Annotated in this window: 60 protein-coding genes and 1 pseudogene (1 of these 61 only partly in view); 46 read left to right on the forward strand and 15 right to left on the reverse strand. The window is 45.1% G+C overall.

What is annotated here, in order from left to right; all coding sequences use genetic code 11:
• Nucleotides 1-137 precede the first annotated feature (137 nt).
• The 22 genes from WBS51_RS06380 (at nt 138) to WBS51_RS06485 (ending at nt 24,341) form a co-directional block, all read left to right on the forward strand.
• Nucleotides 138-530 carry a JAB domain-containing protein gene (locus tag WBS51_RS06380; protein ID WP_294460563.1) on the forward strand — a complete coding sequence of 131 codons (393 nt, stop codon included), beginning with the start codon at nt 138-140 and terminating at the stop codon, nt 528-530.
• Nucleotides 531-723: 193 nt separating this feature from the next.
• Nucleotides 724-1,242 (forward strand): signal peptidase I, encoded by a 519-nt coding sequence (gene lepB / locus WBS51_RS06385; protein WP_294460403.1) that lies wholly within the window; start codon nt 724-726, stop codon nt 1,240-1,242.
• Nucleotides 1,243-1,306: 64 nt separating this feature from the next.
• Nucleotides 1,307-1,525 carry a hypothetical protein gene (locus WBS51_RS06390; protein ID WP_294460406.1) on the forward strand — a complete coding sequence of 73 codons (219 nt, stop codon included), beginning with the start codon at nt 1,307-1,309 and terminating at the stop codon, nt 1,523-1,525.
• Between the two features lie 101 nt (nt 1,526-1,626).
• Nucleotides 1,627-2,520, forward strand: a complete 894-nt coding sequence (locus tag WBS51_RS06395; RefSeq protein ID WP_294460409.1) for a ribonuclease H family protein — start codon at nt 1,627-1,629, stop codon at nt 2,518-2,520.
• 408 nt (nt 2,521-2,928) lie between these two features.
• Nucleotides 2,929-4,176 (forward strand): tyrosine-type recombinase/integrase, encoded by a 1,248-nt coding sequence (locus WBS51_RS06400; RefSeq protein WP_294460412.1) that lies wholly within the window; start codon nt 2,929-2,931, stop codon nt 4,174-4,176.
• A 141-nt stretch (nt 4,177-4,317) separates the two neighbouring features.
• Nucleotides 4,318-6,975: a DNA mismatch repair protein MutS gene (gene mutS / locus WBS51_RS06405; protein WP_294460415.1), complete on the forward strand. Its 2,658-nt coding sequence runs from the start codon at nt 4,318-4,320 to the stop codon at nt 6,973-6,975.
• Nucleotides 6,976-6,981: 6 nt separating this feature from the next.
• A complete protein-coding gene (gene mutL, locus WBS51_RS06410; protein ID WP_173750167.1) occupies nt 6,982-8,937 on the forward strand; it encodes a DNA mismatch repair endonuclease MutL in 1,956 nt (651 codons plus the stop codon).
• Between the two features lie 9 nt (nt 8,938-8,946).
• Nucleotides 8,947-9,903 carry a tRNA (adenosine(37)-N6)-dimethylallyltransferase MiaA gene (miaA, locus tag WBS51_RS06415; protein ID WP_173750168.1) on the forward strand — a complete coding sequence of 319 codons (957 nt, stop codon included), beginning with the start codon at nt 8,947-8,949 and terminating at the stop codon, nt 9,901-9,903.
• A complete protein-coding gene (locus tag WBS51_RS06420) occupies nt 9,891-11,183 on the forward strand; it encodes a methionine gamma-lyase family protein (protein ID WP_173750169.1) in 1,293 nt (430 codons plus the stop codon). Before miaA ends, WBS51_RS06420 begins: the two co-directional genes overlap by 13 nt.
• Nucleotides 11,184-11,190: 7 nt before the next feature.
• On the forward strand, nt 11,191-12,393 hold the full coding sequence (locus WBS51_RS06425; protein WP_173750170.1) for an aminoacetone oxidase family FAD-binding enzyme: 1,203 nt from the start codon (nt 11,191-11,193) through the stop codon (nt 12,391-12,393).
• Nucleotides 12,387-13,976: an NAD(P)/FAD-dependent oxidoreductase gene (locus WBS51_RS06430; protein ID WP_294460426.1), complete on the forward strand. Its 1,590-nt coding sequence runs from the start codon at nt 12,387-12,389 to the stop codon at nt 13,974-13,976. Before WBS51_RS06425 ends, WBS51_RS06430 begins: the two co-directional genes overlap by 7 nt.
• 88 nt (nt 13,977-14,064) lie before the next feature.
• Complete coding sequence (radC, locus tag WBS51_RS06435) at nt 14,065-14,760, forward strand: RadC family protein (protein WP_173750172.1); 696 nt, start codon at nt 14,065-14,067, stop codon at nt 14,758-14,760.
• 30 nt (nt 14,761-14,790) lie between these two features.
• The gene (locus WBS51_RS06440) at nt 14,791-15,780 is read left to right on the forward strand and encodes a rod shape-determining protein (RefSeq protein WP_173750173.1); all 990 of its coding nucleotides are present in this window, start codon (nt 14,791-14,793) and stop codon (nt 15,778-15,780) included.
• A 27-nt stretch (nt 15,781-15,807) separates the two neighbouring features.
• On the forward strand, nt 15,808-16,665 hold the full coding sequence (gene mreC, locus WBS51_RS06445) for a rod shape-determining protein MreC (RefSeq protein ID WP_173750174.1): 858 nt from the start codon (nt 15,808-15,810) through the stop codon (nt 16,663-16,665).
• Nucleotides 16,665-17,198: a rod shape-determining protein MreD gene (gene mreD, locus WBS51_RS06450; RefSeq protein WP_173750175.1), complete on the forward strand. Its 534-nt coding sequence runs from the start codon at nt 16,665-16,667 to the stop codon at nt 17,196-17,198. The genes mreC and mreD overlap by 1 nt, the downstream gene beginning before the upstream one ends.
• Nucleotides 17,183-20,077: a penicillin-binding transpeptidase domain-containing protein gene (locus WBS51_RS06455; protein ID WP_173750176.1), complete on the forward strand. Its 2,895-nt coding sequence runs from the start codon at nt 17,183-17,185 to the stop codon at nt 20,075-20,077. The genes mreD and WBS51_RS06455 overlap by 16 nt, the downstream gene beginning before the upstream one ends.
• Before the next feature lie 59 nt (nt 20,078-20,136).
• A complete protein-coding gene (gene minD, locus WBS51_RS06460; protein ID WP_173750177.1) occupies nt 20,137-20,925 on the forward strand; it encodes a septum site-determining protein MinD in 789 nt (262 codons plus the stop codon).
• A gap of 11 nt (nt 20,926-20,936) precedes the next feature.
• Complete coding sequence (gene minE / locus WBS51_RS06465) at nt 20,937-21,206, forward strand: cell division topological specificity factor MinE (protein ID WP_226853736.1); 270 nt, start codon at nt 20,937-20,939, stop codon at nt 21,204-21,206.
• A 29-nt stretch (nt 21,207-21,235) separates the two neighbouring features.
• On the forward strand, nt 21,236-22,366 hold the full coding sequence (locus WBS51_RS06470; protein ID WP_173750179.1) for an FtsW/RodA/SpoVE family cell cycle protein: 1,131 nt from the start codon (nt 21,236-21,238) through the stop codon (nt 22,364-22,366).
• Nucleotides 22,363-22,758 carry a methylglyoxal synthase gene (locus tag WBS51_RS06475; protein WP_294460440.1) on the forward strand — a complete coding sequence of 132 codons (396 nt, stop codon included), beginning with the start codon at nt 22,363-22,365 and terminating at the stop codon, nt 22,756-22,758. Before WBS51_RS06470 ends, WBS51_RS06475 begins: the two co-directional genes overlap by 4 nt.
• Before the next feature lie 100 nt (nt 22,759-22,858).
• Nucleotides 22,859-23,800 (forward strand): D-alanyl-D-alanine carboxypeptidase family protein, encoded by a 942-nt coding sequence (locus tag WBS51_RS06480; protein WP_244092068.1) that lies wholly within the window; start codon nt 22,859-22,861, stop codon nt 23,798-23,800.
• 121 nt (nt 23,801-23,921) lie between these two features.
• Nucleotides 23,922-24,341 carry a twitching motility protein PilT gene (locus WBS51_RS06485; protein WP_173750180.1) on the forward strand — a complete coding sequence of 140 codons (420 nt, stop codon included), beginning with the start codon at nt 23,922-23,924 and terminating at the stop codon, nt 24,339-24,341.
• Between the two features lie 112 nt (nt 24,342-24,453).
• Here the strand turns inward: WBS51_RS06485 and WBS51_RS06490 are convergent, their stop codons facing one another.
• Nucleotides 24,454-24,678: a DUF378 domain-containing protein gene (locus WBS51_RS06490; protein WP_173749683.1), complete on the reverse strand. Its 225-nt coding sequence runs from the start codon at nt 24,676-24,678 to the stop codon at nt 24,454-24,456.
• A gap of 141 nt (nt 24,679-24,819) precedes the next feature.
• Here WBS51_RS06490 and WBS51_RS06495 point away from each other — a divergent pair, with 141 nt between their 5' ends.
• From WBS51_RS06495 to WBS51_RS06530, 8 genes are all read left to right on the forward strand, one after another.
• A complete protein-coding gene (locus WBS51_RS06495; protein ID WP_294460448.1) occupies nt 24,820-26,307 on the forward strand; it encodes an HlyD family efflux transporter periplasmic adaptor subunit in 1,488 nt (495 codons plus the stop codon).
• 36 nt (nt 26,308-26,343) lie between these two features.
• Nucleotides 26,344-27,039, forward strand: coding sequence for a YggS family pyridoxal phosphate-dependent enzyme (locus WBS51_RS06500; RefSeq protein ID WP_294460452.1), 696 nt, complete (start codon nt 26,344-26,346; stop codon nt 27,037-27,039).
• A 20-nt stretch (nt 27,040-27,059) separates the two neighbouring features.
• Nucleotides 27,060-27,638: a cell division protein SepF gene (locus WBS51_RS06505; protein ID WP_173749685.1), complete on the forward strand. Its 579-nt coding sequence runs from the start codon at nt 27,060-27,062 to the stop codon at nt 27,636-27,638.
• A gap of 9 nt (nt 27,639-27,647) precedes the next feature.
• Nucleotides 27,648-28,400, forward strand: a complete 753-nt coding sequence (locus WBS51_RS06510) for a YlmH family RNA-binding protein (protein WP_173749686.1) — start codon at nt 27,648-27,650, stop codon at nt 28,398-28,400.
• A 20-nt stretch (nt 28,401-28,420) separates the two neighbouring features.
• Nucleotides 28,421-29,518: a 3-dehydroquinate synthase gene (gene aroB / locus WBS51_RS06515; RefSeq protein WP_294460456.1), complete on the forward strand. Its 1,098-nt coding sequence runs from the start codon at nt 28,421-28,423 to the stop codon at nt 29,516-29,518.
• Nucleotides 29,519-29,530: 12 nt separating this feature from the next.
• Entirely contained in the window at nt 29,531-30,064 is a 534-nt protein-coding gene (gene lspA / locus WBS51_RS06520) for a signal peptidase II (RefSeq protein WP_294460458.1), read from the forward strand.
• Nucleotides 30,061-30,975, forward strand: a complete 915-nt coding sequence (locus WBS51_RS06525; protein WP_173749689.1) for an RluA family pseudouridine synthase — start codon at nt 30,061-30,063, stop codon at nt 30,973-30,975. Before lspA ends, WBS51_RS06525 begins: the two co-directional genes overlap by 4 nt.
• A 111-nt stretch (nt 30,976-31,086) precedes the next feature.
• On the forward strand, nt 31,087-31,716 hold the full coding sequence (locus tag WBS51_RS06530) for a cytidylate kinase-like family protein (protein ID WP_173749690.1): 630 nt from the start codon (nt 31,087-31,089) through the stop codon (nt 31,714-31,716).
• A gap of 85 nt (nt 31,717-31,801) precedes the next feature.
• Here the strand turns inward: WBS51_RS06530 and WBS51_RS06535 are convergent, their stop codons facing one another.
• Complete coding sequence (locus WBS51_RS06535) at nt 31,802-32,533, reverse strand: tRNA lysidine(34) synthetase (protein WP_173749691.1); 732 nt, start codon at nt 32,531-32,533, stop codon at nt 31,802-31,804.
• A 154-nt stretch (nt 32,534-32,687) separates the two neighbouring features.
• On the opposite strand from WBS51_RS06535, the gene WBS51_RS06540 reads away from it, so the two are divergent.
• From WBS51_RS06540 to WBS51_RS06550, 3 genes are all read left to right on the forward strand, one after another.
• On the forward strand, nt 32,688-33,992 hold the full coding sequence (locus WBS51_RS06540) for an AI-2E family transporter (protein WP_173749692.1): 1,305 nt from the start codon (nt 32,688-32,690) through the stop codon (nt 33,990-33,992).
• Entirely contained in the window at nt 33,989-34,441 is a 453-nt protein-coding gene (dtd, locus tag WBS51_RS06545) for a D-aminoacyl-tRNA deacylase (RefSeq protein ID WP_173749693.1), read from the forward strand. Before WBS51_RS06540 ends, dtd begins: the two co-directional genes overlap by 4 nt.
• Nucleotides 34,442-34,667: 226 nt before the next feature.
• Nucleotides 34,668-35,732 carry a tyrosine-type recombinase/integrase gene (locus WBS51_RS06550; RefSeq protein ID WP_291683589.1) on the forward strand — a complete coding sequence of 355 codons (1,065 nt, stop codon included), beginning with the start codon at nt 34,668-34,670 and terminating at the stop codon, nt 35,730-35,732.
• On the opposite strand, the gene WBS51_RS06555 is transcribed toward WBS51_RS06550, so the two are convergent.
• The 3 genes from WBS51_RS06555 to WBS51_RS06565 form a co-directional block, all read right to left on the reverse strand.
• Nucleotides 35,729-36,688 (reverse strand): FAD-dependent oxidoreductase, encoded by a 960-nt coding sequence (locus tag WBS51_RS06555; protein ID WP_342694054.1) that lies wholly within the window; start codon nt 36,686-36,688, stop codon nt 35,729-35,731. The genes WBS51_RS06550 and WBS51_RS06555 overlap by 4 nt on opposite strands.
• Complete coding sequence (locus WBS51_RS06560) at nt 36,676-37,158, reverse strand: NAD(P)/FAD-dependent oxidoreductase (protein WP_342694055.1); 483 nt, start codon at nt 37,156-37,158, stop codon at nt 36,676-36,678. The genes WBS51_RS06555 and WBS51_RS06560 overlap by 13 nt, the downstream gene beginning before the upstream one ends.
• Before the next feature lie 170 nt (nt 37,159-37,328).
• Nucleotides 37,329-37,808, reverse strand: a complete 480-nt coding sequence (locus WBS51_RS06565) for an OB-fold nucleic acid binding domain-containing protein (protein WP_173749696.1) — start codon at nt 37,806-37,808, stop codon at nt 37,329-37,331.
• 115 nt (nt 37,809-37,923) lie between these two features.
• Here WBS51_RS06565 and rbr point away from each other — a divergent pair, with 115 nt between their 5' ends.
• The 13 genes from rbr to WBS51_RS06630 all read left to right on the forward strand — a co-directional run bounded on the left by rbr (nt 37,924) and on the right by WBS51_RS06630 (nt 46,973).
• Complete coding sequence (gene rbr / locus WBS51_RS06570; protein WP_173749697.1) at nt 37,924-38,526, forward strand: rubrerythrin; 603 nt, start codon at nt 37,924-37,926, stop codon at nt 38,524-38,526.
• 100 nt (nt 38,527-38,626) lie between these two features.
• On the forward strand, nt 38,627-38,800 hold the full coding sequence (locus WBS51_RS06575) for an RNA polymerase sigma factor (RefSeq protein WP_330489601.1): 174 nt from the start codon (nt 38,627-38,629) through the stop codon (nt 38,798-38,800).
• Nucleotides 38,801-38,809: 9 nt separating this feature from the next.
• Entirely contained in the window at nt 38,810-39,088 is a 279-nt protein-coding gene (locus WBS51_RS06580; RefSeq protein WP_330489602.1) for an RNA polymerase sigma factor, read from the forward strand.
• Nucleotides 39,085-39,795: a hypothetical protein gene (locus WBS51_RS06585; RefSeq protein ID WP_173749699.1), complete on the forward strand. Its 711-nt coding sequence runs from the start codon at nt 39,085-39,087 to the stop codon at nt 39,793-39,795. Before WBS51_RS06580 ends, WBS51_RS06585 begins: the two co-directional genes overlap by 4 nt.
• A complete protein-coding gene (locus tag WBS51_RS06590; RefSeq protein ID WP_291683586.1) occupies nt 39,771-40,643 on the forward strand; it encodes an ABC transporter ATP-binding protein in 873 nt (290 codons plus the stop codon). Before WBS51_RS06585 ends, WBS51_RS06590 begins: the two co-directional genes overlap by 25 nt.
• Nucleotides 40,640-41,863, forward strand: coding sequence for an ABC-2 family transporter permease (locus tag WBS51_RS06595; protein WP_291683585.1), 1,224 nt, complete (start codon nt 40,640-40,642; stop codon nt 41,861-41,863). The genes WBS51_RS06590 and WBS51_RS06595 overlap by 4 nt, the downstream gene beginning before the upstream one ends.
• A gap of 108 nt (nt 41,864-41,971) precedes the next feature.
• Nucleotides 41,972-42,397 (forward strand): response regulator transcription factor, encoded by a 426-nt coding sequence (locus WBS51_RS06600; RefSeq protein ID WP_291683584.1) that lies wholly within the window; start codon nt 41,972-41,974, stop codon nt 42,395-42,397.
• Nucleotides 42,312-42,623 (forward strand): winged helix-turn-helix domain-containing protein, encoded by a 312-nt coding sequence (locus tag WBS51_RS06605; RefSeq protein WP_308781677.1) that lies wholly within the window; start codon nt 42,312-42,314, stop codon nt 42,621-42,623. The genes WBS51_RS06600 and WBS51_RS06605 overlap by 86 nt, the downstream gene beginning before the upstream one ends.
• Nucleotides 42,624-42,693: 70 nt before the next feature.
• Nucleotides 42,694-43,632: an ATP-binding cassette domain-containing protein gene (locus WBS51_RS06610; protein ID WP_302229499.1), complete on the forward strand. Its 939-nt coding sequence runs from the start codon at nt 42,694-42,696 to the stop codon at nt 43,630-43,632.
• The gene (locus tag WBS51_RS06615) at nt 43,625-44,449 is read left to right on the forward strand and encodes an ABC transporter permease (RefSeq protein WP_294460481.1); all 825 of its coding nucleotides are present in this window, start codon (nt 43,625-43,627) and stop codon (nt 44,447-44,449) included. The genes WBS51_RS06610 and WBS51_RS06615 overlap by 8 nt, the downstream gene beginning before the upstream one ends.
• Before the next feature lie 36 nt (nt 44,450-44,485).
• Nucleotides 44,486-45,379 (forward strand): sensor histidine kinase, encoded by an 894-nt coding sequence (locus tag WBS51_RS06620; RefSeq protein WP_173749703.1) that lies wholly within the window; start codon nt 44,486-44,488, stop codon nt 45,377-45,379.
• Between the two features lie 51 nt (nt 45,380-45,430).
• Nucleotides 45,431-45,940 carry a nitroreductase family protein gene (locus WBS51_RS06625; protein WP_173749704.1) on the forward strand — a complete coding sequence of 170 codons (510 nt, stop codon included), beginning with the start codon at nt 45,431-45,433 and terminating at the stop codon, nt 45,938-45,940.
• Nucleotides 45,941-45,953: 13 nt separating this feature from the next.
• Nucleotides 45,954-46,973, forward strand: coding sequence for an XdhC family protein (locus WBS51_RS06630; protein ID WP_173749705.1), 1,020 nt, complete (start codon nt 45,954-45,956; stop codon nt 46,971-46,973).
• Between the two features lie 56 nt (nt 46,974-47,029).
• On the opposite strand, the gene WBS51_RS06635 is transcribed toward WBS51_RS06630, so the two are convergent.
• The 10 genes and pseudogenes from WBS51_RS06635 to folP form a co-directional block, all read right to left on the reverse strand.
• Complete coding sequence (locus tag WBS51_RS06635; RefSeq protein WP_173749706.1) at nt 47,030-48,178, reverse strand: M20 metallopeptidase family protein; 1,149 nt, start codon at nt 48,176-48,178, stop codon at nt 47,030-47,032.
• A gap of 12 nt (nt 48,179-48,190) precedes the next feature.
• Nucleotides 48,191-48,847: an endonuclease III domain-containing protein gene (locus tag WBS51_RS06640; RefSeq protein ID WP_173749707.1), complete on the reverse strand. Its 657-nt coding sequence runs from the start codon at nt 48,845-48,847 to the stop codon at nt 48,191-48,193.
• 38 nt (nt 48,848-48,885) lie between these two features.
• A complete protein-coding gene (locus WBS51_RS06645; RefSeq protein WP_294460489.1) occupies nt 48,886-50,472 on the reverse strand; it encodes a DEAD/DEAH box helicase in 1,587 nt (528 codons plus the stop codon).
• Nucleotides 50,473-50,609: 137 nt separating this feature from the next.
• Complete coding sequence (larC, locus tag WBS51_RS06650) at nt 50,610-51,428, reverse strand: nickel pincer cofactor biosynthesis protein LarC (RefSeq protein ID WP_173749709.1); 819 nt, start codon at nt 51,426-51,428, stop codon at nt 50,610-50,612.
• Nucleotides 51,425-52,186, reverse strand: a complete 762-nt coding sequence (gene larB / locus WBS51_RS06655) for a nickel pincer cofactor biosynthesis protein LarB (RefSeq protein ID WP_173749710.1) — start codon at nt 52,184-52,186, stop codon at nt 51,425-51,427. The genes larC and larB overlap by 4 nt, the downstream gene beginning before the upstream one ends.
• Before the next feature lie 170 nt (nt 52,187-52,356).
• Nucleotides 52,357-53,271, reverse strand: coding sequence for a D-alanyl-D-alanine carboxypeptidase family protein (locus tag WBS51_RS06660; protein ID WP_342694056.1), 915 nt, complete (start codon nt 53,269-53,271; stop codon nt 52,357-52,359).
• A gap of 145 nt (nt 53,272-53,416) precedes the next feature.
• Nucleotides 53,417-54,574 carry a sensor histidine kinase gene (locus WBS51_RS06665; RefSeq protein WP_173749712.1) on the reverse strand — a complete coding sequence of 386 codons (1,158 nt, stop codon included), beginning with the start codon at nt 54,572-54,574 and terminating at the stop codon, nt 53,417-53,419.
• A pseudogene (vanR, locus tag WBS51_RS06670) lies at nt 54,564-55,263 on the reverse strand (VanR-ABDEGLN family response regulator transcription factor). The gene WBS51_RS06665 and the pseudogene vanR overlap by 11 nt, the downstream one beginning before the upstream one ends.
• 2 nt (nt 55,264-55,265) lie before the next feature.
• Nucleotides 55,266-56,102, reverse strand: coding sequence for a 2-amino-4-hydroxy-6-hydroxymethyldihydropteridine diphosphokinase (gene folK, locus WBS51_RS06675; protein ID WP_173749713.1), 837 nt, complete (start codon nt 56,100-56,102; stop codon nt 55,266-55,268).
• Between the two features lie 3 nt (nt 56,103-56,105).
• Nucleotides 56,106-56,589: the 3' portion of a dihydropteroate synthase gene (gene folP / locus WBS51_RS06680; protein ID WP_294460564.1), read on the reverse strand. Its footprint extends 329 nt past the window's final position; the window shows 484 of its 813 coding nt (coding positions 330-813); the start codon falls outside the window, past its right edge; it ends in the stop codon at nt 56,106-56,108.

Below are 56,589 nucleotides of genomic sequence, written 5' to 3' on the forward strand. Positions count from 1 at the left end.
TTGAGTTTGGCTTGCGACACCATTCTCAATATAACATAGGAGGTTTTTTATTGAAATCCTCACCGTTTCCACTTACACTATTCGCCCCAGCATAGCTGGGGGATTAGACTTTTCATTTAGTAGAATGCGCAGAGCATATCTGTAATGAATGTTTAGATTTTCCACAGAAATGTTTCGACTTTATCAATCAGGCATTTGACGCCAGCCACTTATCTGAGGAACACTTTTATGTCATTGCAACGGATATGAAATCAAACCCCATAGCGGTATTTGATGTAGCACATGGTTCCGTGGACGGTACCTACATACAGCCAAGGGAAATTCTCATCCGCCTGCTGCTCTGTGGCGCATCTGCTGCGATTTTAGTACACAATCATCCATCCGGCTGCCCTATTCCAAGTGAAGATGATCTGACTACTACTGCAAGATTAAAAGAGTCCTTCCAGCTAATCGGCCTAAAGCTTTTAGACCATATTGTAGTCGGAAGAGAAGATTTCTATTCCTTCCGCCAGCAGGGAATCCTTATGTAGTTGGCATAAATACACATTAATGCAGTAGTGGTAGAAGCAAGAATCCCTTTGCTTTAGCTATGGGAGTGTCAATATTTTAAATGCTATTAAAAGTCGAACGAACTTTCGCAACCGGTTACGTTTGTTCTTAAAAGAAAAGAGAGGTCTCTTGGGTATCTCTTTTCTTTGTAATCGTATAATAAAGGAGTAATTTATGCAGTATTTAAAACAAAATAGAAACTTTCTTTTAAAAACAGCTGGACTTATAGGACTATTCCTGTTTTGCCTATTTTTGCGTATGCAGATTTTTATCCTGGCGTATGTTCCATCTGAAAGCATGGTTCCAACCTTGCAGAAAGGAGACTTTCTCTTTGCAACAAAATATGATAAAGCAGATCTTGAACGGTATGATGTGGTGTTATTTGATTTTCCGGATAATGAACGTTTGTGTTTTGTAAAACGTATCATCGGACTGCCAGGAGATACGATAGAGATAAAAAATGGAAAAGTTTATGCAAACGGAACCTTATGCTGTGACGATTTTACAGCGGAACTATCCTGCGATGATGGAATATACCAGGTGCCGAAAGGATGCTATTTCATGATGGGAGATAACCGGAATCATTCCCATGACAGCCGGTTTTGGAAACATCCATTTGTAAAACAGAGCCAGATACGTGGAAAAGTAAAATACGTTCTCTTCCCATTTTCAAATACCAGAGCGATATCATAAAAGAAAAGAGATATTTCTCCCATATTATGGTTAACAATTATTACGACTAAGGGAGGAATTAATAATGGCAAAAATTTTAAATGATAGCAGATTAACTGTGAATGAAGCTGCGTTACTCTATTGTATTCTTGGCTCTCCAGACCCAAAGGATAAGAAAAAAAGGATTTATCCTACTATTAAAGAATCCATTAATTATATGATTGGCGGATACACTGCTGATTCAGAAGAAAAACGATTGGAGACTATAGCATCCGTGACATCGGAACAAATGACTTTATTCTAAAAATTTGCCGAAAAGAGATACCTTTATGGTGTCTCTTTTTCTTGCCCCAAAATCAGAATTTTTTTCTTTTTTACTATGATTTAAAAAAAGGAGGTCTATCGATGGCGAGAAAATTTAAAAAAATGACGAGAGTAAAAGTTAAAAAAACGGCTGCTACTTATGATTACACGCTTTACACGGATGGAGGATGTATCTTTAACCCGGGCGGGCCCGGTGGCTGCGCTGCCGTCTTGTTGGATAAAACAAAGAATGTTCGAGAATTTTACCAAGGTTATCAGGCTACCACAAACAATCGCATGGAAATCATGGCTGTCATCCTGGGACTGAAATGGGTTCCAATAGGCAGCAGTGTTCTGATTTACTCAGATTCCCAATATGTGGTCAATACCATGAATGGTAAATTCTCGAAAAAGAAAAATTATGATTTGTGGAAAAAACTGGAAGAAGATTCCAAAGATAAAAACCTGGATGTCCGATGGGTTAGAGGGCATAATGGTAATCATTACAACGAACGGTGCGACCAGCTTTGCAGTATCGCGATGCAAGGTTTAAAACTTTCAAAAGATACCGGCTACCAGGATAAAACAACCAGTAGAAAAACTGGCGCAATGGGTGTTGTTTTTACACTTCCAAAAGAATATAAAGACGAAGAAATGGTTCCTCTTTCCCCTAAAGAGTATTGTGAAATTTATCATGTAAACATGGAGTGTGGCAAAGCATTGGCAGCTTTTTGTCAGAAACCTAATCACACATTTGAGGATTATCTGAATCTAAAGACCGGAGGCCTGGATGCGTATTCCCGAATATCGAAAGATTCTATTTTAAACCAAACAGAACTAAGTCCAGAAGCATTAAATACAATTAAACAGGTACTCCCAACTATGCATGGACAAATGTGCTGCCTGCGTTGGTATATGCGTGGATTGCCACTTGCTGATTGTATTCGAAAGGCATTAGTAAATCAAGAAGTACAAGAAAATAAGAAGAAAAAGTAGCTTTTTTCAAAAAGCTTTTTAACAAAAATATGTTCAATACATTTTTTCTCCCATATTGCATAGGAAGACAAATAAATAAAGAAAGAGGATGATAACTATACTAAAAGAACTGCGAGAAGAAAGGCTTCTGCTCACTCTAGACGAAGTCAGTAAACTACTTCATATCTCTTATGGAAAAGCCAGAGAATTCACATTCGAACAGAATATGCAAGTCCATATTGGGAGAAGAACACTGGTGCATAGAAAGAAATTAGAACAATGGGTCGATAATCAAGTCAAATAAGAAAGGATACAGATATACTCGGTTTTATCTTGAATAATATCCACAAATTTGATAAGATTATAATCGAATATGATAAGTATCCTTATTTCTTGAAGAAACACGCACGGAAATAAGGAGGCTATAATATGGGAAAAAATTTAAAAGGAAAAAGCATAGGGCGTGGCATCTGTCAGCGCAAGGACGGCATTTATCAAGCAAAAATCTATATGAAAGGGAGTCCAAAGCCTACCTATCTTTATGATTCCAATTTGAATAATCTGAGAATAAAAAAGAGACATTTGGAATTCATCAAGAATCAGAACCTTTCCTCAAAGCATGCTCTTATGATACTTGACGACTGGTTTGAACATTGGATGGAAACAGTTTGTTCTGTAAAGCTAAAGAACACGACAATCCGAAATTATTATGACAATTACAACAGGGTCAAAGGAAATCTCGGACATATAAAACTGATTAATCTCAACCAGATTAGTATCCAGAGTGCAGTCAATGAGCTGTCTGAAAGCTATAAGAGAACCACCGTAAAAAGCACTTTAAACGTACTTAACGCCTGCTTGGAATATGCAACAAACAATCTCGTAATCGCACATAATCCGTGCAAGGGTGTGATTTTGGGTGAACGTTTGAAAGATTTTATTCCAAAGGAAAAGAAAGAAGATTTGAAGTATATCAATAAAGAGCGCTTAGATTTGTTCTTTGATGTTGCAAAGAATTCTCGTTCATCAGCATATTTTTATATTCTGTTGCACACGGGACTCCGTGTTGGAGAACTGTGTGCCTTACAGTGGAAAGACGTTGACTTTGCAAAACGAGAACTTCATATCTACAAGACTATCAATCGAACGGAGTGTTACTTTGACGAATACGGAAAAAAGCTGGAGAAACCCATCTCAAGTATTCAGATTACTACGCCAAAAAGAGAAGCGAGCAATCGAATCGTTCCTATGACCGAAGGTGTTGTGAATGCGTTCCAGACCATAAAGAAATATCAAAAGCAGGACAAAAAAGAAAACAAAAATTGGGGAACATCTAATGGGTTCCTAAAAAAATACCCCGATTTAGTTATGACGACTAAAGAAGGGAACTGTTTTTTACCAAATTACGTCGAAAAAGAATGCAAACGGTTGGTGAGCATTCTAAACAAAAAGCAGCAGCAAATAGCAGAAAGCGAAGGCCGGCCATACACACTGATTAAGATTCATCCGCATATGTTCCGCCATACCTTCGTTACTAACTGTTATCAGCAAAAACTGGATTCCAGAATCCTGCTTGATATTGTCGGGCATCGAAACTTGAAAATGACAGCTCTCTATACCCACCCAGAAAAAGAATTCATGCACAGTGAGTTCGAAAAATACAAAAGTGTGATTTAAAGAATACCGTATAATTATTCAAGAGAAATGCATATTATTCATGCATGAAAATGCCAGTATTTCCGCTGATATGAAAAAGGGTGTAAAAAGGGTGTAGTAAACAAATCGAAACGTCCAGAAATGCTTTAAATAAAGGGAAAAATGAAGATTACTAATACATTATCACCGATGATGCAGCATTATGTAAAGACAAAAGAAGAGTACAGCGACTGTATTTTATTTTACCGTTTAGGTGATTTTTATGAAATGTTCTTTGAGGACGCACAGACAGTTTCAAAGGAACTGGAGCTGACTTTAACAGGAAAAGACTGTGGTATGGCAGAAAGGGCGCCCATGTGCGGTGTCCCTTTTCACGCCGCAGAGGTTTACATCAACCGTCTGATTAGCAAGGGGTACAAAGTGGCTGTCTGCGAACAGGTAGAAGACCCCAAACAGGCCAAAGGTATTGTAAAAAGAGAAGTTATCCGCGTAGTGACACCGGGAACTACCTTAAACACCCAGGCGCTGGACGAAACAAAGAACAATTATATTATGTCTGTGGTATATCTTTCCAACCGCTTTGGCATTGCCATTGCTGATGTTACCACAGGCGATTTTATGGTGACGGAAGTGGAAAATATCCGCAAGCTGCTGGACGAAATCTACAAATTTTCTCCTGCTGAACTTTTATGCAACGAGGCATTCTGCATGTGCGGCGCCGATATGGACGAACTGAGAAACCGTCTGCACATTTCCGTATCCACACTGGAAAACTGGTATTTTGATGACGAGCTGTGCGCCCGCACTTTAAAGGAGCATTTTCATGTGGGAACTCTGGAAGGGCTGGGTCTGAAGGATTATGCCTGCGCCGTGATTGCGGCAGGGGCGCTTTTTTCCTATTTGCTGGAGACTCAGAAAACTTCACTGGAACACATGCGGGCTATTACCCCCTACATTACCGATAAGTATATGCTCATTGACAGTTCCACCAGACGTAATCTGGAACTGACAGAAACCATGCGGGAAAAAGGCAAGAGGGGTTCTCTTCTCTGGGTTCTGGACAAGACAAAAACTGCCATGGGGGCCCGTATGCTCCGAACCTTTTTGGAACAGCCTCTGATTGATAAGGACGAAATCAACGGACGGCTGGATGCCGTCGAAGAAATCAACCGGCATGAAATGGATCGGGAAGAACTGCGGGAATATCTGAATCCCGTGTATGACATGGAACGATTAGTCAGCCGTGTCAGCTACCAGTCCGCCAATCCCAGAGATATGATTTCATTTAAAACCTCCGTTGGCATGATTCCCCATATCAAAAAGCTGTTAGAACCTTTTACTTGCGGGGAATTAAAAAAAGTTTATGAAGAAATGGATGATTTGAAGGATTTGTACGACCTTCTGGATATTTCCATTGTGGAAGACCCGCCTCTGGCTATGAAAGAGGGCGGTATTATTAAAGAAGGATATCAGGAACAGATTGACCATTTCCGTGAGGCCAAAACCAAAGGAAAAACCTGGCTGGCGGAATTGGAAGCTTCCGAAAAAGAGAAGACCGGAATCCGCACCTTAAAAGTAAAATACAACAAAGTGTTCGGCTATTATCTGGAAGTTACCAATTCTTTTAAAGATATGGTGCCGGATTATTATACCAGAAAACAGACGCTGACCAACGCGGAACGATATATTACCCCTCGTTTGAAAGAACTGGAGGATATGATTTTAGGCGCAGAAGACAAGCTGTATGCTCTGGAATACGACGAATTTGTGAAAGTCCGCAATCAGGTAGCAGCTCAGGTAGAACGGATTCAACGGACAGCCAAGGCCATTGCCCGGCTGGACACCTATCTTTCTCTTGCCCTTGTGGCCTCCCACAATCAGTTTGTGCGGCCGAAAATCAACACAAAAGGGGTCATTGACATCAAAAACGGACGGCATCCAGTTGTGGAAAAAATGATTTCCAATGATATGTTTATTCCCAATGACACTTATCTGGACAATGGCAAAAACCGGATTTCTGTCATTACCGGCCCGAATATGGCTGGAAAATCCACCTATATGCGGCAGTCTGCCCTGATTGTACTTATGGCGCAGATTGGCTCCTTTGTCCCGGCAGATAAGGCAAATATCGGGATTGTAGACCGGATTTTCACTCGTGTTGGAGCTTCCGATGATTTAGCCAGCGGTCAGAGTACCTTTATGGTAGAGATGACGGAGGTCGCTAATATTCTCAGAAACGCCACCTCCAAGAGTCTTCTGATTCTGGACGAAATCGGCAGAGGAACCAGTACCTTCGACGGCCTGTCCATTGCCTGGGCAGTGATTGAGCATATCAGCAATACAAGGCTTTTAGGCGCCAAAACCCTGTTTGCCACCCATTATCACGAACTCACCGAACTGGAAGGCAAACTGGCGGGAGTGAACAATTACTGCATTGCCGTGAAAGAACGGGGAGATGATATTGTCTTTCTACGGAAAATTGTAAAAGGCGGAGCAGACAAAAGCTATGGTATCCAGGTAGCCAAGCTGGCCGGAGTTCCCGACACGGTTATTGACCGGGCAAAGGAGCTGGTGGAGGAACTGGTCAGCGCAGATATTACGGCTACGGTAAAAAATATTGCCTCAGAAAACAGAAAACCAAAGACGAAGCCGGCGGTACACTATGATGAAGTGGATATGGAGCAGATTTCCCTTTTCGACACCGTAAAAGACGACGATGTTCTGGAAGAATTAAAATCCATCCAGGTGGACGAACTGCGGCCCGTAGACGCTCTCAACATTCTATACCGGCTTCAGAACAAGCTGAAGAACAGATGGTGATAAAAAGTGAGAAAAATTGCGGTCTTAGACCAGAATACGATTGATAAAATTGCGGCAGGGGAAGTGGTAGAGCGCCCTGCCTCTGTGGTAAAGGAACTGGTAGAAAATGCTGTGGATGCAGGAGCTACTGCCATTACTGTAGAAATAAAGGAAGGCGGGATTTCCTTTATCCGCGTAACAGACAACGGCGGAGGCATTGAAAAAGAGCAGGTGCCTCTGGCCTTTCTGCGTCATGCCACCAGCAAAATTGAAAAGGTAGAGGATTTGCTGCAGATTTCTTCTCTGGGCTTTCGCGGAGAGGCACTGTCCAGTATTTCTGCGGTCTCCCAGATGGAAGTCATTACCAAAACCCCGGAAGCCCTGACGGGTGTGCACTATGTCATTGAGGGCGGAAGAGAAAAGGCACTGGAAGAAGTGGGGGCGCCAAACGGCACCACCATGCTGGTGCGAAACCTGTTTTTCAATACTCCGGCCCGAGGAAAATTCTTAAAAACCGCCATGACAGAGACGGGATACGTCAGCGGTTACATGGAACAGCTTGCCCTGTCCCATCAGGATATTTCTTTTAAATACATGGTAAACGGTCAGACCAAGCTGCATACCTCCGGCAATTCCAATCTAAAAGATGTGATTTACGGCATTTACGGCAGAGACATTACCAGAGAACTGGTGCCGGTTGCTTTTGAAAAACCCGGTATTTCGATTGAGGGTTTTATCGGGAAACCCGTGATTGCCCGGGGAAACCGGAATTTTGAAAATTATTACATCAACGGCAGATATGTAAAGAGCAAAATTTTGATGAAAGCCATTGAAGAGGCCTACAAGCCCTATATGATGCAGCATAAATATCCTTTTGTGTGCCTGCACTATGACATAGAAGGAGAGGAGATTGACGTCAATGTCCATCCCACGAAAATGGAAGTGCGCTTCCAGAATCAGGGGGCCGTCTACAATGCCACTTATGATATGATTACCGCCGCTTTGTCCCACCGGGAAATGATACCGGAGGTGGAACTGGAAAAGCGAACCGAACCGAAACAAGAAAAAACAGCTCCGCCGGAGCCTTTTGAAACCGGATATAAACAGCAGGCAAAGAAATGGGAGAGCAGCATAAAAGAAGCAAAGACCCCTTACGTGGCAGCCGATTTAAAGCCAGCCATCCAAAAGCCTTCCATACCGGTTCCTTCTGTGCCTCAAACAGGACTTCAACCGGCCATGGCAGAGCCGGCACGGAAAGCAGCCACGGTAAAAAGCGAACTGCCAGGCAGTGTACGTCCCCAGACAGAAGTACACACACCCACGGTTTCTGAAAAACCATCTGTTTCTCCCGAAAAGCCTGTCCAGATGGAGCTTTTTGACGACCGGCTTTTATCCAAAAAAGCACGGCTTCACCACCGGATTATTGGGCAGCTTTTTGAAACTTACTGGCTGGTGGAATATGACAATAAATTTTATATCATTGACCAGCATGCAGCTCATGAAAAAGTTTTATACGAGCGTTTCATGAAAGAATTTGCCAACCGGGAAATTGTAACGCAGATGGTTTCGCCGCCCCAGGTGATTTCTCTGAATCTCCAGGAAGACCTGCTTTTGAAAACCCACATGGAACTTTTTAAAAGATTCGGTTTTGAAATCTCGGAATTCGGCGGCAGAGAATACAGTATCCACGGCGTACCCGCCAATCTTTACGGCATTTCCGTCCAGAATTTCTTTGTAGAACTTCTGGACAGCCTGGAAAACGAAAATGCCAGGCAGCCGCTGGATATTCTCACCGGACGCATTGCAACCGCTGCATGCAAAGCTGCGGTAAAGGGAAACAACACCCTGTCTGTGCAGGAAGCAGACAAACTCATTGACGAACTTTTAGGACTGGACAATCCATATCACTGTCCTCATGGAAGACCCACCATTATCTCCATGACCAAATACGAACTGGAAAAGAAATTCAAACGGATTGTGTAGGTGAATATTTTGAAAAAACCTTTGATTGTACTGACAGGTCCCACGGCCGTGGGAAAGACCAGGCTTTCCATCGCCCTTGCAAAGGCCGTGGACGGTGAAATTATCTCTGCGGACTCCATGCAGGTGTACAAATATATGGACATTGGCTCTGCAAAGATTACAAAAGAAGAGATGGAAGGCGTCCCCCACTACCTCATTGATGTGCTGGACCCAAAAGAAGAGTTTCATGTAGTCCGTTTTCAGGAAATGGCAAAAAAGGCCATGGCAAAAATCTATGCCAAGGGAAAAATCCCTATTCTGACAGGCGGCACGGGCTTCTATATCCAAGCCGTGGTAAAAGACATTGATTTTTCTGAAAACACGGAAAAATCCACGGTGCGGGAAAAACTGGAAAAACTGGCCGAAGAAAAGGGCAGCGAATTTCTCCATGCCAGATTACAGGAAGCAGACCCGGCTTCTGCCCAGAAAATTCATGCCAACAACGTAAAGCGTGTTATCCGCGCTTTGGAATACTATGAACTGACCGGAGAGCGCATCTCTGAGCACAACCTTCGGGAGGCAGAAAAAGAGTCGCCCTATAACACGGCATACTTTGTGTTGAACGATGTGCGGGAACGGCTTTACAAACGCATTGACAGCCGGGTAGACGAAATGTTAAAGCAAGGTCTGGTAGAAGAAGTCCGAAAGCTGGCAGACATGGGATACACCAAAGATATGGTTTCCATGCAGGGCCTTGGCTATAAGGAAATCCTGTCTTATTTTGACCACACCTGTTCCCTGGATGAGGCGGTCTATATTTTGAAACGAGACACCCGGCACTTTGCCAAGCGGCAAATTACCTGGTTTAAGCGTGAAAAGGATGTTATCTGGATAAACAAAAATGAATTCGCATACAAGGAAGAAGACATCCTGAATGATATATTGGAAAACTGTGAGAAAAGAGGAATCATACCATGCAGGAAATGAATGAAATGTACCAGCAGCTTGGTATCAGCCAGGCGGTACTGAATTTTGGAAATAAAATAGAGGCAGGTTTAAAAGAGCGTTTCACTGCCATTGATGAAAATGCAGAATACAACCAGTTAAAGGTGCTGCATGCCATGCAGAAAAATAAAGTCAGCGAAGCCTGCCTGTATTCGTCCACCGGATATGGCTATAACGATATTGGGCGAGATACCTTAGAAGAGGTCTATGCCAGCGCCTTCCACACCGAAGCAGCTCTGGTGCGTCCCCTTTTAGCCTGCGGCACCCATGCCCTGGCTGTGGCTCTGGCAGGAAATCTCCGTCCCGGAGACGAACTCCTTTCCCCTGTGGGAAAACCTTACGATACCCTGGAGGAGGTTATCGGTATCCGTCCCTCCAAAGGCTCTCTGGCTGAATACGGCGTGACTTACCGTCAGGTAGAACTTTTAGAAGACGGCAGTTTTGACTACGAAGGCATCCGAAATGCCATTACAGAAAAGACAAAAATGGTGGAAATTCAGCGTTCCAAGGGCTATCTTACCCGCCCCACTTTTTCTGTCAGCCAGATTGGGGATTTGATTGCCTTTATCAAGGGTATTAAGCCGGACATCATTTGTATGGTAGACAACTGCTATGGAGAATTTGTGGAAAAAATTGAGCCAAGTGACGTAGGCGCAGACTTAATCGTGGGCTCTCTGATAAAAAATCCCGGCGGCGGTCTTGCGCCTATCGGCGGTTACATTGCAGGAAAGAAAGAATACGTGGACAATGCGGCTTACCGCCTGACCTGTCCGGGACTCGGAAAGGAAGTGGGTGCCACTTTAGGGGTAAATCCTGCCTTCTATCAGGGCTTTTTCCTGGCTCCCACTGTAACAGCAGGGGCTTTAAAAGGCGCAATTTTCGCAGCCAACATCTACGAAAAACTGGGATTTTCGGTAACCCCAAACGGCACGGAAAGCCGTCACGATATCATTCAGGCCGTAACCTTCGGCACACCGGAGGGCGTGGTAGAATTCTGCAAGGGCATTCAGGCCGCTGCACCTGTGGACAGTTATGTAGAGCCGGAGCCATGGGCTATGCCGGGTTATGACAGCGATGTAATTATGGCTGCCGGCGCTTTTGTGCAGGGTTCTTCCATTGAACTTTCTGCAGACGGCCCCATTAAGCCGCCGTACACGGTATATTTCCAGGGCGGCCTCACCTGGTATCACGCAAAGCTGGGTATCCTTATGTCTCTGCAGAAGCTGGCAGACAAAAATCTGGTGACTCTTCCGGAAGAATAGGAGCAATATGGAAAAAAAACAAATCTGTGTCATAGGCGGAGGCGCTGCAGGCATGATGGCTGCTATTATGGCCGCCCGGGCAGGAGCCGCTGTCACACTTTTAGAGCACAATGAGAAAACAGGACGAAAACTTCTGGCCACCGGAAACGGCCGCTGCAATCTGACCAACCGTTACCAGAGCAGGGAATGCTATCACAGCCAGAAGCCTGAAACTGCATGGGGAATTTTACAGCAGTTTTCTCTGACAGACACCCTGGAGTTCTTCTCAGAAATCGGCGTTTCCGTAAAAGAAAAAAACGGTTATTTTTATCCTGCCTCCATGCAGGCCTCCAGCGTACAAGAGCTTCTGGAAATGGAAGCCCGGTATCGTAAGGTAAAAATCAAATGCCGGGAGAACGTAAAGGAAATCCGCCCGGAACAGACTGCCTCCTGCAAGCCCTCATTTCTGGTGCGTACCGAAACCTGGCAGTATAAGGCGGACGCTGTGATTCTGTCCTGCGGCTCCCGTGCTTCTCAAATAGAAGGGGCGGATGGCAGCGGCTATACCCTGGCCAAATCCCTTGGACTTTCTGTAGAGAAACCTCTGCCGGCTCTGGTTCCCCTTATGGGAAAAGAAAAATATTTTTCCAAATGGGCAGGCACCCGTATCGAGGGACGAATTTCTCTTGTGGCCGAAAAAAAAGTGCTGAACACGCAGGAAGGCGAACTGCAGCTTACGGATTACGGTATTTCCGGTATTCCGGTCTTTCAGTGCAGCGGTCTGGCTGCCAGACTGCTGGATAAGGGCATTGAGGTTACGGCTGTACTGGATTTTCTCCCTTCCTGTAATCTGGCAGAAACAGAGCAGCTTTTAAAAAGCCGCAGAAAGCAGTGCCCGTATAAGTCCACAGCGGCCCTGCTCACAGGGCTTTTCCCCAAAAAGCTCTGCGACGTGCTGATGGAGAACAAACCGGAAATCCCCGCTCTTGCGGCAAGGATAAAAGAATTTCCTATAAAAATAAAGAAAACCAAACCTTTTAAAAACGCCCAGGTCTGTACCGGAGGAGTTTCTCTTACGGAAGTCCATCCGCACACTCTGGAGAGCCGGAAAGTGCCGGGACTGTATCTGGCCGGAGAACTGCTGGACACAGACGGTATCTGCGGCGGCTATAATCTTCAGTGGGCATGGACCACCGGCGCCCTTGCAGGAAAGGAGGCAGCCAAATGCTGAATATCTGTCAGATAAAACTTCCCGTTACCCATACGCAGGAAGAACTGGAAAAGAAAATACTCTCTGTTCTGCGAATTTCCAGAGAAGAACTGCTTTCCTGGAACATTGCCAGACAATCTCTGGACGCCAGGAAAAAGCCGGAACTTTTCTTTGTCTATACTGTGGAGGTGTCCGTAAAAAAAGAAGCCAAAGTGCTGAAAAAAGTCCGTTCCAAAAACGTCAGTCTGTTGACTCCTAAGAAATTCACTTATCTTCGCATCAAGGAAGAAACCAACAGCCGCCCCGTCATCGTAGGAAGCGGCCCCTCCGGGCTGTTCTGTGCCTACTATCTGGTGAAAGCAGGCTTAAAACCCCTGGTTCTAGAGCGGGGAGAAGACGCAGATAACCGTCTGCGGACTGTGGAAGATTTCTGGAAGACCGGCCGGTTAAATCCGGAATCCAATGTGCAGTTCGGAGAGGGCGGGGCAGGAACTTTTTCCGACGGAAAGCTGAACACGCTGGTAAAAGATCCCATAGGCCGGAACCGGGAGGTCCTGAAAATTTTCGTAGAGGCCGGAGGGCCAAAGGAAATTCTCTACCAGCAGAAGCCTCATCTGGGCACTGACGCTCTGATAAATATCGTAAAAAATATCCGTCATTTTATTGAACAGGCCGGCGGGGAAATCCGCTTTTCCTCTAAAATGACAGATTTGCATATAGAAAACGGCAGAATTGCTTCTGTTACAGTAAACCATACCCAAAAGATTCCCACCAATACCCTGGTACTGGCTGTGGGACACAGCGCCAGAGATACGTTTGCCCTTTTGAAAGAAAAGGGGATACACATGGAGCCAAAATCTTTCGCTGTAGGCCTGCGGGCAGAGCACCCGCAAAGTCTGATTAACCAGTATCAGTACGGACAGGAACAGGCAGCGCAGCTTGGGGCAGCCAGCTATAAACTGACCCACAGGGGAACCAATGGAAGAGGGGTATACAGCTTTTGTATGTGCCCCGGCGGTTATGTAGTCAACGCTTCCTCCGAAGAGGGACGACTTGCAGTAAACGGTATGAGTTACCAGGACCGCGGCTCAAAAAATGCCAACAGTGCCCTGATTGTAACCGTAACTCCGGAAGATTTCTCGGGGGATGACGTGCTTTCCGGAATGGAATTTCAGCGGCGATTAGAAGAGAAAGCATACGAATTGGGACAGGGCAAAATTCCGGTGCAAAAATACGGTGACTTCTGTCAAAATCAGACCTCTGACAACTTCGGAGAAGTCACCCCCTGTATGAAGGGCGGATATACTTTTGCCAATCTGAGAGATTTGATGCCGGAATTTTTAAATGAAGCCCTTATGGAAGGCATACAGGCATTTGAACAGATTATCCCTGGATTTTCCCGTGCCGATATGGTGCTTTCCGGTATCGAAAGCAGAACCTCCTCCCCGGTGCGTATTTGCAGAGATAAACATTTTCACAGCTCCGTATCCGGCCTTTATCCCTGTGGAGAGGGTGCCGGATACGCCGGAGGAATCACCTCGGCAGCCATGGACGGATTGAAAATCGGTGAGGCAATTATGAAAAATCTCATAAATTTTTCGTAAGGCATATACATCGTTTTTAATCTGTGCTACAATGAATCTGCGAAAACCCTATGCGAAAAAATATGCCAAAGAAATCGCAATATAGAGTATGGCAGAATTTAAAAACATGAAACAGATACCAAAGGACGAGCGCCCGTACGAAAAATGTGTCCGGCTGGGCGCCCAGTCCCTTACTGATGCAGAGCTTCTTGCCGTCCTTTTAAGAACCGGTACGGTAGGCAGCCCTTCTGTGCATATGGCGGAAGAAATTCTCAGTCTTTCCAAAGACAGAAAGGGGCTTCTGGGACTTCACACTTTAAGCCTTGCACAATTAAAATCCGTAAAAGGTATCGGAACAGTAAAAGCAATACAGATAAAATGCATCGGAGAGCTTTCCAAACGCATTGCTCAGACAACAGCCAGGAAAGGGCTTCAGTTTACCCAGCCCGGAACCATTGCGGATTATTACATGGAGCGGCTGCGCCACAAGGAACAGGAGGAGCTTATCTGTATGATGCTGGACACTAAAAATCATTTGCTGGGGGAGGAAATGATTTTCAAAGGAACTGTGAACGGTTCTTTCGTCAGCCCAAGAGAGATATTCCTGACCGCCATGTCTTATCATGCCGTGGGAATTCTTCTTGTACATAACCATCCCAGCGGAGACCCTACTCCCAGTCAGGCTGATTTGGACGTTACACAGCGTATTGCAGAAGCAGGAGAACTCCTTGGAATTCCGCTTCTGGACCACATTATTATTGGGGACTGCAAATATCTGAGTTTTCGCCAGCAGGGGATTTTTTAAATGTTAAAAAGTTAAAGGGGACAAGTTTACATGCCATTGCATAAAACGTTTGGAGTAGACCTGGGAACCAGTACGGTGAAAATCTATTCACAGGACCAGGATACTATTTTAACGGAGAAAAACATGATAGCCATTCGCAACCAGAAGCAGATTCTGGCAGTCGGAAATGAGGCATATGGGATTTTTGAAAAGAATCCGTCTAATGTATCTGTAATTTCGCCCATGGCTTATGGAAAAATTGCAGATGTCAATCACACAGAGATGGTTTTACAGGCTTTACTGGATAAGATAAATGCCGGCAGTGTCTTCAGCAACAGTTTATATCTGGCAGTTCCTTCGGATTTGTCGGAAATTGAACAGCGGGCCTATTACACCATTGGAAATTCCAACCGAAAGAACAAAATATATATGGTCAACAAAACCATCGCCGATGCGGTGGCCCTTGGGATTCCCATTAATCATACAAAAGGAAGCATGATTGTCAATATCGGGGCACAAAGTACGGAAATCTCTGTCATTGAACAGGGAAGAGTGGTTTTGAGCAAAATTGTGGAAATCGGGGGCAAACAGCTGAACGAAGCCATTGTCAACGAGGTTCGCAAACAGCACAACCTCTATATCGGAAACCGGACCGCCAGAAGACTGAAGTTCTCTCTGGCCTATTTAAAAGAAGATATCCGGGAGGCCAGAAAAATTGTGGGGATCGACAGTTTAAGCGGTCTGCCCCGGGAAGGGATTGTGCCCTCTGATATGATATACGAAACAATTTTAGGCCCTATTCGGTCTATCTGCGAAGAAATTCAGTTTTTCCTGGAAAGAACACCTCCGCAGATGTATCAGAATATTCAGGACCAGGGAATCTTTCTGGCGGGAGGATGTGCCAGAATCCCTGATATGGACTGGTTCTTGAGCCAGGCCACCGGGCAAAAAGTACGATTATCGGGATATTATGAACTTTGCACCATATATGGGCTGAAAGAAATTATTGGAAACCGCACCCTTTGGAAATGGGTCAGGTAGCCGGAAAGAAAAGCTGAGGTTTTGAGAATGAAGAAAAAGCATAATTGGACGATTAAAAGCAAGCATGTGCTTGCGGCCATGGTTCTGGGCTGTGTCGGTCTGATGATTTTCGCCGCTGCTGCGAAATTTCCCATTGAACCGGTGAGAAATACAGCGGGGTATATCATTGTACCATTCCAGAAAGGCATCAATAAAGTGGGCGCTGTTCTTGACGATGCCACCGCAGGCTTTCAGAATAAGCAGGCGCTTGTAAAAGAAAATAAAAAACTTCAGGAAAAAGTCGATGAACTGACTGCAGAAAACAGCCGCCTGACCCAGGGGCTTACAGAATTGGAACGCCTGCAGGAATTATACAAGCTGGATCAGGATTACAGTCAGTACGATAAGGTGGCAGCTAATGTTATCTCTAAAGATACAGGCAACTGGTTTAACAGCTTTACCATCAACAAGGGTACGGATGACGGCATCCAGAAGGACTGCAACGTCATCGCCGGCAGCGGACTGGTAGGCATTGTCACGGAAGTGGGCAAAAACTGGGCTACGGTCCGTTCTATTATTGACGACACCAGCAATGTCAGTGCCATGACCATGAGCACTTCTGACCGCTGTATTGTGGCGGGAGATTTGCGTCTGATTGACGAAGGCAAGCTGCAGTTTATCCACTTAAAAGACGAAGATGACAAAATCCAGGAGGGCGAAAAGATTGTCACCTCCGATGTCAGCGATAAATTCCTGAAAGGAATTCTCATCGGTTATGTCAGCGAAATAAAAGAGGACCCCAACAATCTGACAAAGACAGGAACTCTGACACCGGCTGTAGATTTTGAACATTTAAGCGAGGTACTGGTAATCAAAGAACTGAAACAGCAGAAAGGGGATTCCTGATGCGGATAAAGAGAAGAGCCGTACAAGGCCTGGTGATTCTGGTGTGCTTTATTCTCCAGAGCACCGTATTTCAAAGTCTTTCCATTGGCTCTATTGTGCCGAATCTCCTGTTGATTGTCACAGTATCCTTTGGATTTATGCGTGGAAAGCTTTCGGGACTTTGGACCGGACTTTTCTGCGGACTTTTAAAAGATGTTTTCTATGGAAATCTACTGGGCTTTTATGCCCTGATTTATCTGTGTATTGGATATGTGGCAGGATGCTGCTGCAAAATTTTCTACGATGAGGAAATCCGTGTCCCCTTGTTTCTGGTGGCGGCAGGAGATATCCTCTACGGAATTCTGGTATACGGAATGCAGTTTCTCATGCGGGGAAGACTGCAGATTTTTTACTATTTCGGACGCATTATGATTCCCGAAATGATTTATACTGTGTTAGTTACTGTCATTCTTTACAAACTTTTGTTCAAACTGAACAGGAAGCTAAGCGAACTGGAAATGAAAGAGAGAGATTCCATTTGGTTAAGAAAATAAAAAAATTCATCAAAAAAATCGGACTGAAAAGAACAACCGTTGTTATTCTCGTATTCTGCGCCATGTTTGCAGTGCTGATTCAGCGGCTTTTTTCCCTGCAGATTCTTCATGGAGAGGAATACGCGGAAAATTTCAATCTGAGTATCACAAAAGAACGAACTTTAAAAGGAACCCGCGGCAATATTCTGGACAGAAACGGCAAGCCTCTGGCTTACAACCAACTGTCTTATTCCGTCATTTTAGAGGACAACGGAACTTATGACTCCACCAGAGAGAAAAATCTGACCTTGAACTATGTGGCCTATGAACTCTTAAACATTCTGAAGTCCCACAATGAGAGTACAGATATTACTTTTCACATTGTATTGGACGAAGATGGAAAATATGCCTTTGATGCCACAGGTTTTACCTTGAACCGTTTCAAAGCAGACGTATACGGAAAAGCGAAGATTGAAGATTTGAAAAAGAAACAGCTCAATGCCACTGCTGATGAAATCATGGAGTATCTGGCAGGAGAGGAGCGTTTCGGACTGGTAAACAAGGAAAAACCTTATACAAAAAAAGAACTGGAGTCCTATGGGCTGCCGGAAAGCTTTACGCCGGAGGAAACGTTAGAGCTGGTAAAAATACGCTATATTTTATCCACCAACAGCTTTAAAAAATATGTGCCCGTTACCATTGCCACCAATGTCAGTGAAGAGACTGTGGCGGAAATTATGGAGCGCAAGGACAAACTGCAGGGCGTGGATATTACAGAGGATTCTATCCGTGTCTACGACGAGGCAGAAAGTTTTGCCTCCATTATCGGCTATACAGGAAAAGCCGACTCAGAAGAACTGGAAAGCCTCCGCGACCAGGGCTATGATTATTCCACCGACGCTGTGGTAGGTAAAGCCGGCATAGAAAAGGAAATGGAAACCAAACTGCAGGGAAAAGACGGCTCAGAAACTGTCTTTGTGGATACTATGGGAAAAGTTCTGAAAATTGAAAGCGATTCCAGAAAAGAGCCGGAGTCCGGCAATGATGTGTACCTGACTCTGGACAAGGATTTGCAGCGTATCACCTACGATATCCTGGAACAGAAAATTGCCGGAATTTTAGTAGCCAACATTATCAACGCCAAGGAATTTAAAGTAGAAGACGGCATGGATACGGCAGCTATTAAAACGCCTATTTATGATGTATACAATGCCCTGATAAACAATAGTGTTCTGGACATCTCACATTTCAAAGAGGACGATGCCACAGAACTGGAAAAAGAAGTATACGAACGATTTCAGCAAAAGCAGTCTGAGGTTTTTGCCCAGGTAAAAGAAGAGCTGACCAAGGAAAATCCCGCGGCTTATAAAGACTTGTCCGAAGAAATGCAGGAATACCAGAGCTACATTGTGAATGATTTCCTTATGAATAAAAAGGGTATTTTATCCAAAGATTCTATTGATTCCTCTGATTCCGTCTACAAAGCCTGGACCAAGGAAGAATCTATCAGTTTAAAGGAATTTCTGACTTATGCAGCTGGAAAGAATTGGATTGATATTTCCCAATTTTCCTCTGAGGACGAATACCTGGATTCCAATGAGGTATATACCGCACTGGCTGATTATCTGACCGAATCCCTGGCTGATGATGAGGGATTTTCCAAAATCCTGTATAAATATATGCTGCATGAAGACACCATCTCCGGTGCCCAGCTTTGTATGCTCTTGTACGACCAGAATGTTCTGGAAAAAGATGATGCCACATATCAGGCTTTAAAATCCGGTTCTATGAGAGCCTATGATTTTATGATAAACAAAATCCGTAATCTGGAAATCACACCGGCCCAGCTGGCTTTGGACCCCTGCTCCGGTTCCGTGGTTATTACAGATGTCAACACAGGCGAAACTCTGGCCTGTGTGACCTATCCTGGATATGACAACAACCGGCTTGCCAACAACATGGACACCGAATATTTTGCCAAGCTGTCCCAGGATTTATCCGGTCCTTTCTATAACAAGGCCACCCAGCAGCTCACAGCTCCAGGTTCTACCTTTAAAGTAGTTACTGTTGTGGCTGGTATGGAAGAGGGAATTGTAAATGACAGTTACGGTGCTGTCTGTACCGGCCAGTTCGATAAAGTTGCCAATGCACCCTGGTGCTGGCTGCATTCCGGTCATGGTTATATGAACGCGGTTTCCGGTATCACCAATTCCTGTAACGTATTTATGAACCAGGTAGCTTATGATTTGGGTACAGATGCGGACGGAAAATATTCCGACTCTCTGGGTGTGGAAAAACTGATGAAATACGCCAATTTATTCCGTCTGAACGAAAAGTCAGGTCTGGAAATTACGGAAGTATCACCGAAAATGTCTACTTCCGATGCGCTGAGAACTTCTATCGGACAGAGCGATTTGTCTGTTACGACTTCTCAGCTCGCCAGATATGTGACTACTATTGCGAGCCGGGGCACCAGCTATCAGCTGTCCCTTCTTGATAAAGTAACTGACTCCAAAGGAGAAATAATCGAAGATTACACTCCGGAAGTCAAAGGAGACATGGACGTTGCAGACCATACCTGGACTACTGTACAGAAAGGTATGAGAGGAGTTGCGAAAAATAACGCTTCTTTAAGCTCTCTCAGTGTTTCTGTTGCCGGCAAGACAGGTACTGCACAGGAAGATTTAACCCGGCCCTCCCATGCACTCTTTATGGGATTCGCACCTTATGAGAATCCGGAAGTGGGCATTGCCGTCCGCATTGGAAACGGTTATGCTTCCAGCAATGCGGTTGACGTAGCAAAAGATATCCTCCGTTATAAGTACAACCTTGCAGATGAATCTGAAATTGTCACCGGTACAGCATCTTCTGCTGACACGACAACAACACGAAACGATTAAGCTGTCAATTTGCAAAGTACACAGGAAGCAGCAAAAAGAAAATATCAGGAGGATTTGGTATGAGTGAAATTATTGTAGTGACGTCCGGAAAAGGAGGCGTAGGCAAGACCACGGTAACAGCCAATATCGGCCTTGGTCTTGCCAGACTGAACAAAAAAGTAGTTGTAGTGGATACAGACATCGGACTTCGCAACCTGGATGTAGTGCTGGGACTGGAAAACCGCATTGTCTACAACCTCATTGATGTCATTGAAGGAAACTGCAGGATGAAACAGGCGCTGATCAGAGACAAGCAGTGCGATACCCTGTTTCTTCTGCCTTCTGCACAGACAAAGGATAAGACAGCTATTACACCGGAACAGATGGTAAAGCTTACTGAGGATTTGTCCGAAGAATTTGACTATATTATTCTGGACTGCCCCGCAGGTATTGAACAGGGCTTTAAAAATGCCATTGCCGGCGCAGGCCGGGCTATTGTGGTCACTACTCCGGAGGTTTCTGCTATCCGGGACGCAGACCGTATCATCGGGCTTTTGCAGGCCAATGAAATGCCGCAGATTCAGCTTGTCATCAACCGTCTCAGACCGGATATGATTCAGCGGGGTGAAATGATGTCCATAGAAGATGTGACAGAAATTCTTGCCGTAGACCTTCTCGGTGCAATTCCTGATGATGAGGCCGTAGTCATTGCCACCAACCAGGGAGAGCCTCTCTGCGGAAAAGACTCCCTGTCCGGCAGAGCTTTTGAAAATATTTGCCGCAGAATTTCCGGCGAAGAAGTTCCTTTCCTGGAATTTCAGAAAAAACAAGGCGTCTTTCGGCGTCTTTCAGGCATTTTCAGAAAATAATAAAGGAGGACATGGAATTGTTAAGATTTCCTGGCAGACGTTCCGGTCTTATCGCAAAAGACCGTTTAAAGCTGCTTTTGACTTCCGAGCGGCTGGACTGTACTCCACAAATGATGACAATGCTGCAAAACGATATGATTCGGGCTGTAAATAAGTATTTTGCCGTAAGAGAACAGAACGTGGAAATCCGTTACCGGAAAGAAACTGCTACTTTTATGGCAAAAATCCCCTTACAGACCGATATTGAACATTCCTCTCCAGGAATATCCCTCTGGAGATAACAACTGAGATTAGGAAAAAAGGTGTTTTCATGATTAGACAATATAAACTAAAGGACTACAATTTCAGACTGGTGCTTGTGCTGATAGTGCTCACCTCTATTGGCGTACTTCTGGTAGGAAGCGCGGACCCCTCTCTTCAGAAAAAACAGTTTGCAGGTATGATTCTGGGACTGATTGTAATGGTGGTGGTATCGCTGATGGATTACAGTTGGATTTTAAATTTCAACTGGATTATGTACGGCGGAAACCTGTTCCTTCTGCTTCTGGTTATTCTGCTGGGAACCGATGCCAATGGCGCTACCCGCTGGATTAGCATTGGCGGCTTTCAGTTTCAGCCTACCGAGCTTTCCAAGATTATTATTATACTTTTCTTTGCTAAGTACTTTATGGACCACGAGGAGGATATTAATACCTTGAGAACGCTGGTCAAATCAGCGGTACTGATTGCTGTGCCTCTTGCCATGATTCTGCAACAGCCAGACTTGAAAAATACCATAACTATTGCTATAATTTTCTGTATACTGCTTTATATTGCAGGATTAAGCTATAAAATTATAGGAGGCGCACTGCTGATTGTCATTCCTCTTGCTGTTGTATTTCTCTTTATCGTTGTCCAACCGGACCAGAAGCTGATAAAATCCTATCAGAGAAACCGTATTATGGCCTTTTTAAACTCTGAAGACGATGAGTATTCCGATGCTGTAAACCAGCAGGAAAATTCCGTCATGGCCATCGGTTCCGGTCAGCTTACGGGAAAAGGTCTGAACAACAATGAAGTGGCATCTGCAAACAAGGGAAATTTCGTATCTGAAAACCAGACAGACTTTATTTTCTCTGTTGCCGGAGAAGAACTGGGATTCATCGGGTGCGTGGCAATTTTACTGCTGTTGCTGCTGATTATTTTTGAATGTATCAGAACAAGTCTGCGGGCAAAAGATACTGCCGGAAAGATTATATGCTGCGGGGTAGCATCCATTGTGGCTGTCCAGGGCTTCATCAATGTGGCCGTTGTCACAAAGATTATGCCCAACACCGGAACGCCGCTGCCTTTTGTCAGCTACGGTCTGACTTCCATGGTCAGCCTTTATATCGGAATGGGACTTGTGCTGAATGTGGGCTTACAGCGATACAGAACTTACAGGGAGGTAGAAAAATCATGAACATCGGATTAATTGCACACAATTCAAAGAAAAAATTAATGCAGAATTTCTGCATTGCCTACAGAAATATTTTATCAAAGAACAACCTTTATGCCACCGGAACCACCGGAAGACTTATTGAAGAAGCTTCCAATCTGACCATACACAAGTTTCTGGCAGGACATCTGGGCGGAGAACAGCAGCTTGGAGCCATGATTGAGCAAAATGACATGGATTTGGTGATTTATTTAAGAGAACCTCTGGAGCCGCAGAAGCATGACCCTGACGTAAAACGTATTTTCATGCTCTGCGACACCCACAACATTCCCATGGCAACCAACCTGGCCACTGCGGAAATGATGATTCGTTCTTTGGGCAGAGGAGAGCTGGACTGGCGTGAGATGTATCGATAAACTTTTCAAAAAACCCCAAAAAAGAACAGGAAGATTTAAAAAGCGTCATCAGCAGAAGGTGAGAAAAACCTTATTTTTGCTTCTCCTTCTAATAATTTTTTTGCTGCTGGGACTGCTTGCCATTATCCTTATTGGAAAAAACAGACAGTTAAAAGAAATCCTTCCGTATGACCGAAGCCAGCGTGTTTTCGGAACCACAGCAGGAGAGGATTATCCCGTAGCTGATGGGCTGTCCCAGAATCTTTGCGTAGGAGAGGCGGAAACTTCCCTGGAGGGTGTAGAAGCCAAAGAAGGGGAACGGGCCGGACTTTTTGATATCCATGGCAGAAAAATTTCCTTTTCAACCGGACTCTATGAAAGAGTATCTCCAGGTACGGTGACACAGCTTATGACTGCACTGGTGGCCTTTGAAAAGCTGAATCCCGACGATACGGTCACCATTTCCCAGGAGGATATGGTATACGGTCAGAACCGAAATACCTGCGGACTGTCTGCAGACAATCAAATCACCGTCAAGCAGCTTTTAAATGCCGTTTTAGTATCTTCGGCACAAGACGCTTGTCTGGCCCTTGCACGAAGCGCAGGAGGCAGCGCAGATGCCTTTGTGGACTTGATGAACCAGAAAGCCCAGGACCTTGGCATGACCAACACCAACTTCGTAAATGCAACCGGTGTTTCGGACGAAAATCAGTATACCACGGTTTACGATATCTATTTGCTTTTAAATGAACTTTTAAAATATCCGGACCTTACCAATGCCATGGGGCTGTCGGAATTTATCCTGAATTACAGCCAGGCTGACGGTACTGCCAAACAGCAGTGGCTTAGCTGTGACAATCTCTATGCCACAGGCCGAATCACTGTTCCCAGAGGCGTAACCGTATTAGGAGGAAAATTTTTCTCTTCTGATACGGAAAGATATACCGCTTTGCTGGTGCAGAACAATTATGGAAATGCTTTTGCAGCTATTGTTTTCCAGTCAGAAAGCGAAACGGAAATGAACAACCGTATCTGCCAGATGCTGGAAAAGATTAATTCTTAATTTTTGCTATAAATTTTGAATTTACCATTGTATTTTTGAACGATATGCACTATAATTAATTTAACAATAACCACGGTTTTAGTAAAATTACATATTACGTGCGGCTAAGGAGGAAATTGCGATGGTTCAGTTAATTGTAGGAGAAAAGGGTAAAGGAAAAACAAAGGTACTTCTGGATAAAGTAAATACAGAGGTCAAAGAAGCAAACGGAACACTGGTATATCTGGATAAAAGCAGAAAGCACATGTATGAATTAAATAATAAGGTACGTTTAATTGATATGTCTGACTACGATATTCAAAATAGCAGTGAATTTCTGGGATTTCTCTCCGGTGTAGTTTCTCAGGACAATGACCTGGAAAGAATGTATCTCGACAGTTTCATTAAAATTTCACGGGTAACAGATGAAGCATTTGCAGATGTGATGGCACGCCTGAAGGATATGGGTGAAAAATACAACGTATCTTTTGTATTAAGCGTTTCCAAAGACGAAAAGGAACTTCCCGAAAGCGTCAAAGAGATGATTCTGGTTTCCATTTAATCGGATTTCCTACGTTACAGCAAGTATGAAAGAGCTGTCGTTTTAAGCAAAATAAGAGGCTTAAAGCGGCAGCTCTTCTTTTTGACAGCGCAGACAAAAGGGCTTCTTCTTTTTAAAGACGTTCGGTATCGTCTGAAAAGGAAGACACTCTTCCGAAAAGGCTGAGCAAATACAACCCGCAAATACCTACCAGTGCATAAATAATTCTGGAAATCCAGGTCATATCGCCAAATAAAAAGGTAACAAGATTAAATCGGAAAAATCCAATCAATCCCCAGTTTACCGCACCGATAACGGTAACAACCAGTGCCGTATAATCTAAAATTCTGCTGTTCATAATACAAGCCTCCTTTTTCCTTATCTAGTATTTCCATCCCATTCCTTTTTATGCAAAAAATTTAGCTATTGTGATTCCCCCCTGAAAATGGTAAAATACAAGGTAGTGCAGAAAATGAACGGAGATTAAAGGAGATTAAACTTGTCAGGCAAAAAAAACAGTTTTGGTAAAAAAATAAAACAATTCTTTTCAGCTTTAAAACGGCTGCTGACTTTTAATATTACAACCATCATGTTCGGTGCCCTGTTTATCTATATGATAATTACCGTAATTTTGTATGCCACCTCCCCCCATGTAACCTCCTATCAGGTTACCTCCGGTCCGCTGACAAAGAATCCGGTATGTACAGCGCTGGCACTCCGGGAAGAGCAGGTGGTACAGGCGGGCGGCACCGGATACACGGAATATTATGCACGAGAAGGCATGGAGGTACGGAAAAACGGTTCTGTATATGGGTTGTCCAGCGCCAGGCAGGAGGTGCAGAATGTCAGCCTCACAGAGGAGCAACTGGAAAAACTCCGGTCCAGTATGGCTAAGTTTTCCTATGCCTTTGATGGCAGCGATTTCTATGATACCTACAGCTTTAAGTATGAATTAGAGGGAAGTATTCTCCAGGCTGCAGGAGTGACCGAACAGATCGATAAAGAAGCTGCCGATACAGACGAAGACAGCGACTCCCAGGTCATTACCGGACAGGCTGTGGGAACTGCTGTATCCCTGGGCAGCCAGACCGTCTACACTTCTCCGGAAGCAGGTGTGATTGTATATTCTACAGATGGGTACGAGGATAAAACCGTTGAAAACCTTACAGAGGAGGATTTCAATGAAAAATCTTACAAAAAGACAGACCTTTTAACCAGCGAAGAAATAAAAGCAGGCGATTCTGTCTACAAAGTAATTACCAGCGAAAAATGGACCCTTATGGTTCCCCTCACCGATAAACTGGCGGCAGCGATTGCAGACCGTACCAGTATCAAGGTCAAATTTACCAAGGACGGAGAAAGTCAGAATGGTTCGCTTTCCATTATCAGCATCGGAGACCAGAAAGTTGCCCAAATCCAGCTGCAAAACGGTATGGTACGTTATGCGTCTGACCGTTTTCTGGAAATTGAACTGGTTGTAAATACACAAAGCGGTCTGAAAATACCGGTAAGTTCTATTGTAACCAAAGAATTCTACCTCATTCCCCGTGATTTTCTTGCAAAAGGAGACAACAGTGAGGGAGAAGGTTTTATTAGGGAACTGGACAGCAACAGCGACTCTCCGGTTACAGAATTTGTAGAAGCTGTTATCTATAAAGAAACAGACGCAGACGGCAATGAAATCACCTCTGAATCCGAAACAGAAGATGATTCCGGCGGTTACTGTTATGTGGATAAGGAGACCTTCCAGGACGGTGATATTCTGAAAAAACAGGACTCTACTGAAACCTTTGAAGTCGGGGAGGTGGATTATCTGGAAGGTGTTTATTGTATGAATAAAGGATATGCCGTTTTCCGCCAGATTAAAATTTTAGACCAGAATGAAGAATACTGTATTGTTGCACAGGGAACCTCCTACGGTCTCCAGCCTTTTGATTACATTGTTTTGGATGGAGAAAGTGTAAAAGAGGAAGAAATTCTCTATTAGCAAGTTACTCAGATACAAAAGAAAGGGGTATGAACTATGAGTGTCTGTGAGAATTATAAAAACGTAGAAGAAAAAGTAATACAGGCATGCAAAAGAGCCGGCAGAGACCCAAAAGAGGTTACGCTGATTGCCGTAAGCAAGACAAAACCCATGTCCATGATAGAGGAACTCCTGCCTCTGGGTGTCCGGGATTTCGGAGAAAATAAAGTGCAGGAACTGACTGCCAAAGCAGAAAGTCTTTCTCCTGAAATACACTGGCACATGATTGGACATCTGCAGCGAAACAAAGTAAAATATGTAGTAGACAAGGCCTGCCTCATACACTCCGTGGATTCCCTGCGTCTGGCAGAGGAAATCAGCAAAGAAGCGGGAAAGAAACAGGTCACGGTCTCCATCCTTCTGGAAGTCAACGCAGCGGGAGAAGAGAGCAAATTCGGAATTACCCCAGGGGAAACACTTTCTCTTGCACAGAAAATTGCAAAGTTGCCCCATATCCAGATAAAAGGATTGATGACGATTGCTCCTTATACTCAAAATCCGGAAGATAATCGGATATTTTTCAGAAATTTAAGAAAATTAAGTGTTGACATTGCACAGAAAAATATTGATAATGTTACTATGAGTGTCCTGAGCATGGGCATGACCGGTGATTATGAAGTCGCCATCGAAGAAGGAGCCACCCACGTCCGTGTAGGAACCGGCATCTTCGGAGAAAGAGATTACAGTATATAGAAAGATTGGAGATTGATATTATGAATATCTTAGATAAATTTTTGGACGCAGTAAAGGTAAATGAGGATTTTGATGATGACGACTTTTTAGATGATGTAGATGACGATTTTGAAGATGAAAAGCCCAAAAAGAGATTCTTTAAAAAGCTGGATGAAGACCTTGATGACTACGACGATGATTTATCTTCTGTAAAAAGCCATAAAAAAGCAGAGAAGCAGACTGCTGCCGCAAAGGCTCCAAAGCCTCAGAAACAGCCAGCCTCTTCTTCCAGTAAGGTGACGCCTATGTATAATGTGAAAAAGAAAATGCCTTCCAACGAAGTGTGCGTAATTAAACCAAAGCAGTTTGATGACTCTACTGAGATTGTGGACGCGCTTTTAGACAGCTGCACCGTAATCTTAAATTTAGAGGGACTGGATATCAATTTGGCCCAGCATATCATTGACTTTACTTCCGGTGCAAGTTATTCCATCAACGGAAGTATCCGTAAGGTTTCTTCCTACATCTTCATTCTGACACCAGAAGGTGTGGATATTACCGGAGATTCCCAGGAGTTTTTGAATGACATTACCGGCGGTTCCATGTACGAAGGGATTTAAAGAGCGTTTATGGAAAAAGATGTATTATTCAAAAAGCGTATGACAGAGCTTAGTAAGAAGGCCTATTACAGAGGCATTCTTACTTTCTCCGACTTTCTCGACTTAAATGAACAGACTATGCTTCAGAGTCTTTCCCTGAAAGATACAGGTGTTTCCGTAAAACTCTGGGGCGGTTATGAAACAGCAGAGCGTCAGATGGCAGCCTTTGTCCCTGATGCTTTTTGTTGTGAAGAAGATTATCCTCTGTCCTGTCTCCGAATCCAGCCCTTAAACCGAAAATTTTCGGACAAACTGACACACCGGGACTATCTGGGAGCCATTCTGAATCTGGGCATTGACCGGAGTAAAATCGGAGATATTCTCATGGAGGCGGAAAGCGCTTGTGTATTCTGCCACACCTCTATGTGTGACTTTCTCATAGAGGAAATCTGCCGTATCCGCCACACATCCGTAAAAGCAGAGCGCATTACAGAAATCACGGACTTTCCTGTTCCCAGAAGAGAAGAGCTTTCCGGTACGGTAGCTTCTCCCCGTCTGGACAGTATCATTGCCCTGGCTTTTGGGACTTCCAGAAGCAGTATGCTGCCTTTCATTGAAGGGGGCAAAGTCTTTGTCAATGGCAGGAATGTGGTGTCCAACGGATATGCCCTGAAAGACGGAGATATTATTTCTGTCCGGGGAAAAGGCAAATTCCAATTCGGCACTGTAACCAACAAAACAAAAAAGGACCGTTACCATGTGGTCCTGTACAAATACTGTTAAGAAAAGGAGGTCTAGCCGCTATGACAGAAGAACGTATACTGGTGCAGCGAGAGGGTACGTTTCACTACCCTATTGTATTCCGAAAAGATTTTTCTTCCCTTTCCGAGGAAGTTCTCTCTCTTTCCAAAAAAAGCCGCCGTATTTGCGTGGTTTCGGACAGCCATGTAGCACCCTTATATCTGGATACAGTCACAAAAGAACTGGGAAAATGCGGTATGAAAGTAACTGCTTATATTCTGCCTGCAGGAGAATCCAACAAGAATCTGGACCAGATTCAGGGAATCTATGAACATCTGATTCAGGAACATTTCGACCGAAACGATATGCTGGCAGCCCTGGGCGGCGGTGTCACGGGAGACATGACCGGATTTGCAGCCGCCACTTATCTGCGGGGCATTGATTTTATACAGATTCCCACAACCCTTCTTTCCCAGGTAGACAGCAGTATCGGAGGAAAAACAGGAGTGGATTTCAGGCAATACAAAAATATGGTAGGCGCCTTTCATCAGCCTTTATTGGTCTATACCAACGGAGCCGTGCTGAAAACCCTGCCCGATGCAGAATTTGCAAGCGGTATGGGCGAAGTCATTAAACACGGACTTATCCGTGATAAAGGTTACAGCACATGGCTGTCCTGCAACAGGGAAGCCATCCTGGAAAGAGAGGAATCGACCTGTCTGGAAATGATTTACCGAAGCTGTCTGATTAAAAAAACAGTAGTAGAAAAAGACCCCACCGAACAGGGAGAACGAGCCGTCTTAAATATGGGACACACCATCGGCCATGCAATAGAAAAACTGAAAAACTTCACCATGTCCCACGGAGCCTGTGTAGCCGTAGGCTGCGCTGCATCCGCCTTTTTGTCTATGCAAAAGGGCTGGATTACAGAGGAAGATTACAAAGACGTTCTGCGGCAGCTAGAGGCCTTTCATCTGCCTGTAGAGACAACCGGGCTGTCTCCTGAGGACATTTTGCAGACTACCAAATCCGATAAAAAAATGGATGGAAAGGCTGTGAAATTTATCCTGCTGAAGGGCTGGGGAAATGCTGTGGTGGACAGAACCCTAACAGATAGGGATTTGCTGTCCGGTATTCACGCTGTACTGGCTGCAGATTAAAAGGAGGAATCTATGGAACAAAAACGACAAATACAATCCTTTCTGGAACTGGCTGTGTCTGCCGCTGCCCTTACGGGACTTGACCAATGGACAAAATTTCTGGCAGTAAAGCACTTAAAAGACCAGGCAGACATTGCTTTAATTCCCAATGTGCTGTACCTGCATTATCTGGAAAACCGCGGTGCTGCCTTTGGTATGTTTCAGAATCAAAAGGTTTTCCTGGTACTGCTCACATCCCTGATTCTGATTGGTGTTTGTTATGTGCTGTGGAAGCTGCCGGAAGGCAAACATTTTCTGCCTTTAAAAATACTGTGTTTTCTTATCACAGCCGGAGGAATCGGGAACCTGGCAGACCGTCTGCGTCTGAACTATGTGGTAGATTTTATCTATTTTTCCCCCATTGATTTTCCGGTATTTAATATAGCGGATATCTATGTTACTGTCAGTATGGTGCTTTTATTCCTTTTGGTTTTATTTTACTATAAAGACGAAGATTTTCAGTTTTTAAAATGGAAATCCCCCAAACAGCAGGAGCAGGAATCATGAAACAGATTTGTTTACAGGCTGAGGCCGCTTATGAAGGAGAACGGATTGACAAATATCTGGCGGAAGTAATGAATGATTACTCCCGCTCTTTTTTACAGAAACAGCTGAAAGAAGGGAATGTAACCGTGGGACAAAAGCCGGTGAAAGCCAGTTATAAACTGGCAGAGGACGATGAAATCACCGTACAGGTGCCGGACAGTCAGGAACCGGATATTCTGGCAGAAGACATCCCTCTGGATATTCTCTATGAAGATGAACAGGTTCTGGTGGTAAACAAACCCAAAGGCATGGTGGTACACCCAAGCGCCGGACACTATACGGGAACGCTGGTCAATGCCCTGATGTTCCACTGCAAAGACCGCCTTTCGGGCATTAACGGAGTTCTGCGTCCGGGAATTGTCCACCGCATCGATATGGACACAACAGGTGCCCTGGTGGTGTGTAAGACCGACCTGGCTCACCAGAGCCTGGCCCAACAACTGAAGGTACACAGCATTACCCGGAAGTACCGGGCCATTGTTCACGGAAATTTAAAAGAGGACCAGGGTACCATTGAAGGAGATATCGGGAGACACCCGGTAGAACGAAAAAAAATGGCGGTGCATGTAAGAAACGGAAAACCGGCAGTAACCCATTACCGGGTACTGGAACGTTTCGGCAGTTTCACCTATGTAGAGTGTCAGCTGGAAACTGGCCGCACCCATCAGATTCGCGTACACATGAGCAGCATTGGACATCCCCTTTTGGGAGATATGCTGTACGGACCTAAAAAATGTCCTTACGGGGGACTTACCGGGCAGACACTTCACGCCATGGTGCTTGGTTTCCAACATCCGGTAACCGGAGAATATATGGAATTTAAAGCGCCTTTGCCGGAGTATTTTGAGAATTTGCTGAAAAAGTTAAGATAAATAAAATTGTGACGATATCTCCAAGAAAATTTTCTAATTTTATATACATTTTCACAAAAATAGATTATAATGGATATAACATAAGAATTTTCAAGAGAGGAGTGTATGGTTATGGCAGCAACTACAGTTATAACAATCGGACGTCAATATGGAAGCGGGGGACGGGAAATCGGTATGAAACTGGCACAGGATTTAGGTATCAAGTGCTATGATAAAGAGCTGTTGGACCGTGCAGCCAAAGACAGTGGTATCTGTCAGGAATTATTTGAGCACCATGATGAAAAGCCGACTAACAGCTTTTTATATTCCTTAGTTATGGATACGTATTCTTTTGGTTATTCTTCCGCAGCATTCGCAGATATGCCCATTAACCACAAGGTATTCCTGGCTCAGTTTGACACCATCAAAAAGCTGGCAGAAGAGGAATCCTGCGTTATGGTCGGACGCTGTGCAGACTATGCTCTGGCAGACTTTAACGGTGCATTCAGCGTTTTTATCCACGGAGATATGGACAAACGAATTCGCCGTATCGCAGACAAATATCAGCTTACCGATGCTGCGGCCAAGGACCGAATCCATAAAACGGACAAACAGAGAGCCAGCTATTATAATTATTATACCAGCAAGAAATGGGCGGACGCAGACAGCTATGACCTCTGCCTGAACAGTTCCGTTCTGGGAATTGACGGCTGTGTGGAAATGATTAAGAAAATGCTGGAAATCAAAAGGCGGAGCTTCTAGTGTTTGAGTAAAATACCAGAACTAACCCGTCAATAAACAACCTTTTTTACCGTTGTTTATTGACGGGTTTTTATTTGGCATCCTCTTACTTATGATTATTTACCGCATGCCACCCATTGATATTACTGTTCAAAATAGCAGTAAACATCCTTTCCTTGGCACCTGGATTTTCCCGGTTTAAGCTGGCCAGCAGTTCCTTGGCATACTGCCGCTTGGTATAGCCGTCCACAGGGCAGGGGCTTTTCTCAATTTCCAGATGATACATGTTTTTAAATCCAATCACATCAGCCTCATTAACGAACAGAAGAGGGCGGATGACGGTTAAATCCATACGGTCCAGATAGGTTTTCGGGGCAAACGTATGAAATCTGCCTTCGTAAATGAGAGAGAGCAGCATGGTTTCTATCACATCATCCTTGTGATGAGCGTAAGCAATTTTATTGCAGCCCAGCCGCTTGGCTTCTGTGTTCAAAGCGCCTTTTCTCATTTTAGCACAAAGAGAACAGGGATTGCTTTCTTTTCTTTCCTCAAAAATAATAGGCGCAATATCTGTTTTTACAACATGAAAGGGCACATCTAATTCTTTGCACAGATTTTCAATCTTATCCAGGGAAAAATCAGGATGTCCCAAATCTACTGTAATGACCTCTATGGTAAAAGCTTTTGGATAGAAGCGCATCAGTCCATGAAGGGCATAGAGCATAGACAGACTGTCTTTCCCGCCGGAAACTCCCACGGCAATTTTATCCCCTTCCTCTATCAGCTGAAATTCGTCTACCGCCTTTCTGGTAAGACTCAATAATTTCTGTAATTTCATACAACACAGTCCTTTCCAATTTGTATAAGTCTTCTGAATCATAGCACAAATACTGAAAAAAAGAAACATTTTTTTGCAGTTTTCCCCACAGGCGGGAAAATTCATGATATACTGTTTCCTAGCGAAGAATTCAAAAAAAGAACGGAGGCCCAACATGAAATTTCGTTGGAACAAAAAATATCTGTACTGGGGAATGACAGCTTTTGCAGTAATCTGTGCCAGCCTGTTGTTTTATTTTGTCATTTTCCGTATGCATGTGCTGTTTAACGGAATCCGAAGATTTATAAGCATTATGATGCCCGTTATCTGCGGCGCAGTGATTGCCTATCTTCTAATTCCCGTGCTGAATTTTCAGGAGAGGAAAATCTTTCGGTATTTTACAGAGAAAAAGAAGATGACTTTGGAGCCGGGGCACAAAAAAATGGTTCGATATCTGTGTATCAGTACGTCACTGCTTTTTGCCCTGCTGATTATCTATTCTCTTTTGTCCATGATTGTACCAAGTATTCTGGACAGTATTATCAGTATTATTAACGATTCGCCAAGATATGTCCAGAATATCCGGCATTGGCTGGAAGCCCTTTTAAAGGACAATCCGGAGTGGAAGACCATTGTCTTTGACTATCTGAACCGTTATTCTCCCAAAGTGGAAGCCTTTTTAAATGTTGAAGTGCTGCCGCAGGCAAAGGCGGTTCTGCAGTCCCTGACCACAGGGGTGTTCGGAACTTTGGTCTTTATCAAAAACCTGTTAATCGGTCTGATTATTTCCGTGTACCTGATGGCCGGAAAAGAAGCGTTTGTTACCCAGTCTAAAATGCTGGTGTATGCATGGTTCGATACAGAACGCGCCAACAGTATTATCAGAGCCTTTCGTTTTACCCACAAAACCTTTGGCGGTTTTATCAGCGGCAAAATTGTGGATTCCCTCATTATCGGGATTCTGTGCTATATTGGCACCTCCATGATTGGAACCCCTTACAAACTCCTGGTCAGCGTTATTGTAGGCGTCACCAATGTGATTCCCTTTTTCGGACCTTATCTTGGTGCCATCCCCAGCGCCTTTATCATCCTTATGGTAAACCCGGTGCAGTGTCTGTATTTCCTGATTTTTATTCTGGTTTTACAGCAATTTGACGGCAACATTCTGGGACCGAAAATTCTGGGAAATTCCACGGGACTTTCCAGCTTCATGGTGATTGTTGCTATTTTGCTGTTCGGCGGGCTTATGGGAATTCCCGGCATGATTATCGGGGTTCCTCTGTGGGCTGTTATGGTAGCAGGTGTAAGGCATTTCCGCGACCATGAGTTACGAAAAAAATCTATGCCAACAGACGAGAAAATGTATGAAAACCTTCAGTATATTGACCCAAAAACCCTGCAGCCGGTAGAATTTTCCCAAAACAAAAATTCAGAGCAGAACAGCAGTAAAGAAAATGAAAGTGAGGATACACATTTATGAAACTTGTTATACAAAAGGTAAGCAGCGCTTCTGTAGAAACAGAGGGAAACTGCATTTCATCTATCAACAAAGGCTTTCTGGTGCTGGTGGGCATTGGAAAAGAAGACACCAGAGAAACCGTTGACCAGTATGTAAAGAAAATGATAAATCTGCGTATCTTTGCAGATGAGGAGGGTAAGACAAACCTTTCCCTGGCAGATGTAAACGGAGAAATTCTGTTGGTATCACAGTTTACCCTGTATGCCAACTGCAAAAAAGGCAATCGGCCCAGTTTCTTTGACGCAGGAAATCCCCAAGAGGCAGAGGCTCTGTATGAATACATGGTTGAAAAAGTCAAAGAAAGCGTTCCGGTAGTCAAAACCGGAAAATTCGGAGCGTACATGAAGGTTTCCCTGATTAATGACGGACCGTTTACCATTCTTTTAGATGAAAATACGTTTGCGAGATAAAAATGACAAAAATAATAGGTGCTCCGTGAAAGAGTGCTTATTATTTTTTTGCTTTATTAAGTTTACCATAAATATGTTATGTATTCTATGAATTTAGATACACAAGAGTAGTTGTTTCTTCTGAAAATAGTTTAGCGGACAAATACAGATTTAACCGAAAAACTATAGCTTTTTTCCTTTATTTGTGATAAACTACTCTCAAAACAATCATTTTGGAGGTTTTCTTATGGCAAAGCCAATTACATACCGTGAACAGGAAAAAATTGAAAATACCGTAAAACTTCGTGAATTCCTTATGGAACTTCCTCCATACGTCAAGGATTATTTCCGCGCCAAGGAACCCACGACCTCTGACAAAACCCGTTTGTCTTATGCATACGATTTGCGTGTGTTTTTTCGTTTTCTGCAGCTTACAAATCCTGCTTTAAAAGAAAAACCCATGACTGATATTTCTATCCAGGATTTATCCCTTTTACAACCTGTGGATTTTGAAGAATTTGAGGAATATTTAAAGGCCTACAAAACCCCGGACAACAAACTGGAAACCAACTCCCGTACAGGAATTGCCAGAAAAATGTCCTGTCTGCGCAGTTTTTATGATTATCTGTGCAAACGCCAGCTTTTACAGTCTAATCCTGTCCGCCTTGTGGATATGCCCAGAATCAAGGAAAAAGCCATTATTCAGTTAGATCCCGATGAGGTGGCCAATCTTCTGGACCATATTGAAAATTATGGAAATCAACTGACCGGCGTACAGCTTTATCACTATAACAAGCAAAAGTACCGCGACATTGCCATGATTACTCTCCTGCTCGGAACAGGTGTTCGTGTTTCCGAACTGGTGGGACTGAATATAGGTGATGTAGATTTCAAAAATAATGGCATCCGGATTCTGCGAAAAGGAGGAAATGAAATGATTGTCTACTTCGGTACAGAGGTGGAACAGGCTCTGAAAGATTATCTGGAAATCTCCAGAACTGCCATTACCCCGGTCGCCGGGCATGAAGAAGCACTTTTCCTCTCCGGCCAGCGCAAACGTATCAGCGTGGATGCCGTGGAAAAAATGGTGAAAAAGTACGCTTCTGCCATTTCTGTCAAAACGATTACTCCCCATAAGCTGCGAAGCACCTACGGTACGGCTCTGTATCGGGAAACCGGGGATATTTATCTGGTGGCAGACGTTTTGGGACACTCTGATGTCAATACCACGAAAAAGCACTATGCCAAATTAAGCGATGAACGGAGGCGTTCTGCCTCCAAAGCCGTGGTGCTGCGGGAAAAGCAGGATTAAAGACCGCTTTGCGCCGGACCGTTTAACAGTTTTCCTTCATAATCAAATCGTGAACCGTGACAGGGACAGTCCCAGCTTTTCTCATCCGGATTCCAGGAAAGCTGACAGCCAAGATGGGGACAACGGATTTCAACCCCATGGATATTCTGCTGTTCATCTTTATAAATACCTATTTTTCGCCCCTTATAGGTGACAATGCCGCCATGTCCCGGCAGAATATCCCGGGCTGTCTTTTGCGGGTCGTAAAAAAACGGTTTTGCCAGTTCCTTTACAGAACGGACGCCATCAGAAAGAAAAAAGTCCAAATCCTTTACAGGTAATCTCCCGGGCCGGAAAACTTCCCTATTGGGATTGGTAAATCCGCAGATATCGTCACGAATGAGCATGGCTGCCGTCATAGCTGTTGTCATGCCCCATTTCTGAAAGCCTGTAGCCACATACCAGTTCTGCCTGCTGCCGGAAAATCTGCCGATAAAAGGCACAGAATCCGCGGTAACGCAGTCCTGGGCTGACCAACAGCACGCTTCCCGGCTTTCGGGAAACCACCGGGCCGCCTTTTCCCTCAATTTCTCATATCTTGCCGCTTGTCCTGTCTTGTCTCCACAGCGGTGTCCCTCTCCTCCCAACAGCAGATACGGCCCATAACTGCGAAAAGAGAAATCCCGCTTTTCTGCACCGATATACATACCGTTTACTTCCATGGCATTTTCCAGGGCTACTACATAGGAACGCTCCTGGTGCATTTTTGCAAAATACAGCCCCGGAAAGTTTACGAAAGGAAAATGACAGGCAAAAACAATTTTTTCCGCTTTTACCCTTCCCTCCGGAGTGAACAGTACGTTCTCTCTGACGCGCTCTACCGGAGTGTTTTCATACACCTGTACCTGCTCTGCCAGAGAAGAAAGAAATTTCAGAGGATGAAACTGAGCCTGATTGTGAAATTCTACCGCCCCCATACAGGAAACGGCAGGGTCAGCCCTTCCCTGCGAAGACCTGCGGGAAGCCCCAGACTGCCTGCTGCCCTCGCCTCTTCTTCCAATCCCCGGGCGCTCCTTCCGTACACATAAGAAGAAGTTGTTTCAAAATCACAGGCTATCTGTTCCTTTTCTATCAGACGCTCATACTCCTTTCGCGCCTCTTCGTTGGCAAATCCATACTGTCTGGCCTTCTCTATTCCATATTTCTTTATAAGACCTGCATAACACAGCCCATGCTGGGATGTGATTTTTGCCGTAGTATTTTGGGTCTGGCCGCTGCCAATAAAGTATCTCTCCAACACTACTGCTCTCCTGCCCTCTCTCTGCAGCAGATACGCGGTCAGAATCCCCGTTATGCCTCCTCCGATAACGGCAATTTCTGTTTCGATTTCCCTGTTTAAATTCTCCCATCTTTTTAATATACAGGAGTTTGTCCAAATAGATTTCATGCTGCTTCTCCTATAACCTTTTCTTTACAGCATGCCCTGTTTTCTTCCTTTTCATACCATTCTTCCTAAAACCAGGGTGTTCTGCAGACTGCCGCAGGAAAAAATCCCCCACTCTGAAAGAACACAAAACCATGGATTCTGCAGCAGTCCCAGTTCTTCTCCTTATGCACTTAAGAAGGACACATAACAAGGATTCTTTGAGGTGTGGTCTGGGGAGGAATACTAAAAGTAGTGGCTGTATAATAAACCAGCAGTTCTTGATTTCCCGGATGACAGGTAAAGGGCTGCCCGTTTACAGTGGAAATACGGGTTGCAGAAGACAGATTCAGTTTCAGAGAATTGTCTTCTGCTGTCAGAGTTGCGTCAAAATAATTCAATGCTGCATCCTGGTTCTGCCGCAAAACCGTTACCACCTCTGCCTGATACCGGGGCGGATAAATAGCCGGGGCCGGAAGGCTGGTATCGTAGAAAGCAGCTACACGCATCCCTCTTCTCAGCCGCACCTGATCGATGACCATGGTTTCTCCGGTCACTACAAAGTTCACCGTTTCCGTCTCTGTCTGTATCGTTGCCAGAAAACTGCAGCAGGAATTGCCCCTGCTGATATTTCGTATCACACCAACAACTTTCCCATAGGTTTCGTATGCCATAAAAAATCCTTTTTCTTTTATCCTATGTACCTCTCACAAAAAGGTTCTTCCAAAGACAGGCATGGATTCGCTCTGTCCGGGACATACTAGTACAAGGAACAGGAGGAAAACAACTATGGAATTAAAAAACAGTATTACCAAAGAAAACCTCATGCGGGCTTTTGCCGGAGAGAGTCAGGCCAGAAACCGCTATACCATGGCAGCCTCACAAGCCAGAAAGAATCAACTGGCTGTTGTGGAAGCAGTGTTTACCTTTACCGCCAATCAGGAACGGGAACATGCTGAAATTTTTTATAAACATCTGACAGCTCTGGCAGAGAAAAACATTTCCATTGACGGCAATTACCCCGTGGATATTTCTCAGGATGTGGCAAAACTTCTGCGCTTTGCGGAAAAGAACGAAATGGAAGAACACGACGATGTGTATAAGGCATTTGAGGAAAAAGCAAGGGAAGAAGGATTTGCAGAAATTGCCGCTTCTTTTCATATGATTGGAAAAATCGAGAAAACCCACGGAGAGCGGTTTCGTCTTCTGGCCCAAATGCTGGAATCGAACACACTGTTCGTGTCAGAGATTGAAACATCCTGGATGTGCCTGAAATGCGGAAATATCTATGCCGGACTGCAGGTACCGGAAAAATGCCCCGTATGCGGACATGACAGAGGCTATTATATCCGTTTGGAACTGCTGCCCTGTGCCGTGAATCAGACGGTATAAAATTTTTCAAAACAAACTGCAGATTATGGTAAAATAAATTTAATTTTACCGCACATCTTCCCGGAGTAATCCGTTAGACATTAGGAAGGGGGGATTTCAGATGTCTGCAGACATAGAAGAACAATATGACAAAATTTACCGGTACTGCTATTTTAAAACTCAAAACGCTGCTCTGGCTGAAGACCTGACACAGGAATGTTTTCTGAAATATATCTCTCAGAATACCTATGTGGAACGTGGAAAAGAACTGGCATATCTCTATACCATAGCCTGAAATCTCTGCATGGATACTTTCCGCCGGAAAGCCTTTGTCCCTCTGGATGAAAACGCTGGCACGGAGGAAGTCCTGCTGCACAGGGCAGAGCTAAAGCTGTGTGTGCGCCAGGCACTTTGTTTACTCTCATACCAGGAGCAAGAGCTGCTGCTTCTGCGCTATGCAGAACAGCTTTCCGTGAAACAGATTTCAGCTATTACCGGCCTGTCCCGCTTTGCGGTTTACCGAAAGTCCGGACAGGCTCTGGATAAATTAAGGCAGCATTTGCGAAAGGAGGATTTTCTGTGAAAAAAGAATTAAGATATGCGTTAAAAGATGCCTTTGAGCCTCCAAATCCGATTCATCGGGAAGAGTTTTTGCGGAATCTTCCCCTGCAGAAAAAAAGCTTTGGAGAATTTTTGCTGCAACAGCTTCCTTACATAAGAAAGCGCACATGGCTCGTTTCCTGTCTGCTTTTTGCCGTATTTTTCGTCTCCCCAAGGGAAAACTGGATGGCTATTCCCTCTTTGCTTCCCTTTCTGGCACTGATAGGCATAACCGAACTGGCTCGCTCTTCCTGCTGCCGAATGGCAGAACTTGAAATGAGCTGCCGTTTCAATCTTTCTCAGGTTTTGCTTGCCCGCATGTTCTGGCTGGGTCTGTGCAGTTTCCCAGTTCTTTTGATGGGACTTTTTACCGTGGGGAAACTGTCTGCTTTTGATACAGCGCAGATTCTTTTGTATGTTCTGACACCTTATCTTCTTACCTGTGCCGCTTCCCTCCTGGTTTTAAACATTTTAAGAGGCACAGAAGGAATCTACGGCTGTGCTGCAGTGACGTGCATGGTCAGTATCAGCAATGGAATCTTTCAAAATACAGACGCCTTTTACCAGAGCAACCGCCTGATATTCTGGCTGCTTGCAGCATGTTTCTCTGCAGCCACAACTATTCTGCAGCTTTTTATCTTTTTAAAGAAAACGGAGGAATCACCATGGAACTTATTCTTGATAAAGTAAGCAGGCAATATGGAACAAAAATGGCCTGCAGCAACATCTGTCTGCGGCTGACTCCCGGTGTTTACGGACTTCTGGGCGCCAACGGAGCAGGAAAAACCACGCTAATGCGCATGATATGCGGAGTATTAAAGCCTACCAGCGGTACCATTACTTTTAATCAGGCAGACGTACATAGTGAGGCGTACCGGGACAGACTCGGTTATCTGCCTCAGGATTTCGGGTATTACCCGGAATTTACCGCACAAAACTTTCTGCTTTATCTGGCCTCCCTGAAAGGACTGTCCAGAACCACTGCCAAAAAGAAAACGCTGGAGCTGCTTTCCGTAGTGTCCCTGGAAAAAGAGGCAAAACGGAAAATCAAAACCTTCTCCGGCGGTATGAAACAGCGGCTGGGTATTGCCCAGGCCATGCTCAACAATCCTTCCATTCTGGTACTGGACGAACCCACAGCCGGATTAGACCCAAAAGAACGGGTACGTTTCCGCAATCTCATTTCCCGTCTGGGGAGAGAGCGCATTGTCCTTTTATCTACCCATATTGTCTCAGATGTGGAATATATCGCAGATACTATATTTCTCATGAAAGACGGAAAACTGCTTCATCAGGGCAGTCCCCAGAAAATTCTACAGGTGTTGGAAGGAAAGGTTTGGGAATGTCTGCTGCCTCCGGCATATGCAGAAAAACTCTGTACAGAAAAATCCTTTCCCATCGTTAATATCCGTCAAGAAGAAGAAAACGTGCTTCTTCGCCTGGTAAGCAGCCAAAAGCCTTCCGAAGACGCCATGGCAGTCACTGCTACTTTGGAAGACCTGTATCTTTATTATTTCAGTGAGGAGGCATCCCTATGAAACATTTTTTTACTTTAGTAGAATTTGAGTACCGAAAAATATGGAAGCGAAAATCCGCCATTCTGGCCATGTCCGTCGGCCTTCTGGTATCCATACTGAGCGTGTGGGGGCCCCTGCTTGGCAGCACTTACATAAACGGAAAAGTTTCGGAATCCAATTATGAGGCCACCTTCAAAGACCTCCAATATGCAAAGGATTTAAACGGACGAACTTTAGATACTGCACTTCTTCTGGAAGCTGCCCACGCTTATGCACAGATTCCCCCAAATACGGAAATCCCCTACATTGGTCTGGAAGAATATGAGACCTATGCAAGACCCTACAGCTCCATCTACGGCATTGCAGGGCGCGTCTACCGGGCTTCGGGAGAAGAGTTTTCTTATGAGGAAATGGCGGCTCTGACCAAAAGAGACGCCAACCATTTTTATGAAAAAAGAGCATCCTTGCTGAAAAATACTATAGCAAATACCACTATGAGTCAAACCGCCAAAGAACATACCCTGAAAACTGCCGAAAAAGTGCAGACACCCTTTACCTATTCCAATACCGAGGGCTATGGACGTTTCCTCACGCTTATGCAAAGTACAGGGATTCTGTCTGCTTTTGTCATAGCAATATGTCTTTCTCCTCTGTTTGCAGGGGAATACACCAGCCACGCAGACCAGCTTCTGCTTTCTTCCCGATATGGAAAGGGAAAACTGATTCGTGCCAAGCTGTTTACGGGATTTTCCTTTGCCGCAGGCTTCAGCCTTCTGCTTCTGCTACAGACCTATTTCCAGTGCATGCTCACCTTTGGTTTTGACGGCAGCAGTACACCTGTCCAGATTTTTGATGTGCTGTGTATTTATCCCCTTACCCTGGGACAGGCCGGATTTCTGGGCGGACTTTGCTTTTTCGGCGGCTGTATGTTGATGGCAGGACTGACCATGCTGCTCTCCGCCAAATTAAAATCGCCTTTCGGCGTCATGATACTGATGTCCGTATTTTTAATCTTCCCTATGATGGTGCAGATTTCCCAGAACTCCATTTCTGCGTTCCGTCTGTTTCATCTGCTGCCTGCAAACAGTATGGCTTATTTTAATATCTTTCACATGATACCATACGAATTTGCCGGACTGGTCGTTCCGCCGTATATTATGTTTCCGGTTTTTTCTGTGGTATGCTGTGCGGCTGTGCTGCCTTTGGCCTACAGAGGTTTTCAGCGTCATGAAATCGCATAATTTTTTATTGCACAGGATATGGAAAAGCCCTATAATATGGTTTGAATTTATCATTACATACCTTTTGCTAGATTAAATATAAATTTTCAACGATTGGAGGCCAATCTCATGGCGCAGATTTTAATTGTAGAAGACGATTCTGTCATTAACAGCCTGATATACGAATTCCTCACAGACAACGGGCATCTCTGCAGACAGGCTTTTTCCGGCACAGAGGGGAAACTTCTGGCAGATATGGAAACCTTTGACCTCATCCTTTTGGATTTAATGATACCGGGAATGAAAGGGGAAGACCTTCTGACGTATATCCGTTTACATACCCAAACCCCGGTGATTGTACTCTCTGCCCGGTCTGCTCTGGAAGACAAGGTAGGTTGCGTTAGAAGAATTGGAAGCCCGCATCCAGGTACAGCTGCGCCGCCACAGTCCATCTCCTGCTGCCCAGGAAATGCTCCGCTATCAGGACTGGATATTAAATCTCAAAGAACACACCTTTACCGCAAAAGGTATCCCCGTAGAATTTACCGGACATGAGTTCGGGATTCTGGAACTTCTTGTAAAGCATCCCAAAAAGGTTTTTACCAAGCAGGAAATCTTTGAACTGGTGTGGCAGGAAAACTATTTTGTGGAGGACAAAACCATACATGTCCACATCAGTAATATACGGGCCAAGCTAAAAAAAACCCAGACAGACCATTATATCCAGACAGTATGGGGAATTGGCTTTAAACTGGCGGAACCATCTTTACCTTTTCTTTAATCTTTCTTTGCGCTTTTTGAAAATTTCTGAGAGATACTGTATGGAAAGAAACAGAAAAGGAGAGGATTTTATGGAATACGTTATTGAAACACAAAATCTCTGTAAAAGCTACAGAGGAAAAGCAGCAGTATCGTCTCTGAATATGCATGTACAAAAAGGCGATATTTATGGCTTTATTGGAAGAAACGGCGCTGGAAAATCCACCACGCTGAAAATGCTCTGCAACCTGGCCCATCCTACGGAAGGAAGCATTTCTCTTTTTGGAAAATCTCCGGATACGCCTTCCGTCCGCAGGCGTATGGGGGTTCTGATTGAAACTGCCGGATTGGAGCCTTCCTGCTCGGCTCACGAAAACATGGTATTAAAAGCATTGCTTATGGGCATTGTAGACCCGGAAAAGCAGATTTGCCAACTGTTAAGGCTGGTAAGACTCAATCCCGGAGACAAAAAGAAAGCCCGGCATTTTTCCATGGGCATGAAGCAGCGTCTGGGAATTGCCATGGCCTTGCTGGGCGGGCCGGATTTACTGATTCTGGACGAACCTATCAATGGACTGGACCCTGAGGGCATGAATGAAGTACGCCGGATTCTCATGGATTTAAACCGAAAAAAAGGTATCACGATTTTAATCAGTTCCCATATCTTAGGAGAACTGTCCAAAATGGCCACCCGGTACGGCATTATCAAAGATGGCTGTCTGATTCAGGAACTTTCCTCCGAAGAACTCAATGACAAATGCCGGGATTACCTCTGTGTAAAAACTGCCGATTCCAAGAAAGCCTCTGTACTTTTAGAACAGCAGCTTGGCCTGTCCCGTTATGAGGTACACCCCAATGGAGAAATCCGTATCTATCAAAAACTGGATTCTTCGGCTGTCACCAGCGTTCTGACTTCCGCAGATATTTCCGTCCAGGCCATTTATACACATCATCAGGATTTGGAAGGCTATTTCCTGGAATTAATGGAGCAAAACAAAAGTCAGGAGAAAGGAGGTATCTTCTATGCTTAACCTTCTTCGTATGCAGCTTCGCGCTGTCTTTCGCCAAAAAGGTCTTTATATTACAGCCGCAATTCTTTGTTTCGTACTTCTTATTGCCTTTGGAACCATGCGGCTGGTTTCTGACCCTGCGCTTGCAGAGAGAGCCCGTCAGGCCGGTATGGAGATTACCACAGATGATGTGTCTGACGCCTTTGCTTTTCAGGAACAGACACAGTCTGATTTTCTGGGAAGTCTGCTTTTCTCCGGAGGACTTATGAGCACTCTCATAGTCATTGTCAGTTCTGTGATTGTGTGTGATGATTTTACTACAGGATTTGGAAAAAACATTTTTTCCTACTATCCTAAACGAAGAGATTATATTTTCAGCAAACTTCTGACTTTGGGATTTGTAAGCGGATTTTTCCTGCTGTTTTTAACAGGTGCAACGCTTCTGCTCTTTCCTGCTGCAGGTTTTCAAAATCCTCTGGGCAATCCGGTACAGTTGGCCGCCATGCTGGTTCTTGGCTGGGCAGGGCTTTTCAGTCTCTGCGCTCAGAATCTTTTGTTCTGTATGCTGACCAGACGGGTGCTTGTAAGCGCTCTGCTTTCTGTAAGCTGCGCACTGGGGCTGTTTGGCGCAGCAGCAGATTTTATGGCGGGCCTTTTCGGCGTTCACATCAGTCTGCTTTTTCCGCCGCTGAATGTACTGGCAACACCCGCTTTGGCAAAAACCTTTCAAAGCGGTGCATTCCTGCAGCCAGGCGGTGCTCTGCTGGTGGCCTTTCTCTGGACTGCTTTTTATACAAAGCTCTCCTGTGTAGTATTAAATAAAAACGATATTTGCTGACAGGCAGTTTCTTTGCCTGTCTGATGAGGAAAAACCATGGTACTGCTTATTCTTATTCTTTTTGGACTGGTACTGTTTCTCTTCTTCCGGCTCATGCTCTTTAAAAAGCAGCTCCGGGAGTTTACCGGGCAGCTGCAGGACTTCAGCCCTGACAGCAACCAGCGTCTGACCTGCTTTCTCCGTGACCGGGAACATCTTGCCCTCTGCAGCCAGATAAACCGGTCTATGGACGTTTTGCAGCAGGCGGTTCTGACTGCGGAAGAAGCGGAAAAAGATTTAAAATACACCATGTCCTGTGTATCCCACGATATTCGCACTCCGCTTACCGGAGCAGCGGGCTATATGCAGCTTCTGGAGCGAACCCAGGACCCGGATAAGCGTGAAAAATACTGCCGGATTGTCAGACAGAAGCTGGAGGATTTGGAAACACTTTTGGAGGAGTTGTTTCTCTATACCAGACTGACTGGAAATGAATTTCCCATAGAAATGAAAAAGATACAGCTATTTCCTGTTTTATGTGACGCCCTTGCAGGATTTTATCCCCATTTTCAGGCGCAGAACAGAGCTCCTTCTATTTCCTTTGAGCAGGAAAATGCAGAGATACAGGCGGACCCCGCACAGCTTAGAAGAGTTCTCCGAAATCTGATTTCCAATGCTCTGACCCATGGACAAGGAACGCTTTTTATTTATCAGAAAGGGAATACTCTGTCCTTTGTCAATGAAACCAAAACCTGGGAGACGGTTCATCCCAAGCTGCTTTTTGAACGTTTTTACCGGACAGACCAGGCAAGGCAGGGAAATCATGCGGGACTTGGGCTTTCCATTTCCAGAGAGCTGATGTTAAAAATGCAGGGAAATATTTGTGCGGAATCCAAAGACGGCCGTCTTTGGATTACCCTTACCTTTGCAAAAGAAAAAACAGGGGTTTAAACCTTTTCCAAAAACGTTTATAATAGAGAAAAAAAGCAGGAGGTTTACATTATGAATACATCAGAAGTAATACGAAACCGTCACAGTGTCCGAAAATACAAAAAAGGGGTGCAGATTCCCCGAAAAGATATTGAAACCATGCTGGAAGCAGCTATGATGGCCCCAAGCGCCTGCAATACCCGGCCATGGGAATTTGCAGTCGTGGAAAATCCGGAGATTCGAAAACAGATTATGGAAATCAGCCCTTACACCAAAATGCTGGAGACCGCCAGCCTTGCCATTGTGGTCTGCGCCAGACCGGATTTGCAGGAAGGAAGAGGCAGCGGATTTTTCCCTCAGGACTGTGGAGCTGCCATTGAGAACCTGCTTTTACAGGCAACGGATTTGGGTTACGGCACCTGCTGGTGCGGTTTTTATCCGGTTATGGAACGTGTGGAAAAGCTTCGGGACTTACTGAAGGTTTCCAGTGTGCCTCTGGCAGTCATTGCCGTAGGAGAAGCCGATGAAGAGCCGAAAACCCGTGGTTTCTTTGATAAGGAACGGGTCACTTATATCGAATAGGAGCTGCCGGATTATGAAAAACTTGAAGGAATTATTTGAAATCGCGAAAGCTTCTATGGAACAGCAAAAAGATTTCGTCTTTGTTACCGTGATTGCCAGTTCCGGCTCTACCCCCAGAGGCGCCGGTTCCCGCATGCTGGTGCTGCCGGACGGAACCTCTTTTGGCACCATAGGAGGCGGCAGTGTAGAACATACTTCTGTTTTAGAGGCCCAGAAAGCTCTGACAGAGAAAAAATCTTCCTGTCGGGCCTACCGGTTAAGAGAAAATCAGGCCGCTGACCTGGGTATGATATGCGGCGGTGACGTCTCTCTTTATTTTCAATATATTTCATGGGAAAATCAAGATTTTTATCAATTGTGCAGCAGACTTTTAGCGGACTGGAACAAAAATGAAAATTCCTGGCTGCTTCTGGATATTACGGAAGAAACTGCATGGCAGTCTGGTTATTACCAGGAAAACAGTGGTCTTTGGGGGCTCTCCCTCTCAAATCCGGCCCCTCTTTTAAAGCCCAATGCTGCACAGGCGGTTCTAGACGGGCGCAGATACTACAGTGAACCTTTGGTACGAAAAGGCATGGTTTACATCTTTGGCGGCGGCCATGTAGCGCAGGAGCTGGTTCCCCTGCTGACACATCTGGAGTTTTCCTGCACTGTCTTCGATGACAGGGAACACTTCAGCAGTCCCCGGCTTTTTCCTGCTGCCGCAAAGTGCATTACCGGAGATTTCACCCGGCTTTCCGACTATTTTGAAATTACGCCGGAGGATTATGTCTGCATTATGACCAGAGGACACCAGTACGATTATCTGGTGCAGCAGCAGGTTTTAAAGACACCTGCAAAGTATATCGGTGTCATGGGAAGCAAACGGAAAAAAGCCATTATACGGGAAAAACTCTTGCACGACGGCTTTACACCGGAAGAACTGGCACGAATTACCACCCCTATCGGACTGAATATTCAGGCAGAAACTCCCAGTGAAATTGCTGTGAGCATTGCAGGAGAACTGATACAGATACGGGCAAAGAACGGATAAAATATCCCTCAAAAAACAGACATAGGATTTTATTCCTATGCCTGTTTTTTCAAATATTATGCAAATTCTCCCGTCACCATTTCATACAAAAATTCCAGCGCGTCTTCCATACTGCTTTCCTCTATGTCAAACCCTGGATTATGCACCGGATAATTTTTTTCATCCTCTTTTCCAGCCAGAAACACAACCCGCATACCAGGAATCTGTTCCATATAAAAGGCTGCATTATCCCCTACCAGAAAGGGCTTTTCTCCCAGAGAAAATTTCTCCTGAAGCAGTTTCCGGCCGATGGCAGCGCCCCGTTTTACCAGTTCTGCATCGTTAATCATCGGCGGTATTTTCTTTTTCATTTCCAGACAAATATCCGCACCTGTTTCTTCTTCTATTTGTCGTATTGTATTTTCCAACTGCTGCCACACATAGGAGAAATCCTGTTCTGCAAAAGCCCGAAGAGAGCCTTTTAATACCGCCTCACCTGCTACAATATTCCCCGCCGTTCCGGCAGACATCTGTCCAAATCCCAGGACAAAGGGATATTCCGTCTGCAGCGTTTCATTTAATCTATGAATTTCCACAGCCAGTCTGGACGCTGCATACAAGGCATCAATTCCCTCTTTTGGCTGAAACCAGTGGCTGGATTTTCCCCTCACAGAAATGGTAATACCGCCAATAGCTGCTGTGGTAATACTCTTTTGAATCTCCATACTCCTGGATTCCTGATTAGCGAAATGAAAAATCAGAATTTCCCTCACTTCGGGATTTTTCAACGCTCCATGCGCCATCATATACGCTGCCCCTTCTCCGGTTTCTTCACCCGGCTCAAAGAGAAAACGCACATTGCAGGACAAAGCGCTGCGGTTTTCCCAGAGCGCTTTCGCCAGACACAAATTCACCGCTGTAATGGCGTCATGGCCGCAGGCATGCATTTTCCCCGGATAAACAGAAGCGAAAGAACATCCCGTCTGTTCCTGTATGGGAAGTCCGTCTATTTCGCTTCGGATAGCCACGGTTTTCCACTGGGGATTTACCTGAATATCGGCAATCACTCCGGTTTTGCCCGTCCTGCGGCAGGGAATTCCCCATTTCTGCAGATGTTCCAGCAAAAAACAGCTGGTTTCCTCTTCCTCCATGCTCAGCTCCGGGTGGCGGTGCAGCCAATGGCGGAATTCTCGAAGTTCCCCGTAATATTCCTGACACGTTCTCATAGGTTTCCTCTCTCAGTCCACGCCGTTTCTGGCGCAAATATCCTTCAGACAGCAGTTCTCGCAGTGGGGCTTTGTCCTTGCCGTACACACGTCTCTGCCGTGATAAACCAGACGGTGGCAAAAGTCACTGCCTTCTTCCGGAGGAATGATTTTCCAAAGAGCCATCTCCACCTTTTTCGGTTCTTTATATCCGTCCACCAGCCCCATACGGTTCACCAGGCGAATACAGTGGGTATCTGTGACAATGGCCGGTTTGTGAAACACATCGCCCATAATGAGATTGGCGCTCTTTCTGCCTACGCCGGGCAGCTTTAAAAGCGCGTCAAAGTCCTCCGGAACCTTTCCCTGATACTCCTCCCACAGGATTTTCATACAGGCGCTGATATCTCTGGCCTTGCTTTTTCCAAGTCCGCAGGGACGGACAATCTCTTCAATTTCTTCTGGTTTAGCCAAAGCCAGAGCCTGCACATCCGGGTATTTCTTATAGAGTTCTTCTACCACCACATTCACTCTGGCATCGGTACACTGGGCGGCCAGACGAACGCCCACCAGCAGTTTCCAGGCCTGGTCATAGTCCAGCGTACACCCGGCATCCGGATATTCCTGTTTCAGGCGCTGAATGATTTCCAGCGCAAGTGTTCGCTTCCTTTCTTCTGTATTCTTCGCCATAACCTTATCTCTCTCCTTTCTGCCATTTTCTCTGTCTGTTATTTCTGGTTCGCCGGTTCTACAGCAATGGATTTCCCCTTGATCTTCACATTTTTCATGGCATACAGCACAGATTTTGCATATTCCTGAGGTACTTCTACGAAGGTATATTTATCAAACATATCAATGGTACCAATGAGTTTACCCGGCATGCCGCTTTCACCTGCCAGCGCTCCCAGAATGTCTCCCGGTTTTGCTTTGTGTTTCTTGCCGATATTAATAAACAGCCGCACCATCCCCGGTTCTTCTGCCCCGGTATCTCCGAAGTCTGGCTCTTCCTCTTCTTTTATCTCAGACATGCCGCTCTGCATTTTCAGAAAGGCTGCCGCTATATCCATAGCCGTATAATCCGAATGATTCAGCTTGTCCTGAATAGCATCAATCATGGCAGTCAAATCTTCCTCTGCAATCATGGTTTCCACATAATCCAGAATATTTTCAATCTTAGTATTTGCCACATCATTTAAAGACGGCACTTTCTGCGCAAAAATCTTGGTCTTGCAGTAGCGCTGAATTTCTTTTAACTTATAAACCTCTTTTCCGGATACAAAGGAGAAAGAACGGCCAATACGGCCTGCACGTCCGGTACGGCCAATGCGGTGCACATAGTATTCGTCATCCTGCGGCAGGTCATAGTTAAATACCGCCTCGACCTCATCCACGTCAATTCCTCTGGCTGCCACATCCGTTGCCACCAAAATGTCCGTTTTCCCGCTGCGGAAGCCCTGCATAACCCGGTCACGCTGCTCCTGCTTCATGTCTCCGTGAAGCCCTGCTGCAAAATAGCCCCTCCCCAGAAGGGCAGTCACCAGCAAGTCCACCTGCTTCTTCGTATTGCAGAAAATAACAGAAAGCTTTGGCGTATAAATATCCAGCAGGCGGGTCAGCACTTCCTCTTTATTCTTGGGCTTTACTTCATAATAAAACTGCTCAATATTGGGCACAGTCAGTTCTTTCTTGGTAACCTTAATAACCTTTGCCTTTTTCTGGAATTTTTTCGTAATTTCCATAATGGCTTTCGGCATAGTGGCAGAAAACAGGATGGTCTGCCTCTCTTCCGGCACCCCTTTTAAGATTGTTTCAATATCATCCCGGAATCCCATGTTCAGCATTTCGTCTGCTTCATCTAAAACCACGGTATGAATCTGGTCCATTTTCACCGTTTTTCTCCGCATATGGTCCATGACACGACCCGGTGTTCCTACAATAATCTGCACCCCGCTTTTCAGAGATCGAATCTGCTTTACAATTTCCTGGCCGCCATAAATAGGAAGAACTTTAATGCCATGCATATATTTTGCCAGACTGCGGATTTCCTCTGCTACCTGTATAGCCAGTTCCCTTGTGGGGCACAGGATAATACTCTGAGGCTTTTTTTCCTTAGGATTGATTTTCTGCAGCAGGGGAATTCCAAAGGCTGCGGTCTTGCCCGTACCGGTCTGGGCCTGTCCAATGATATCCTTTCCTTCCATAATAGTAGGAATCGCTTGAGCCTGAATGGGAGAAGCCTCCTCAAAGCCCATATATTTCACAGCTTTTAAAATCTCCGGGCAAAGCTGCAGATTTTCAAATTTCACATTTTCCATATTTATTCTTTACCTCTTCTTTCTAACTACTCATAAAAATGGAGTTGCCGCACCGCACATTCTCGACATGCAATCAATGCAACAACTCCATAAATCAAGCAATCGTTTTTCTATCATACCAGAACTGTATCAAATTGTCAAACAGCGGGAGCCTCTCCCAAAACTGCCCGGACACAGTTTGCGGCTGGAAAGTCCTTTTTCCCCATTCCATAGCCGATTTTTTCCATTTTCATCTCCCTCATTCTGCCATAAGCAGAGGCAAAATAGGTGAGAATCGCCGCACCTGTAGGAGTACAGAGTTCCCCTTCCATCCTTCCCGCATTGCAGGGCACTCCCATAAGAATCCGAGCCGTGGCAGGGGCCGGAACCGGAAGTACCCCGTGAGCGCAGCGCACCTGTCCAAATCCTGTGGTAACAGGGGAAACCAGCACCTGTTCCGGCTTCAGTTCATGTATCAGCATGACGCAGCCTGTAATATCCGCAAGAGCATCTGCCGTACCCACTTCATGAAAGTGAATTTCTGTAATGTCACGGCCATGTACCTGGCTTTCCGCCTGGGCGATGATACGGTAAATATTCTTCACATCTTCTTTGACAGCCTCATCTGTCTGCAGCCGGTCAATCTGCTCTGTAATATCCTTCATCCCCGCATGGTGATGATGTCCATGGGCGTGTGTATGCCCGTGGTGGTGTTCATGCACTTCCTGAGATTCAAGTCCGCTTCCCTGTAAGGATACCTCCTCACTCTCTTCTTCGGCGCCGTCTACATGCACAGAAACGTGCGTTCCCGTAATCCCACATTTCACTGCCGGGTTTGCAGACACCTTCACATGGGGGAGGCCAGCCTGATTCAGTTTTTTCAGAAATTTTTCCCGGTCCGGAATCAGTTCCAGAAGAGCGCCCATGAGCATATCTCCGGCGGCCCCCATATTGCACTCTAAATATAAGGTTTTCATTCTTTTCTCCCCTCCAGATGATTGATCATACTTGCCAGATACCCCGCACCGAATCCGTTATCAATATTTACCACACTGATACCGCTGGCACAGGAATTCAGCATGGACAAAAGAGCGGAAAGTCCTCCGAAATTCGCCCCGTATCCTACGCTGGTGGGTACTGCAATCACCGGACAGTCTGCCATACCGCCGATGACGCTGGCCAGAGCCCCTTCCATACCTGCAATGGCTACAATCACCCTGGCACTCATAATATCCTCAATATGGTCCATCAGCCTATGCATACCCGCCACACCCACATCGTAAAGACGAACCACTTCATTTCCGTACACTTGGGCAGTCAAAGCCGCCTCTTCTGCCACCGGCATATCGCTGGTTCCTCCGGTAGCCACCACAATTTTGCCCACCCCGTCCGGTTTCGGTATTTGTCCCACAATGCCTGTCCGGGAAAGGTCGTCATAATGCAAATCCAGGGAAGCGCCCACATATTCCGCCGCCTCTTTGCTCATTCTGGTAATCAGCACCGTCTTTTCCCTTTCTTCCACCATGGCCTGGGCAATCTTTAAAATCTGTTCTTTTGTTTTTCCCGCACCGTAAATCACTTCTGCCATGCCCTGACGGATTCCCCTGTGGGTATCCAGCTTGGCAAAGCCCATTTCCTTATAAGGTTCTGTTTTTATCTGAAGCAGAGCATCTTCCGGCTTTACCTGTCCTCCGGCTACCTGCTCCAGCAAATTCTGCAGCTCTTTTTTGTCCATGTATCTCAGGCTCCTTTTCTGTTTGCTTACCTCTATCATACTCCTTAGACCCGGCTCCAGGGCAAGCATTTTTTACTCAAAGGTTTGCGTCAAACGTTTGAGCTATCCTGTTTTTCTGATTTTTCTCCTATTTGCATTACTTTATATTTTACCGGAACCTGATTTTTCTGTCAACTGCCAATGAGCGACAACTGCCGGCAGACCTCTGCCGCATCCAAAATATGGCTGGGTTCCGTCTCATGACTCCCCGGTGCGTCTGCGGTTATCAGAATATACTCCTTCCCCCCTAAGCTTAAAAGACTTCCCAGACAAAGTCCGGCTTCCGAGGTATAACCTGTCTTTCCGCCCAGAATTCCCGGCTCCGAAATTCCGTTCTGCTCCATTTCCTGGCGCATGGTGCTGTACACGGTAAATCCTTCCGGATGGGAAGCTGTGGGAGCCATGCTATGACTTTTTGCAGTGAAAATTTCATAAAACTCCTGATTTTTTAACGCATATTCCAGAAGCAGGGATAAATCCTCTGCTGTGGTGTAATGGTCTTTGTCATGAAGTCCGGTTACATTTTTAAAATTGGTATGTTTCATTCCCAGTTTCTTTGCCTTCTGATTCATCTCTTTTACAAAGGCCTCCTCCGAACCGTCGCAGACCCTTGCCAAAGCTTCACAACACTCCGCGCCTAAAGGCAGCAGAGCACCGTAAAGCAAATCCCGGTAAGAAACCTGGTCTTGAGGGGCAAAACCCGCCATGGACGCTCCCTGGGCATATAACTCCCGGAACATATCTCCGTCAAGAACCGTTGTATCATCCAGATTATCCAATTTCTCCATGGCAAGAACCACCGTCATGATTTTAGTAAGAGACGCAGGATAAATCCGTTCATCGCCCTTTTTTTCAGCCAGAATTTTTCCAGTGGAAAGGTCCGTCAGCACGGCTGCTTTGCTGGAGAGTTTTTGGAGATTTAGAGTTTCAGAGAGGACTCCTTGTTCTGTTTCCCTGTTCTTTTGCAGTAAATTTCCCACCGCCCAGGTTCCCAATGCCAGCAGCCCATACGTCACTGTCAGAAACAGGATAAACCCCATCAGCATATGCTTTCTTCTTTTCCTTCTTCGTCTTTTTGACATGAAAAACACCATCCTTTTCGTTTGTTCTACAGATTTCTCTCTGTATCTAATGTAACAAACACAAAAGAATGGTGTTTTAAGATTTTCCTGTGTATTTCCTAAGATTTTATTAATTTGAGGGTTTTTCCGGCAGTGTCACCCGAAAAACGGTTTTCTCCTGCTTACTTTCCGCCGAGATACTTCCCCCGTGAAGCTCCACAATTTCCTTTGCAATGGCAAGTCCAAGACCTGCCCCTCCCGTATTGCTTTTTCTGGCCTCATCCATACGGAAAAATTTCTCAAAAATCAAATCCAGTTTCTGCTTCGGAATGGTTTTTCCATGATTTTCAAAAGAAATCACAGCCTGTTCCCCCTGCTGCTCTCCTCTTACTACAATTTCTGTGTCCGGATAACTGTAAGCAATGGCATTTTTCAGTAGGTTATTAAAAACTCTGGCCAGCTTCTGCGAATCCGCGTACACGAAAAATTCCTGGGGCAATTCCAGACGGACCGTATTATGCCCGGATGACAACACAGGATAAAATTCTTCCGTCATCTGTATCATCATATAAGACACATCCAGATTTTCTTTTTCCAGCACCATATTCTGCAGATTATACCGGGTAATTTCAAAAAATTCCTCTATCAGACTGTCCAGACGTTCTGCCTTTCCAAGGGCAGTGTGCACATATTTTTCTCTCTGTGCAGCAGGCATATCCGGCGCCTCCTCTAAAAGATTCAGGTATCCCAGCACCGAAGTCAGGGGGGTTTTCAAATCATGGGCTAGATAGGTAATCAAATCATTCTTCTTCTGGGCCTCTTCCTTTAAGCGCCGTTCCTTTTGCTGCATGTCCGCCTTTATCTGCACAATCTGGGTACTGACCTGGGCATATTCCGAAGGAAAAATTTCTTCTGCTTCCAGTTCACTGTGCATATACTGATGAATCTTCCGGCTGGTATCCAAAAGAAGTTTCTCTGCTTTTCGCTTCTGACTGAAATAAGAGACAAACGCCAAAGACAGGGCAAAGAACGCCGCCGCCAGCAAAAAAACTTTTGCCAGAAAAGGTTTTAACACATTCCAGGCAATTTGACGCTCTACATAAGCCGTCTCCCCCTCATAAACGGTCTGCTCATACACAAACCGATGGGTAAACCAGTCCACAAAAGCCCCGTTAAAAAACACATCCGCTATATAGTAAATGGTATAGCAGATAAGGGGAACCGCTATAAGCGCAGCAAATAACCTGATATACCGAAGACGTTTGTTTCTCCGTCCTTTAGTTTTCAATTTTGTAGCCACACCCCCCAGACTGTCTTAATGTACCTGGGCTTTTCGAAGGAGTCCTGCATTTTTTCCCTTAAATGCCGTATGTGAACTGTAATGGTATTGTTGCTCTTACTGTAATATTCGTCTTTCCAGATTTGATGAAACAATTCCTCGGAGCTGACTACCTTCCCCTTTTCTTCACAGAGAATTGCCAAAATGGCAAACTCCGTAGGCGTCAGGGAAAGCGGGCGTTCATTTAAAGTACACTCATGAGTTTTCTTATTCAGCACCAATCCCTTATGTGTAAGAATATCCCCTGCGTCCTGCACGGTTCCGGTATTATACCGCTTGTACCGGCGAAGCTGGGCTTTAATTCGCGCCACCAGTTCCAACGGCAGAAAAGGCTTTGTCATATAATCATCTGCCCCCAGAGCCAGACCGTTAATCTTATCCAGTTCCCCATTTTTGGCCGTAAGCATAATAATGGGATAATTATGTTTTTCCCGGATTTTCCTGCAAAGGGTAAGACCGCTGATATCTGGCATCATAATATCCAGGACAGCCAAATCCGGCACTTCGGTCTCAATGCAGGCCAGAGCCTCTTTGGAATCGTAAAACTTCCGTACTTGAAAACCTTCATTTTCCAGGTAGACCTCTATCAAATCTGCGATTTCCTGTTCATCATCTGCAACCAGTATCTTTTCTTTCATCATCAGCCCTTTTCTTCCAATTCACACAAAAGCTGTGTCATGGTTTTTCCTAAAAGAGGGTGTCTTTTATACGGTGCAATTTCACACATGGGTTTTAATACGAAATCCCGAAGCTGCATTTCCACATGGGGAATGATTAAATCCTCTGTTTCCAGTACTTCGTCATCGTACAGAAGAATATCCAAATCCAGGGTTCTGGGTCCCCAGTGAACCAACCGTTCTCTGTGGGCATTTTGTTCAATTTCATGCAGACGTTCTAAAAGCTCCTGAGGGGACAGCAGGGTTTTCAGTTTCAGGCAGGCATTTAAGAAATCATCCTGCTCCACACCCCCATAAGGCTCTGTCACCAGATAGGAAGATACCTTTTCCACCTGGCAGTCTTTTGCGCTGTCCAGTTCTTTGATAGCCTGATTTAAATAGCCCTCCTTATCTCCCAGATTAGAGCCGAGGGCCAGATAAGCCGTGTGCCAGAACCGGGTAATTTTCACGGAAACCGTCTCCAGAGGCAGTCCCACCGGCGCCCAGGGCTTTTTCAATTCCAGTGTCACACCTTTTAAAAGAGGATACTGCAGCAGCACCGTTTCTGCCAGGTCTTCTGCTGCCGCCTCAATGAGTTTCCGGGGATGTTCTTTTGTATAGGCCGTCATAAAGCTGCTGACTTCCCCGTAATGCACAGATTCTTCCAGACAGTCCGTTTTCCCTGCCTTTCTGGTATCCACATACATGGTAAGGGAAATCACAAATTTCTGTCCCAGACTGGTTTCCTCCGGAAAGACTCCGTGATTCGCAAAGACTTCCAGATTTTCCACATGAATTTCATCATACTGCAATGTTTTCATGGCTTATTTTCCTTCCCTTAAAATGGCCTGCGTCATGCGGATAGCCCTTAAATTTTCTTTTACATCGTGGACACGGACAAAAGCTGCCCTTTTCTGTACTCCCAGAACCGTAGTCGCTAAAGTACCCTCCACGCGCTCGTCAGAAGGCAAGTCCAGAGCCGTTCCGATAACGGATTTCCGGGAAGTGGCCAACAGTACCGGATAGCCTAATTCCACCAGACGTTCCAGATGATGAATGGCCATCAGATTGTGCTCATATGTTTTTCCGAATCCCACGCCTGGATCCAGAATGATTTTGTCATCGGCAATGCCTGCTTTTTTCGCAATAGCCAGAGACTCCCGCATATCCTGGCACATATCGTCTAAAAAGTTGTTGTATTCCGCTTTCTCCCGGTTGTGCATCAGACAGCAAGGCACCTGATATTCGGCAATCAGTTCGGCAACTTTTGCGTCATATTTCAGTCCCCAGATATCATTCACCAGGTCA

Origin of the sequence: Blautia acetica, from assembly GCF_038739805.1 — a bacterium.
GTDB lineage: Bacteria > Bacillota > Clostridia > Lachnospirales > Lachnospiraceae > Blautia.

What these genes read in the sequence shown, in the direction of transcription:
- WBS51_RS06550 (WP_291683589.1), top strand. Translation starts at nt 34,668, where the DNA reads ATGGCAAAGCCAATTACATACCGTGAACAGGAAAAAATTGAAAATACC.
- WBS51_RS06490 (WP_173749683.1), bottom strand. Translation starts at nt 24,678, where the DNA reads ATGAACAGCAGAATTTTAGATTATACGGCACTGGTTGTTACCGTTATC.
- WBS51_RS06615 (WP_294460481.1), top strand. Translation starts at nt 43,625, where the DNA reads ATGCTTAACCTTCTTCGTATGCAGCTTCGCGCTGTCTTTCGCCAAAAA.
- WBS51_RS06485 (WP_173750180.1), top strand. Translation starts at nt 23,922, where the DNA reads ATGGTTCAGTTAATTGTAGGAGAAAAGGGTAAAGGAAAAACAAAGGTA.
- mreC (WP_173750174.1), top strand. Translation starts at nt 15,808, where the DNA reads ATGAAGAAAAAGCATAATTGGACGATTAAAAGCAAGCATGTGCTTGCG.
- WBS51_RS06630 (WP_173749705.1), top strand. Translation starts at nt 45,954, where the DNA reads ATGAAAAACTTGAAGGAATTATTTGAAATCGCGAAAGCTTCTATGGAA.
- rbr (WP_173749697.1), top strand. Translation starts at nt 37,924, where the DNA reads ATGGAATTAAAAAACAGTATTACCAAAGAAAACCTCATGCGGGCTTTT.
- WBS51_RS06555 (WP_342694054.1), bottom strand. Translation starts at nt 36,688, where the DNA reads ATGGGGGCGGTAGAATTTCACAATCAGGCTCAGTTTCATCCTCTGAAA.
- WBS51_RS06620 (WP_173749703.1), top strand. Translation starts at nt 44,486, where the DNA reads ATGGTACTGCTTATTCTTATTCTTTTTGGACTGGTACTGTTTCTCTTC.
- WBS51_RS06440 (WP_173750173.1), top strand. Translation starts at nt 14,791, where the DNA reads ATGCCATTGCATAAAACGTTTGGAGTAGACCTGGGAACCAGTACGGTG.
- WBS51_RS06660 (WP_342694056.1), bottom strand. Translation starts at nt 53,271, where the DNA reads ATGCTGATGGGGTTTATCCTGTTTCTGACAGTGACGTATGGGCTGCTG.
- WBS51_RS06535 (WP_173749691.1), bottom strand. Translation starts at nt 32,533, where the DNA reads ATGAAATTACAGAAATTATTGAGTCTTACCAGAAAGGCGGTAGACGAA.
- WBS51_RS06575 (WP_330489601.1), top strand. Translation starts at nt 38,627, where the DNA reads ATGTCTGCAGACATAGAAGAACAATATGACAAAATTTACCGGTACTGC.
- WBS51_RS06540 (WP_173749692.1), top strand. Translation starts at nt 32,688, where the DNA reads ATGAAATTTCGTTGGAACAAAAAATATCTGTACTGGGGAATGACAGCT.
- minD (WP_173750177.1), top strand. Translation starts at nt 20,137, where the DNA reads ATGAGTGAAATTATTGTAGTGACGTCCGGAAAAGGAGGCGTAGGCAAG.
- WBS51_RS06590 (WP_291683586.1), top strand. Translation starts at nt 39,771, where the DNA reads ATGGAACTTATTCTTGATAAAGTAAGCAGGCAATATGGAACAAAAATG.
- WBS51_RS06645 (WP_294460489.1), bottom strand. Translation starts at nt 50,472, where the DNA reads ATGGAAAATGTGAAATTTGAAAATCTGCAGCTTTGCCCGGAGATTTTA.
- lepB (WP_294460403.1), top strand. Translation starts at nt 724, where the DNA reads ATGCAGTATTTAAAACAAAATAGAAACTTTCTTTTAAAAACAGCTGGA.
- WBS51_RS06390 (WP_294460406.1), top strand. Translation starts at nt 1,307, where the DNA reads ATGGCAAAAATTTTAAATGATAGCAGATTAACTGTGAATGAAGCTGCG.
- larB (WP_173749710.1), bottom strand. Translation starts at nt 52,186, where the DNA reads ATGGACAAAAAAGAGCTGCAGAATTTGCTGGAGCAGGTAGCCGGAGGA.
- WBS51_RS06500 (WP_294460452.1), top strand. Translation starts at nt 26,344, where the DNA reads ATGAGTGTCTGTGAGAATTATAAAAACGTAGAAGAAAAAGTAATACAG.
- WBS51_RS06420 (WP_173750169.1), top strand. Translation starts at nt 9,891, where the DNA reads ATGCAGGAAATGAATGAAATGTACCAGCAGCTTGGTATCAGCCAGGCG.
- WBS51_RS06525 (WP_173749689.1), top strand. Translation starts at nt 30,061, where the DNA reads ATGAAACAGATTTGTTTACAGGCTGAGGCCGCTTATGAAGGAGAACGG.
- WBS51_RS06605 (WP_308781677.1), top strand. Translation starts at nt 42,312, where the DNA reads ATGCTCCGCTATCAGGACTGGATATTAAATCTCAAAGAACACACCTTT.
- WBS51_RS06565 (WP_173749696.1), bottom strand. Translation starts at nt 37,808, where the DNA reads ATGGCATACGAAACCTATGGGAAAGTTGTTGGTGTGATACGAAATATC.
- WBS51_RS06510 (WP_173749686.1), top strand. Translation starts at nt 27,648, where the DNA reads ATGGAAAAAGATGTATTATTCAAAAAGCGTATGACAGAGCTTAGTAAG.
- WBS51_RS06625 (WP_173749704.1), top strand. Translation starts at nt 45,431, where the DNA reads ATGAATACATCAGAAGTAATACGAAACCGTCACAGTGTCCGAAAATAC.
- minE (WP_226853736.1), top strand. Translation starts at nt 20,937, where the DNA reads ATGGAATTGTTAAGATTTCCTGGCAGACGTTCCGGTCTTATCGCAAAA.
- WBS51_RS06430 (WP_294460426.1), top strand. Translation starts at nt 12,387, where the DNA reads ATGCTGAATATCTGTCAGATAAAACTTCCCGTTACCCATACGCAGGAA.
- WBS51_RS06595 (WP_291683585.1), top strand. Translation starts at nt 40,640, where the DNA reads ATGAAACATTTTTTTACTTTAGTAGAATTTGAGTACCGAAAAATATGG.
- WBS51_RS06640 (WP_173749707.1), bottom strand. Translation starts at nt 48,847, where the DNA reads ATGGCGAAGAATACAGAAGAAAGGAAGCGAACACTTGCGCTGGAAATC.
- larC (WP_173749709.1), bottom strand. Translation starts at nt 51,428, where the DNA reads ATGAAAACCTTATATTTAGAGTGCAATATGGGGGCCGCCGGAGATATG.
- WBS51_RS06475 (WP_294460440.1), top strand. Translation starts at nt 22,363, where the DNA reads ATGAACATCGGATTAATTGCACACAATTCAAAGAAAAAATTAATGCAG.
- WBS51_RS06600 (WP_291683584.1), top strand. Translation starts at nt 41,972, where the DNA reads ATGGCGCAGATTTTAATTGTAGAAGACGATTCTGTCATTAACAGCCTG.
- WBS51_RS06425 (WP_173750170.1), top strand. Translation starts at nt 11,191, where the DNA reads ATGGAAAAAAAACAAATCTGTGTCATAGGCGGAGGCGCTGCAGGCATG.
- dtd (WP_173749693.1), top strand. Translation starts at nt 33,989, where the DNA reads ATGAAACTTGTTATACAAAAGGTAAGCAGCGCTTCTGTAGAAACAGAG.
- radC (WP_173750172.1), top strand. Translation starts at nt 14,065, where the DNA reads ATGGCAGAATTTAAAAACATGAAACAGATACCAAAGGACGAGCGCCCG.
- folK (WP_173749713.1), bottom strand. Translation starts at nt 56,102, where the DNA reads ATGAAAACATTGCAGTATGATGAAATTCATGTGGAAAATCTGGAAGTC.
- WBS51_RS06530 (WP_173749690.1), top strand. Translation starts at nt 31,087, where the DNA reads ATGGCAGCAACTACAGTTATAACAATCGGACGTCAATATGGAAGCGGG.
- WBS51_RS06505 (WP_173749685.1), top strand. Translation starts at nt 27,060, where the DNA reads ATGAATATCTTAGATAAATTTTTGGACGCAGTAAAGGTAAATGAGGAT.
- WBS51_RS06395 (WP_294460409.1), top strand. Translation starts at nt 1,627, where the DNA reads ATGGCGAGAAAATTTAAAAAAATGACGAGAGTAAAAGTTAAAAAAACG.
- WBS51_RS06400 (WP_294460412.1), top strand. Translation starts at nt 2,929, where the DNA reads ATGGGAAAAAATTTAAAAGGAAAAAGCATAGGGCGTGGCATCTGTCAG.
- WBS51_RS06635 (WP_173749706.1), bottom strand. Translation starts at nt 48,178, where the DNA reads ATGAGAACGTGTCAGGAATATTACGGGGAACTTCGAGAATTCCGCCAT.
- WBS51_RS06560 (WP_342694055.1), bottom strand. Translation starts at nt 37,158, where the DNA reads ATGAAATCTATTTGGACAAACTCCTGTATATTAAAAAGATGGGAGAAT.
- mreD (WP_173750175.1), top strand. Translation starts at nt 16,665, where the DNA reads ATGCGGATAAAGAGAAGAGCCGTACAAGGCCTGGTGATTCTGGTGTGC.
- WBS51_RS06610 (WP_302229499.1), top strand. Translation starts at nt 42,694, where the DNA reads ATGGAATACGTTATTGAAACACAAAATCTCTGTAAAAGCTACAGAGGA.
- lspA (WP_294460458.1), top strand. Translation starts at nt 29,531, where the DNA reads ATGGAACAAAAACGACAAATACAATCCTTTCTGGAACTGGCTGTGTCT.
- WBS51_RS06580 (WP_330489602.1), top strand. Translation starts at nt 38,810, where the DNA reads ATGGATACTTTCCGCCGGAAAGCCTTTGTCCCTCTGGATGAAAACGCT.
- mutS (WP_294460415.1), top strand. Translation starts at nt 4,318, where the DNA reads ATGAAGATTACTAATACATTATCACCGATGATGCAGCATTATGTAAAG.
- WBS51_RS06470 (WP_173750179.1), top strand. Translation starts at nt 21,236, where the DNA reads ATGATTAGACAATATAAACTAAAGGACTACAATTTCAGACTGGTGCTT.
- aroB (WP_294460456.1), top strand. Translation starts at nt 28,421, where the DNA reads ATGACAGAAGAACGTATACTGGTGCAGCGAGAGGGTACGTTTCACTAC.